Annotated in this window: 53 protein-coding genes (2 of these 53 running past the window's edge); 25 read left to right on the forward strand and 28 right to left on the reverse strand. The window is 66.9% G+C overall.

The features are described 5' to 3' along the window. From FGS76_RS00265 to FGS76_RS00320, 12 genes are all read right to left on the reverse strand, one after another. Positions 1-503 carry the start of an ABC transporter ATP-binding protein gene (locus tag FGS76_RS00265; RefSeq protein ID WP_138770744.1) on the reverse strand. 541 nt of this gene lie to the left of the window's left edge, so 503 of the gene's 1044 nt are visible here — the first part of the coding sequence; its start codon is at positions 501-503; its stop codon lies beyond the left edge, outside the window. Positions 504-513: 10 nt separating this feature from the next. Further along, a complete protein-coding gene (locus FGS76_RS00270) occupies positions 514-2121 on the reverse strand; it encodes an ABC transporter permease (RefSeq protein WP_138770630.1) in 1608 nt (535 codons plus the stop codon). An 11-nt stretch (positions 2122-2132) separates the two neighbouring features. Then, positions 2133-3155 (reverse strand): Fe(3+) ABC transporter substrate-binding protein, encoded by a 1023-nt coding sequence (locus FGS76_RS00275; protein WP_138770631.1) that lies wholly within the window; start codon positions 3153-3155, stop codon positions 2133-2135. A gap of 106 nt (positions 3156-3261) precedes the next feature. Then, on the reverse strand, positions 3262-4773 hold the full coding sequence (locus tag FGS76_RS00280; RefSeq protein WP_138770632.1) for a SpoVR family protein: 1512 nt from the start codon (positions 4771-4773) through the stop codon (positions 3262-3264). Continuing rightward, a complete protein-coding gene (locus FGS76_RS00285; protein ID WP_138770633.1) occupies positions 4770-6050 on the reverse strand; it encodes a YeaH/YhbH family protein in 1281 nt (426 codons plus the stop codon). Before FGS76_RS00285 ends, FGS76_RS00280 begins: the two co-directional genes overlap by 4 nt. Positions 6051-6222: 172 nt before the next feature. Continuing rightward, positions 6223-8145, reverse strand: coding sequence for a PrkA family serine protein kinase (locus FGS76_RS00290; protein WP_138770634.1), 1923 nt, complete (start codon positions 8143-8145; stop codon positions 6223-6225). A 397-nt stretch (positions 8146-8542) separates the two neighbouring features. Next, entirely contained in the window at positions 8543-9352 is an 810-nt protein-coding gene (locus FGS76_RS00295) for a symmetrical bis(5'-nucleosyl)-tetraphosphatase (protein ID WP_138770635.1), read from the reverse strand. A gap of 15 nt (positions 9353-9367) precedes the next feature. Further along, positions 9368-9757, reverse strand: a complete 390-nt coding sequence (apaG, locus tag FGS76_RS00300; RefSeq protein ID WP_138770636.1) for a Co2+/Mg2+ efflux protein ApaG — start codon at positions 9755-9757, stop codon at positions 9368-9370. Then, entirely contained in the window at positions 9754-10563 is an 810-nt protein-coding gene (rsmA, locus tag FGS76_RS00305; RefSeq protein ID WP_138770637.1) for a 16S rRNA (adenine(1518)-N(6)/adenine(1519)-N(6))-dimethyltransferase RsmA, read from the reverse strand. Before rsmA ends, apaG begins: the two co-directional genes overlap by 4 nt. After that, on the reverse strand, positions 10560-11552 hold the full coding sequence (gene pdxA / locus FGS76_RS00310) for a 4-hydroxythreonine-4-phosphate dehydrogenase PdxA (protein ID WP_138770638.1): 993 nt from the start codon (positions 11550-11552) through the stop codon (positions 10560-10562). The genes rsmA and pdxA overlap by 4 nt, the downstream gene beginning before the upstream one ends. Continuing rightward, the gene (locus FGS76_RS00315; RefSeq protein WP_138770639.1) at positions 11549-12853 is read right to left on the reverse strand and encodes a peptidylprolyl isomerase; all 1305 of its coding nucleotides are present in this window, start codon (positions 12851-12853) and stop codon (positions 11549-11551) included. Before FGS76_RS00315 ends, pdxA begins: the two co-directional genes overlap by 4 nt. After that, positions 12846-15116, reverse strand: a complete 2271-nt coding sequence (locus tag FGS76_RS00320) for an LPS-assembly protein LptD (RefSeq protein ID WP_138770640.1) — start codon at positions 15114-15116, stop codon at positions 12846-12848. The genes FGS76_RS00315 and FGS76_RS00320 overlap by 8 nt, the downstream gene beginning before the upstream one ends. 144 nt (positions 15117-15260) lie before the next feature. Between FGS76_RS00320 and FGS76_RS00325 the strand changes: the two genes are divergently transcribed. The 5 genes from FGS76_RS00325 (at position 15261) to FGS76_RS00345 (ending at position 19465) form a co-directional block, all read left to right on the forward strand. After that, positions 15261-16250 (forward strand): aminoglycoside phosphotransferase family protein, encoded by a 990-nt coding sequence (locus FGS76_RS00325; RefSeq protein WP_138770641.1) that lies wholly within the window; start codon positions 15261-15263, stop codon positions 16248-16250. Between the two features lie 17 nt (positions 16251-16267). Then, positions 16268-16933, forward strand: a complete 666-nt coding sequence (gene murU / locus FGS76_RS00330) for an N-acetylmuramate alpha-1-phosphate uridylyltransferase MurU (RefSeq protein ID WP_138770745.1) — start codon at positions 16268-16270, stop codon at positions 16931-16933. 21 nt (positions 16934-16954) lie between these two features. After that, a complete protein-coding gene (gene rpe / locus FGS76_RS00335) occupies positions 16955-17623 on the forward strand; it encodes a ribulose-phosphate 3-epimerase (RefSeq protein WP_138770642.1) in 669 nt (222 codons plus the stop codon). 83 nt (positions 17624-17706) lie between these two features. Next, entirely contained in the window at positions 17707-18297 is a 591-nt protein-coding gene (locus tag FGS76_RS00340; protein WP_240692329.1) for an NlpC/P60 family protein, read from the forward strand. 55 nt (positions 18298-18352) lie between these two features. Further along, positions 18353-19465, forward strand: coding sequence for an NADH:flavin oxidoreductase (locus FGS76_RS00345; RefSeq protein ID WP_138770643.1), 1113 nt, complete (start codon positions 18353-18355; stop codon positions 19463-19465). An 82-nt stretch (positions 19466-19547) separates the two neighbouring features. On the opposite strand, the gene FGS76_RS00350 is transcribed toward FGS76_RS00345, so the two are convergent. From FGS76_RS00350 to uraH, 15 genes are all read right to left on the reverse strand, one after another. After that, a complete protein-coding gene (locus tag FGS76_RS00350; RefSeq protein ID WP_138770644.1) occupies positions 19548-20246 on the reverse strand; it encodes a type 1 glutamine amidotransferase in 699 nt (232 codons plus the stop codon). A 23-nt stretch (positions 20247-20269) separates the two neighbouring features. Beyond that, a complete protein-coding gene (locus FGS76_RS00355; RefSeq protein ID WP_170214367.1) occupies positions 20270-21346 on the reverse strand; it encodes an META domain-containing protein in 1077 nt (358 codons plus the stop codon). 61 nt (positions 21347-21407) lie between these two features. Further along, complete coding sequence (gene mtgA, locus FGS76_RS00360) at positions 21408-22079, reverse strand: monofunctional biosynthetic peptidoglycan transglycosylase (protein ID WP_138770646.1); 672 nt, start codon at positions 22077-22079, stop codon at positions 21408-21410. Between the two features lie 58 nt (positions 22080-22137). Next, positions 22138-23829: a SulP family inorganic anion transporter gene (locus FGS76_RS00365; RefSeq protein WP_138770647.1), complete on the reverse strand. Its 1692-nt coding sequence runs from the start codon at positions 23827-23829 to the stop codon at positions 22138-22140. A 171-nt stretch (positions 23830-24000) separates the two neighbouring features. After that, positions 24001-24498, reverse strand: a complete 498-nt coding sequence (locus tag FGS76_RS00370; RefSeq protein ID WP_138770648.1) for a nucleoside deaminase — start codon at positions 24496-24498, stop codon at positions 24001-24003. Position 24499: 1 nt separating this feature from the next. Continuing rightward, positions 24500-25333, reverse strand: a complete 834-nt coding sequence (locus FGS76_RS00375) for an ABC transporter permease (protein ID WP_138770649.1) — start codon at positions 25331-25333, stop codon at positions 24500-24502. Beyond that, complete coding sequence (locus tag FGS76_RS00380) at positions 25278-26081, reverse strand: ABC transporter ATP-binding protein (protein WP_138770650.1); 804 nt, start codon at positions 26079-26081, stop codon at positions 25278-25280. The genes FGS76_RS00375 and FGS76_RS00380 overlap by 56 nt, the downstream gene beginning before the upstream one ends. A 4-nt stretch (positions 26082-26085) precedes the next feature. Beyond that, positions 26086-27078: an ABC transporter substrate-binding protein gene (locus FGS76_RS00385; protein WP_138770651.1), complete on the reverse strand. Its 993-nt coding sequence runs from the start codon at positions 27076-27078 to the stop codon at positions 26086-26088. 82 nt (positions 27079-27160) lie between these two features. Beyond that, a complete protein-coding gene (locus FGS76_RS00390) occupies positions 27161-27931 on the reverse strand; it encodes an alpha/beta fold hydrolase (RefSeq protein ID WP_205717133.1) in 771 nt (256 codons plus the stop codon). Next, a complete protein-coding gene (locus FGS76_RS00395) occupies positions 27918-28904 on the reverse strand; it encodes an isopenicillin N synthase family dioxygenase (protein WP_138770652.1) in 987 nt (328 codons plus the stop codon). The genes FGS76_RS00390 and FGS76_RS00395 overlap by 14 nt, the downstream gene beginning before the upstream one ends. Positions 28905-29036: 132 nt before the next feature. Then, the gene (locus FGS76_RS00400; protein ID WP_138770653.1) at positions 29037-29984 is read right to left on the reverse strand and encodes a LysR family transcriptional regulator; all 948 of its coding nucleotides are present in this window, start codon (positions 29982-29984) and stop codon (positions 29037-29039) included. A gap of 1 nt (position 29985) precedes the next feature. Continuing rightward, positions 29986-31350 carry an 8-oxoguanine deaminase gene (locus tag FGS76_RS00405; protein WP_138770654.1) on the reverse strand — a complete coding sequence of 455 codons (1365 nt, stop codon included), beginning with the start codon at positions 31348-31350 and terminating at the stop codon, positions 29986-29988. Between the two features lie 81 nt (positions 31351-31431). After that, positions 31432-32169: a GntR family transcriptional regulator gene (locus FGS76_RS00410; protein ID WP_138770655.1), complete on the reverse strand. Its 738-nt coding sequence runs from the start codon at positions 32167-32169 to the stop codon at positions 31432-31434. A 75-nt stretch (positions 32170-32244) separates the two neighbouring features. After that, positions 32245-33438, reverse strand: coding sequence for a urate hydroxylase PuuD (locus FGS76_RS00415; protein WP_138770656.1), 1194 nt, complete (start codon positions 33436-33438; stop codon positions 32245-32247). Further along, positions 33438-33794, reverse strand: coding sequence for a hydroxyisourate hydrolase (gene uraH, locus FGS76_RS00420; protein ID WP_138770657.1), 357 nt, complete (start codon positions 33792-33794; stop codon positions 33438-33440). Before uraH ends, FGS76_RS00415 begins: the two co-directional genes overlap by 1 nt. 108 nt (positions 33795-33902) lie before the next feature. On the opposite strand from uraH, the gene puuE reads away from it, so the two are divergent. Both puuE and uraD read left to right on the forward strand, forming a co-directional pair. Then, positions 33903-34820: an allantoinase PuuE gene (gene puuE, locus FGS76_RS00425; protein ID WP_138770658.1), complete on the forward strand. Its 918-nt coding sequence runs from the start codon at positions 33903-33905 to the stop codon at positions 34818-34820. Next, positions 34813-35346, forward strand: coding sequence for a 2-oxo-4-hydroxy-4-carboxy-5-ureidoimidazoline decarboxylase (uraD, locus tag FGS76_RS00430; RefSeq protein WP_138770659.1), 534 nt, complete (start codon positions 34813-34815; stop codon positions 35344-35346). Before puuE ends, uraD begins: the two co-directional genes overlap by 8 nt. On the opposite strand, the gene FGS76_RS00435 is transcribed toward uraD, so the two are convergent. Then, the gene (locus tag FGS76_RS00435) at positions 35343-36611 is read right to left on the reverse strand and encodes an amidohydrolase family protein (RefSeq protein ID WP_138770660.1); all 1269 of its coding nucleotides are present in this window, start codon (positions 36609-36611) and stop codon (positions 35343-35345) included. The two genes, uraD and FGS76_RS00435, sit on opposite strands and share 4 nt — an antisense overlap. Before the next feature lie 244 nt (positions 36612-36855). Here FGS76_RS00435 and wrbA point away from each other — a divergent pair, with 244 nt between their 5' ends. From wrbA to FGS76_RS00525, 18 genes are all read left to right on the forward strand, one after another. Beyond that, a complete protein-coding gene (gene wrbA / locus FGS76_RS00440; RefSeq protein ID WP_138770661.1) occupies positions 36856-37512 on the forward strand; it encodes an NAD(P)H:quinone oxidoreductase in 657 nt (218 codons plus the stop codon). A gap of 1523 nt (positions 37513-39035) precedes the next feature. Next, on the forward strand, positions 39036-40034 hold the full coding sequence (locus FGS76_RS00445) for an ABC transporter substrate-binding protein (protein WP_138770662.1): 999 nt from the start codon (positions 39036-39038) through the stop codon (positions 40032-40034). Positions 40035-40246: 212 nt separating this feature from the next. After that, positions 40247-41263, forward strand: a complete 1017-nt coding sequence (locus FGS76_RS00450; RefSeq protein ID WP_138770663.1) for an ABC transporter substrate-binding protein — start codon at positions 40247-40249, stop codon at positions 41261-41263. Continuing rightward, the gene (locus FGS76_RS00455) at positions 41260-42195 is read left to right on the forward strand and encodes an isopenicillin N synthase family dioxygenase (RefSeq protein ID WP_138770664.1); all 936 of its coding nucleotides are present in this window, start codon (positions 41260-41262) and stop codon (positions 42193-42195) included. The genes FGS76_RS00450 and FGS76_RS00455 overlap by 4 nt, the downstream gene beginning before the upstream one ends. 131 nt (positions 42196-42326) lie before the next feature. Beyond that, the gene (locus tag FGS76_RS00460; protein WP_138770665.1) at positions 42327-43376 is read left to right on the forward strand and encodes an aromatic ring-hydroxylating dioxygenase subunit alpha; all 1050 of its coding nucleotides are present in this window, start codon (positions 42327-42329) and stop codon (positions 43374-43376) included. Beyond that, positions 43373-44734 carry an amidohydrolase family protein gene (locus FGS76_RS00465; protein WP_138770666.1) on the forward strand — a complete coding sequence of 454 codons (1362 nt, stop codon included), beginning with the start codon at positions 43373-43375 and terminating at the stop codon, positions 44732-44734. The genes FGS76_RS00460 and FGS76_RS00465 overlap by 4 nt, the downstream gene beginning before the upstream one ends. Positions 44735-44766: 32 nt before the next feature. Then, entirely contained in the window at positions 44767-45750 is a 984-nt protein-coding gene (locus FGS76_RS00470) for an isopenicillin N synthase family dioxygenase (RefSeq protein ID WP_138770667.1), read from the forward strand. After that, positions 45750-46970, forward strand: coding sequence for an MFS transporter (locus FGS76_RS00475; protein ID WP_138770668.1), 1221 nt, complete (start codon positions 45750-45752; stop codon positions 46968-46970). The genes FGS76_RS00470 and FGS76_RS00475 overlap by 1 nt, the downstream gene beginning before the upstream one ends. Beyond that, a complete protein-coding gene (locus tag FGS76_RS00480; RefSeq protein WP_138770669.1) occupies positions 46967-47950 on the forward strand; it encodes an aromatic ring-hydroxylating oxygenase subunit alpha in 984 nt (327 codons plus the stop codon). Before FGS76_RS00475 ends, FGS76_RS00480 begins: the two co-directional genes overlap by 4 nt. A gap of 683 nt (positions 47951-48633) precedes the next feature. Further along, a complete protein-coding gene (locus tag FGS76_RS00485; RefSeq protein WP_138770670.1) occupies positions 48634-49716 on the forward strand; it encodes a porin in 1083 nt (360 codons plus the stop codon). A gap of 83 nt (positions 49717-49799) precedes the next feature. Further along, positions 49800-50597 (forward strand): cysteine hydrolase family protein, encoded by a 798-nt coding sequence (locus FGS76_RS00490; protein ID WP_138770671.1) that lies wholly within the window; start codon positions 49800-49802, stop codon positions 50595-50597. Further along, positions 50597-51022: a cupin domain-containing protein gene (locus FGS76_RS00495; protein ID WP_138770672.1), complete on the forward strand. Its 426-nt coding sequence runs from the start codon at positions 50597-50599 to the stop codon at positions 51020-51022. The genes FGS76_RS00490 and FGS76_RS00495 overlap by 1 nt, the downstream gene beginning before the upstream one ends. Further along, positions 51019-52662 carry a CocE/NonD family hydrolase gene (locus FGS76_RS00500; protein WP_205717134.1) on the forward strand — a complete coding sequence of 548 codons (1644 nt, stop codon included), beginning with the start codon at positions 51019-51021 and terminating at the stop codon, positions 52660-52662. The genes FGS76_RS00495 and FGS76_RS00500 overlap by 4 nt, the downstream gene beginning before the upstream one ends. Then, positions 52659-53534, forward strand: a complete 876-nt coding sequence (locus FGS76_RS00505; protein ID WP_240692331.1) for an ABC transporter ATP-binding protein — start codon at positions 52659-52661, stop codon at positions 53532-53534. Before FGS76_RS00500 ends, FGS76_RS00505 begins: the two co-directional genes overlap by 4 nt. Further along, positions 53531-54334: an ABC transporter permease gene (locus tag FGS76_RS00510; RefSeq protein WP_138770673.1), complete on the forward strand. Its 804-nt coding sequence runs from the start codon at positions 53531-53533 to the stop codon at positions 54332-54334. The genes FGS76_RS00505 and FGS76_RS00510 overlap by 4 nt, the downstream gene beginning before the upstream one ends. A gap of 27 nt (positions 54335-54361) precedes the next feature. Further along, positions 54362-55714 (forward strand): FAD-binding oxidoreductase, encoded by a 1353-nt coding sequence (locus FGS76_RS00515; protein ID WP_138770674.1) that lies wholly within the window; start codon positions 54362-54364, stop codon positions 55712-55714. Then, positions 55711-56517 (forward strand): creatininase family protein, encoded by an 807-nt coding sequence (locus FGS76_RS00520; RefSeq protein ID WP_138770675.1) that lies wholly within the window; start codon positions 55711-55713, stop codon positions 56515-56517. Before FGS76_RS00515 ends, FGS76_RS00520 begins: the two co-directional genes overlap by 4 nt. A gap of 22 nt (positions 56518-56539) precedes the next feature. Beyond that, positions 56540-56739: the 5' portion of an ABC transporter substrate-binding protein gene (locus tag FGS76_RS00525; protein ID WP_138770676.1), read on the forward strand. 787 nt of this gene lie beyond the right edge of the window; 200 of the gene's 987 nt are visible here — the first part of the coding sequence; its start codon is at positions 56540-56542; the stop codon falls past the right edge of the window.

The raw sequence follows: 56739 nt of genomic DNA on the forward strand, positions 1-56739 counted from the left end.
AGTTCCGCGTCCAGGGCCGAGAAGGGTTCATCCAGCAGCAGCAGGCGCGGCTTGGGCGCCAGGGCCCGGGCCAGGGCCACGCGCTGCTGCTGGCCGCCGGACAGTTGATGGGGGTAGCGGTCGCCCAGGCCGGGCAGGCCCACCAGCGCCAGCAGCTCCGCCACCCGGGCGCGGCGTGCCGCCGGCGGTTGGTGGTTGAGGCCAAAGGCGATGTTGTCGGTGACGTTGAGGTGCGGAAACAGGGCGATGTCCTGGAACACCATGCCCACCCGCCGCTGCTCCGCCGGCATCTGCTGATGCGCATCGGCCACGGTTTCGTCGCCGAGCATCACCCGGCCGGAGGCCGGCGCCAGGAAGCCGGCGATCAGTCGCAGCAGGGAGGTCTTGCCGCAGCCCGACGGCCCGATCAGGCAGCCGATGCGGCCCTGGTCCAGGGTCAGGCTGACCCGGTCCAGCACCGGCTGGTGGTCGAAGCGCAGGGAAAGACGGTCCAGAGTCAGCATAGCCAAGCGATCATCCCGACGGGGCGTGGGGTACGCGCATGGAACGGGTCAGCAGCACCACCGGCGCCACCCCGGCCAGCAGAATGGCCAGCGCCGGCAGGGCGGCGTCCGCCAGTTGCTCGTCGGAGGCCAGTTCGAAGGCGCGCACCGCCAGCGTATTGGTGTTGAAGGGTCGGAGTACCAGCGCCGCCGGGAGTTCCTTGAGGGTATCCACGAACACCAGCAAGGCGCTGGTGGCCAGCGGCACCCGCAGCAGTGGCAGATGCACCCGGCGCAGCAGCGCGGCGGGGCGGGCGCCCAGGGAGCGGGCGGCGCTGTCCAGGTTCGGCGACAGGTTCTGCAAGCCGGCGTCCAGGCCCTGCACCGGGATGGTCAGAAAGCGCACCGTGCAGGCGAAGATCACCGCGAACAGGGTGCCGGAAAACAGCAGCCCCGGGGTCGGCAGCCCCAGGGCGGCCAGTCCGTCGTTAAGGCCCCGGTCCACGGTGGCCAGCACCATCACCACACCCACCGCCAACACCGTGCCCGGCACCGCGTAGCCGAACCCGGCCAGCCTGGCGGCGGCCCGCCGGGGGCGGTCGGCGCGCAGCCGCCGGGCCCAGATCAGCAGCAGCCCGAGGGTGGTGGCGGCGATCGCCGTGGCGCCGGCAATCAGCAGGCTGGTGCCGAGCAGCGCCAGGAAATCCGGGGCCAGCAGGTCGCGCCAGCGGGGCAGGCTCCAGAGCAGCAGTTGCAGCATCGGCAGTATGAATCCCAGCAGGATGGGCAGCCACAGCAGGGCGGCCAGCAGGCTGCCCGGGCCGCGGGCCAGGGTGCGGGGCGGCGCCGGCTCGCCGTTGCCGGCGATGCGCCGCTGCTGGCGGGCGTGCCGCTCCAGCCACAGCAGCACCACCATGGCCAGCAGCAGCACCCCGGCCAGCTGCGCCGCCGCCAGCCGGTCGCCGAGGCCGAACCAGGTGCGGTAGATGCCGGTGCTCAGGGTGGGCACGCCGAAATAGGCCACGGTGCCGTAGTCCGCCAGGGTTTCCATCAGCACCAGGGCCAGGCCGGCGACGATGGCCGGCCGCGCCAGGGGCAGGGCGACCCGGAAGAAGCGCCGCCAGGGGCCGGCGCCCAGGGTGCGCGCCACTTCCTGGGCCAGCGCCGCCTGGCCGATAAAGGCGGCCCGCGCCATCAGGTACACATAGGGGTAGAGCACCAGGGTGAACATGGCCACCGCCCCGGCGGGGCCGCGAATGTCCGGCAGCGGCACCGACAGGGCCTGTTGCAGGGCGCCTTCGCTGGCCAGCAGGCCGGTCCAGGTGTAGGCGATCAGATAGGCCGGGCAGGCCAGGGGCAGCAGCAGCGCCCACTCCAGCAGGCGGTGGCCGGGAAAGCGCAGCCGCGCCATCGCCCAGGCCGACCCCACGCCGATCACCAGGGTGCCCAGGCCGGTGCCCAGGGCCAGCAGCAGCGACATCCAGACATAGCCGGGCAGCACCGTGGCGCGCAGGTGCGGCCAGTTGGGCGACGGGCCGGCCAGCCAGCTGCCGGCCACCACCAGCACCGGCGCGGCCAGCACCAGCGCCAGGGCCAGCAGCAGCCAGGAGCGCCCGCCGGCGCCCGCGCGGGCGAGCAAGCGTCGGCGTCCTATTTCCAGCCTGCCTGATCCATCACCTTGACGGCGTCGGCGTTCAACTCACCGAGCTTCACCAGGGGCAGGTCGTCCTGCTTGAAGTCGCCCCAGCTTTGCAGCAGCTCGCTGGTGGCCACGCCCGGGCGCACCGGGTATTCGTGGTTGGTTTCCGCATACCAGCGCTGGGACTCGTCGCTGACCAGGAATTCCAGCAGCTTTTGCGCGTTGTCGGGGTTGGGGGCGTTGGCGGTGATGCCGGCGCCGGAGATGTTGATGTGGATGCCACGGCCGTCCTGGTTGGGCCAGAACACCCGCACCCGGTGGGCGATGTCCCGGGTTTCCGCGTCCTGGTCGGCCTGCATCATGCCCAGGTAGTAGGTGTTGACCACCGCCAGGTCGCAGTCGCCGGCGGCCACCGCCTTGATCTGGTCGCGGTCGCCGCCCACCGGGTCCCGGGCCATATTGGCCACCAGGCCCTCGGCCCATTGGCGGGTGGCCGGTTCGCCGTCGTGGGCGATCAGGCTGGCCACCAGGGATTGGTTGTAGATGTTGTCCGAGGAGCGGATGCAGATGCGCCCGGCCCATTGCGGGTCGGCCAGGGCTTCATAGGTGGACAGGTTGGCCGGGTCCACCCGATCCGGGGCATAGACGATCACCCGGCCGCGCACGGACAGGCCGAACCAGCGGCCTTCCGGCTCACGCAGGGCCGACGGCACCTGGCGGTCCAGTTCATCGCTGCTGGTCGTGGCCAGCAGCCCCTCCTGCTGGGCCCGGTACAGGCGCCCGGCGTCCACCGTGATCAGCAGGTCCGCGGGGCTGTGTTCGCCCTCCGCCTTCAGGCGTTCCACCAGGGCATCGGCGCTGCCGGTGATCAGGTTGACGGTGATGCCGGTCTGTTCGGAAAACCGGTCCAGAAGCGGTTTGATCAGCGCTTCCTTGCGGGCGGAGTAGACGTTCACTTCGTCGGTTTGGGTGCCGCAACCGGTGGTGATCAGGGTGGCGGTGAGCAGGGCAACGAGCAGGCCAAGGCGGCGCATGGGAAAAGGCTCCAGGCAGAAAAACACGCGCCGGATACAATCATTAATGAGAATATTTATCAATCAAGGCACCGGACGTATTTGTCCGGTGCCGGGGCGCCGCCGGTCAGCCGCCGGGCATGGACAGCCGCTCCACCACGGTGCCGTTGTCGATGCTCTCCAGGTGCACATCAAAGCCCCACAGGCGGTGCAGGTGGCGCAGTACCTCGCGGCCGCTGTCCGGGTCCAGGGGGCGATGGTGCTGGCGGATGTGTTGCAGGGTCAGGGAGCGGTCGCCGCGCACGTCCGCGTGGTAGACCTGGATATTGGGCTCCTGGATGCTCAGGTTGTACTGCTCGGAGAGCCGGTTGCGGATCAGCTGGTAGCCGCGCTCGTCATGGATGGCGTCGATCTCTATGTAGTCCCGTTCGGCGTCGTCGAACAGGCTGAACAGTTTGAACTCCCGAATCAGCCGGGGTGACAGGAACTGCTGGATAAAGCTCTCGTCCTTGAAGCTTTCCATGGCGAACTTGAGGGTTTTCAGCCAGTCGCTGCCGGCGATGTCCGGAAACCAGTGCCGGTCTTCCTCGGTGGGGTGCTCGCAGATACGCCGGATGTCGGTGAACATGGCGAACCCCAGCGCATAGGGGTTGATGCCGGAGTAGTACCTGGCATCGAACGGCGGTTGATAGACCACCTGGCTGTGGTTCTGCAGAAACTCCAGCATGAAGCCGTCGCCGACCTGGCCGCTGTCGTACAGGTCGTGGAGCAGGGTGTAGTGCCAGAAGGTGGCCCAGCCCTCGTTCATCACCTTGGTCTGGCGTTGCGGGTAGAAGTACTGGGCCATCTTGCGCACGATGCGCAGGATTTCCCGCTGCCAGGGTTCCAGTAGCGGCGCGTTCTTCTCCAGGAAATAGAGCAGGTTTTCCTGGGGCTCCGCCGGAAAACGGGAATTGGGCTCCCGGCGTTGCATCGCCGGCTGCAGTTCCGGAAAGGTCTTCCACAGCTCCGAGACCTGGCGCTGCAGAATCTCCTCGCGCTCCCGCTGGCGCTGCCGTTCCCGCTGGGCGGAAATCGGCGTGGGCCTTTTGTAGCGATCCACGCCGTAGTTCATCAGTGCGTGGCAGGAATCCAGGGTCTCCTCCACGGCGGCGACCCCATGGCGCTGCTCGCACTCGGCGATGTAATGGCGGGCGAACACCAGGTAGTCGATGATCGCCGAGGCATCGGTCCAGGTCTTGAACAGGTAGTTGCCCTTGAAGAAGGAGTTATGGCCGTAGCTGGCGTGGGCGATCACCAGCGCCTGCATGGTGATGGTGTTTTCCTCCATCAGGTAGGCGATGCAGGGGTTGGAGTTGATCACGATCTCGTAGGCGAGACCCATCTGGCCGCGCCGGTAGCGGCCTTCCACCTCCACGAACTGCTTGCCGAACGACCAGTGGTGGTAGCCCACCGGCATGCCCACGGAGGAATAGGCGTCCATCATCTGTTCCGAGGAGATCACCTCGATCTGGTTGGGATAGGTGTCCAGGCCGTACTTGCCGTGGGCCAGTTCGGCGATGGCCTGGTCGTAGCGGGCCAGGGTTTCGAAGTCCCAGTCCGAGCCGGTGGACAACAGCTTGCTTTCGGTCACCGTCATGCCGCCTCCATCCTTTTCTTGAACAGGCGCCGGAACACCGGGTAGATGTCGCCGGGATCATCCAGCTGGGCCATGGCGAAGCTGTCGCCGTGCCGGTCCTGGATCTGCTGGTACTGCTCCCAGAGCGCCTGGTGGCTGCGCGGCATTACCTCCACATAGGAGAAATGCTGCAGGCGTGGCAACAGCTCCTTTTCCAGCAGCTGGGCGCAGGACGGGGAGTCATCGTTCCAGTTGTCACCGTCGGAGGCCTGGGCCGCGTAGAGGTTCCATTCGTCCACCGGGTAGCGCTGCTTGATGATGTCCAGGGTCAGCTTAAGCGCGCTGGAAACGATGGTGCCGCCGGTTTCCCGGGAGTAGAAGAACTCCTCCTCGGTCACTTCCTTGGCACTGGTGTGGTGGCGGATAAACACCACCTCGGTGTGCTCGTAGTTCCGTTGCAGAAACAGGTAGAGCAGCAGAAAGAAGCGCTTGGCCAGGTCCTTCATGTCCTGATTCATGGAGCCGGACACATCCATGATGCAGAACATCACCGCCCGGCTCACCGGCGTGGGCACCTTGACGTGGTGGTTGTAGCGCAGGTCCACCTCGTCCAGAAACGGAATGCGTTCCAGCCGCCGCCGCAGCCGGGCGATCTGTTCCTCCAGTTCCGCCAGCCGCTGGTGGCGCTCCGGCGACTGGTCCTGATTCAGCAGTTCGTCCCGTTCCGCCTGGAGCGTGCGCAGCCGTTTGCGGCTGGCCGCCGACAGCGCCCGGCGGCGCATGGACGCCTGGCGCATGGAACGCACGATATTGATCTTGGCGGGCAGGCCATGGCTGACGATGCCGCCATGGCGGCGCTGAAAGCTGCGGGTGCCCTGCAGGTGGCGTTTCACCAGATTGGGCAGGGCCAGGTCCTCGAACAGAAAGTTGAGGAATTCGCGCTGATCGATTTCGAAGGCGAACTCGTCCTCGCCTTCGCCGGAGTCGCCGGCCTGCTGGCCGCCGGCACCGCCCTGGCCACCGGCCGGCTTCTTGATGCGGTCGCCCTGCTGGAATTCCTTGTTGCCCGGATGCACCACATTGCGCCGCCCGCCACCGCCGTGATGGAAACTGGGTTCGGACATGTCCTTGCGCGGAATGGAAATGCGCTCGCCCTGTTCCATATCGGTGATCGAGCGCCGGCCCACGGCGTCGTTCACCGCTTCGCGGATATGCCGGCGATAGCGCTCCAGAAACCGCTGCCGGTTCACCGTGCTCTTGTGCTTGCCGTTAAGACGCCGGTCGATGATGTAGCTCATGGGCTTCCTCCGGAAGCAGTTGCAAGTTGAAAGTTTCAAGTTGCAACGCGCTATAGGTTTGTCAGCGGCTTTTCCGCGCGGGCCGCGAATCCGGGTTGTGCGCGGGCACGGCCGTTAAGATCCCCGGCACCCGCCCTCGTTGTAACTTGTAACTTGTCCCTTTCAACTGAATCTATTGGGCCTTGCGTACGCGCAGGTACCATTCGGAAAGCAGGCGAACCTGTTTCTCCGTGTAGCCCCGGTCCATCATCCGCTTGACGAAGTTGTCGTGCTTGCGGCGGTCGTCGTCGCTGCCTTTCGGGTTGAAGGAAATCACTGGCAGCAGGTCCTCGGTGTTGGAGAACATTTTCTTCTCGATCACGTCGCGCAGCTTCTGATAGCTCATCCAGCTGGGGTTGCGGCCGGCGTTGTTGGCGCGGGCGCGCAGCACGAAGTTGACCACCTCGTTGCGGAAGTCCTTGGGATTGGAAATGCCCGCCGGCTTCTCGATTTTCTCCAGCTCCTCGTTGAGGGCCTGGCGGTCAAAGATCTCGCCGGTGTCCGGGTCCCGGAATTCCTGATCCTGAATCCAGAAATCCGCGTACATCACGTAGCGGTCGAAGATGTTCTGGCCGTATTCGGAGTAGGACTCCAGATAGGCGGTCTGGATCTCCTTGCCGATGAACTCCACATAGTGGGGAACCAGATATTCCTTGATAAAGCGGCGGTACTGGTCCTGGCGTTCCTGGGCATATTGCTCCTGCTCGATGCGCTGTTCGAGCACGTGCATCAGGTGCACCGGGTTGGCGGCCACCTCGGTGTGGTCGAAGTTGAACACCTTGGAAAGAATCTTGAAGGCGAAGCGGGTGGAGAGCCCGTCCATGCCTTCGTCCACCCCGGCCATGTCCCGGTATTCCTGGATCGACTTGGCGCGCGGGTCGATGTCCTTCAGGTTCTCGCCGTCGTAGATGCGCATCTTCGAGTAGATGCTGGAGTTTTCCGGCTCCTTGAGCCGGGTCAGCACCGAGAACTGGGCCAGCATGCGCAGGGTGTCCGGCGCGCAATGGGCGTTACGCAGGCTGGAGTTGCGCAGCAGCTTGTCGTAGATCTGCTGTTCCTCGGTGACACGCAGGCAATAGGGCACCTTGACGATATAGACCCGGTCGATAAAGGCTTCGTTGTTCTTGTTGTTTCTGAAGGTTTGCCACTCCGCTTCGTTGGAGTGCGCCAGTACGATGCCGTCGAAGGGAATCGCGCCCATGTGCTCGGTGCCGTTGTAGTTGCCCTCCTGGGTCGCAGTGAGCAACGGGTGCAGCACCTTGATCGGCGCCTTGAACATTTCCACGAATTCCAGTAGCCCCTGGTTGGCCCGGCACAGGCCACCGGAGAAGGCGTAGGCGTCCGGGTCTTCCTGGGCGAAGTCCTCCAGTTTGCGGATGTCCACCTTGCCCACCAGGGAGGAAATATCCTGGTTGTTCTCGTCGCCGGGCTCGGTCTTGGCCACCGCCACCTGGTCGAGAATCGAGGGGTAGCGTTTAACCACGCGGAACTGACCGAGATCGCCGCCGAATTCCTTGAGCCGTTTCACTGCCCAGGGCGACATGATGGTGTTCACGTAGCGGCGGGGAATGCCGTATTCCTCTTCCAGGATCGGGCCGTCTTCTTCCGGATCAAAAAGACCCAGCGGCGATTCATTCACCGGCGAGTCCTTGATCGCGTAGAAAGGAATTTTCTGCATCAGTGCTTTCAGTTTTTCCGCCAGCGACGATTTACCGCCGCCCACCGGGCCCAGCAGGTAGAGAATCTGTTTGCGTTCTTCCAGCCCCTGGGCGGCGTGGCGGTAGTAGCTGACGATGTTCTCGATCACATCCTCCAGCCCGTAGAACTCGCTGAATGCCGGATACCGCCGAATCATCTTGTTGGAGAAAATCCGCGACAGGCGCGGGTCCTTGGCGGTATCCACCAGCTCCGGTTCACCGATCGCCATCAGCATGCGCTCGGCGGCCGAGGCGTATACACCGGGGTCGGTCTTGCACAGGGCGAGGTAATCCTCCAGGGACATTTCATCTTCCTGGGCGGCATCGAACCGGGCCTGATAGTGGCGGAGAATACTCATGCCTTACTCCCTCCTGACGATGGGGAATCGGTGGAATCAAACGGATGCCATGCCAGTTCCGTTCCAACTTTACGGCGGGTGTCGAGAAAAAACGGGACGGCGGAAAGAATTAAAGCGGGGCCCCACCACCGGGCGGTGGCCATTAACAGGGCGATCAGAGTCCGCGCATAATTCATCGGATGCTCCCGGCAGCCGTCCGCGGACGGCGGCGTGGTGACGGGGTCGAGCAATGCGGGTGGATTCAAAACCCGAGACTGTTTTGAATCACTCTGGTTCTAGCATGGCGCTAAAACGAAGGCCAAGTCAAAAGCAAAAAAAGAACGGAGGCGTGAAGAAAAAGTGTGTGGGGATAGGATCGGATAAGCGGTGCGAAACGGCGGCCGAACGACCGCCGCGATCAGCAATCGCAGCGGAAGCGGGCGTCGTCGTCCAGGCGCAGGGCGGTCAGGCAGCCGCCCCAGACGCAGCCGGTGTCCAGGGCCTCCACGCCGGCCACGCCGCTGCGGCCCTCGAGCGCCGCCCAGTGGCCGAACAGCACGCGGCAGCCGGTGTCCAGGCGGTCCGGGTGTTCGAACCAGGGCACGAAACCGGCCGGGGGCTGGTCGGCCTCGCCCTTGGTGGTCAGATCCAGGTCGCCCTGGCGGTCGACGAAGCGCATGCGCGTGAAATAATTAGTGATCACCCGCCAGCGGGTGGGGCCGGTCAGGTCGTCGCGCCAGCCCGCCGGATCGTTGCCGTACATCTGACTGAAAAAAATGTCGGCGCTTTGCGGATCGGCCAGTACCCCGGCGATTTCGGCGGCCCGTTGACGGGCCTGCTCCAGGGTCCATAGCGGCGGCAGGCCGGCGTGGGCCATCACCGCGTCGAATTCAGGTACTTCCACCAGCAGGGGCTGGCCGCGCAGCCAGCCAAGCAGGGTGTCCCGGTCCGCGGCGTCCAGGATCGGCGCCAGGGTGTCCTTGCTTTTCGGCCGGGCATGGCCATGGGCCAACGCCAGCAAATGCAGATCGTGATTGCCCAGCACCACCCGCACGTTGTCGCGCAGTTCATACACCCGGCGCAGGGTGCCCAGGGAGTCCGGGCCCCGGTTCACCAGGTCGCCGGCCAGCAGCAGCTGGTCCCGGTCCGGGTTGAAGCCGATGGTGTCGAGCAGTGCCTCGAAGGGGCTCAGGCAACCCTGCAGGTCGCCGATGGCGAAGGTACTCATGGCGGCTCCCGTCGCTCAGTGCAGGGCCCGGGGCACCGCCAGGGTGAAGGCGGGGACCTCGGCGTCGAAGCAGGTGCCGTCCTCGGCCAGCATCTGGTAGCTGCCGTGCATGGTGCCCACCTCGGTCTCCAGCACCGCGCCGCTGGAGTACTGGTAGAACTGGCCGGGCGCGATGCTGGGCTGCTCGCCCACCACGCCCTCGCCGTGCACTTCCCTGGTGCGCTCCTCGCCGTCGGTGATCACCCAGTGGCGGGTCAGCAGCCGGGCGGTTTGCTGGCCCCGGTTGTGCATGGTGATGTGGTAGGCGAACACCCAGCGCTGGTTGTCCGCGTCGCTCTGGTCGGGCAGGTATTCCACTTGTACGGACACCTGAATCCGATGGCGGTTATCTTGCGCGGCCGTCATGGGCGGGCTCCTTTTGATTCCGGTACGTTGCCGGCGGCGCTGGCATTGGCCAGGGCCACGTAATCGGCCACCGTCAGGTGGTCCGGGCGCAGGCCCGCATCGATGCCGGTGGTGGCGAACACGCTTACATCGATCAGGCTTTTCAGGCTGTTGCGGATCGCCTTGCGGCGCTGACTGAACGCCTGAGCCACCAGCCGCGCCAGCCAGGCCGGGTCGTCGGCGGGCCAGGGCGGGGCGCGGTAGGGTGTCAGGCGTACCACCGCGGAGTCCACCTTCGGCGGTGGCCGGAAGGCCCCCGGTGGCACGAAGAACAGGTAATCCGCCTGGCAATGATACTGCACCATCACCGAAAGACGCCCGTAATCCTTGCCGCCGGGGGCGGCGGTGAGCCGGTCCACCACTTCCTTTTGCAGCATGAAGGTCATGTCGGCGATGGCGCCGGCCTGGTCCAGCAGATGGAAAATCAGCGGCGTGGAGATGTTGTAGGGCAGGTTGCCCACCACCCGCAGCGGGCGGCCGTCGGCCAGGGCGGCGAAGTCGAAGCGCAGGGCGTCGCTTTCGTGGATGGTGATCCGTTCCGGGGCGATGCGCTCGTGCAGCAGGGCAATCAGGTCCCGGTCCAGTTCCACCACCTGCAGATGGTCCACCTCGTCCAGCAGCGGGTAGGTGAGGGCGCCCTGGCCGGGGCCGATTTCCACCAGGGACTGGCCGTCGGCGGGGGCCACGCTGCGCACCAGCCGCTCGATGATGGCCGGGTCATGCAGAAAGTGCTGACCGAAGCGTTTGCGGGCGCGATGGGTACTCATGAAACGGACTCCGACGGGGCGGCCCGGCGCGCCAGTTGCGCCGCCAGGCGGGTGGCGGCCAGCAGGCTGCCGGCCCGGGCGCGGCCGGTGCCGGCCAGATCGAAGGCGGTGCCATGGTCCACCGAAGTGCGGATGAACGGCAGGCCCAGGGTCAGGTTCACCGCTTCGCCGAAGCCGGCGTATTTGAGCACCGGCAGGCCCTGGTCGTGGTACATGGCGAGCACCGCGTCGTGCTGCTCCAGCAGGGCCGGCTGGAAGGCGGTGTCCGCCGGCACCGGGCCGGTCAAGTCGAAGCCTTGGCCGCGCAGGCGCTCCAGGGTGGGGATGATGATGTCCAGCTCCTCGCGGCCCAGGTGGCCGCCCTCACCGGCGTGGGGGTTGAGCCCCAGCACCAGGATGCGTGGCCGTGGCAGGGCGAATTTGCCGCGCAGGTCGTCGCGCAGAATGGTCAGCACCCGGGTCAGGCCGGCCTCGGTGATCGCCGCCGGTACCTTGGCCAGGGGCAGGTGGGTGGTGGCCAGGGCGACGCGCAGGTCACCGGCGGCCAGCATCATCACCACCCGGTCCACGCCGGCCCGCTCGGCCAGAAATTCGGTGTGTCCGGTGAAGGCCGGGTCGGCGCCGTCACAGATCACGTTCTTGGCCACCGGGGCGGTGACCATGGCGGAGAAGGTGCCGTCCAGGCAGCCGTCGGCGGCCAGCCTGAGCATGGCCAGGGTGCCGGCGCCGGTGGCCGGGTCCGGCCGGCCGGCTTGCACCCGGGCACCGGCCGGGCAGTGCCAGAGAGCGGCGCCGTCGCCAAGGGGATGCTCCGGGGACCAGTCCGGCAGGTCCACGGCGAGGCCCAGGGCGCCGGCCCGGGCGCTGAGCACGTCCCGGTCGCCGAGGATCACCAGCGGCGCCGGCAGGGGGCCGGCGGCCAGACTCAGGGCCAGGTCCGGGCCGATGCCCGCCGGGTCGCCGCTGGTCAGGGCCAGGGGGCGGATCATGATTCCGGGTTCAGGCGGATGTCCACATAGGCCTCCGCGCGCTGCTCCTGCAGCCAGGTTTGCAGCTCTTCGTCGAAGCGCCGTTTCTGCAGCGCCTGGCGGGCCTGCAGATCCCGGTAGCGGTCGCTCATGTCGGTCTCGCGGATGTCTTCCACCTGCAGGAAGTGCCAGCCGAACTGGGTCTGGAAGGTGGGCGACAGCTGCCCCTTGGGGGTTTCCTGCATCATCTGCTCGAACTCCGGCACCATTTCACCCGGTGCCACCCAGCCCAGCTCGCCGCCCTGGCGGGCGCTGCCCGGGTCGTCCGAGTCGCGCTCGGCGGCCTCGGCGAAGGTCAGGGCGCCGGAGGCCACCTGGGCGCGCAGCCGGTCGATTTCCTGGCGGGCCTGGGCCTCGGTGGTCAGGGTGTCCGGGCGCACCAGCACATGGCGCACCTTGTACTGGGTGACCAGGCGCTCACCGGCGCCGCCCCGGCGGTCGATCATCTTGAGAATATGGAAGCCGGCGCCGGAGCGCAGCGGCTCACTGATATCGCCTTTTTGCATGTCGATGGCGGCGTCGGCGAACAGGCTCGGCCATTGGGCCGCCTCGCGCCAGCCCAGGTCGCCGCCTTCCAGGGCTTCCGGGCCGTCGGATTCGGCCACCGCGGTTTCCGCGAAGTCGGCGCCGCCGCGCAGGCGGCGCACCAGGTCGTCGGCCTTCTGCTTGGCCGCGCGCACCTGGTCCGGGCTGGCGCCGCCGGGCACCTTGACCAGGATATGGCCCAGGTGGAAGTCGGCCTGGAACATGCGCTTGCCGGTTTCCGATTGCAGGAAACGCTCCACTTCCCGGTCGGTGACGCGGATCCGCGATGCCACGCTGCGCTGCTGAAGCCGGGAGATCACCATTTCGTTGCGAATCTGTTCGCGGAACTGGGGCCAGTCGTAGCCTTCACCGCGCAGCCGCTCGGAGAACTGCTGCAGGGACATGTTGTTCTGGCGGGCGATGCCTTCCAGGGCCTGGTTGAGCGTGGCGTCGTCCACGCGGATGCCGGCGCGCTCGGCCATTTGCAGCTGCACCCGCTCCAGGATCATGCGGTCAAGCACCTGCTCGCGCATCACCTCTTGCGGCGGCAACGGGCGGTTGTCGGCGCGGAACTGGGCGGCGATGTCGTTGACCCGCGCGTTCAGTTCGCTGTCCATGATCACGCCGTCGTTGACCACCGCCACGATGCGGTCCAGCGGTTGCATCTGTGCCTGGGCCGCCTGGGTTACCTGGGTCATCAACAGCGCGCCCAGCAACCAAGCTCCGATCCTACTCATACTCACTCCTGTATCCGGGAATACTGCGTTCCAGCAGGCTGTCCACGCGCCCGCCGAACCCGCCGAGCCCGGTCATTTGAATCTGCATTAATACCGTGGAGTCGCCTTCCAGGGTGCCGTTGCCGTCGTCGTCGACCAGCTCCCGCTGGCTGACCAGCCGGATCTTCCAACAGCAGTTACGCCATTCGGCGCCCGCCAGGGTCTCCAGGGTGCGCTGATTTTCCAGGTCGTACAGCCACCGGCCAATCAGGCGCCAGTTGCGGTGGATCGGCCAGATCGCGGCGACCTCCGATTGCTGAATGTCCTGTTCCGCCAGGTCATGGAAGCCCAGGTTGAGTACCCGGCGCTCCCGGTCGGTGTAGCCCAGCCGCAGGGAAGAGCGCTGGCGCTGGTTGGCGTGGGTATCCCACTGGCCTTCGGAATAGAGGTACCAATCGTGCCCAAAGTTCCAGCGCGCGTCGGCGACCATGGGGGTCTGGTCGGCATCGTCGGGCTGCTGGCCGCGCAATTGCACCTTGCGTTCGCCGGTGTAATAGCCCTGGCCGACCCGCAGGCGCACCTGTTCGCGGCCATCGTCGTTGCGCAGGAAGCGGCTGGTCACGCCCACCGACATCTTTTCCTCGTCGCCGATGCGATCGTAGCCGATGAAGCGATTTTCCCGGAACAGGGTGTTATAGGAAAAGGTCAGTTCGCCAGCGTCGAAGTTGGGCAGGTCGTCCTGATACTGGTAGGCCACCTTGTTGATGAACACCCGCGGTTCCAGCGTCTGGGTGTAGCCCCGGCCGAACAGGCTGGTGTCGCGCTGCAGGAACAGCCCGGAATCCAGGCTGGCGCCCCAGGTGGTCAGGGTCGGGTCGGTGCTCTCGTCGGCGCCGTCCAGCTGATAGCGGGTGTGGTAGACCCGGGCCCGGGGCTCCAGGTAGCCCCAGGGTTGCTTGAGCCGCACCGTCAGCCCCGGAGCCAGGTGCACCCGGGCGCCGGTGGGGTTGCTGCTGGTGTCGTTGTCGGCGCGGTCAAAGGCGGTCACGTCGCTGAGCCACAGGCCGTGCAGGGGACCGTACAGCTTGGGGTCGCCGGACAGCTGCAGCTGCGGCAGACGCCGATAGGGTTCCAGGTTGTCCGGCAGGGTCGGGTCGATGGTCTGCCAGGACTGGATACGCGCCAAGGCCTGCCAGCGGCGGCCGAAATAGCGGGCCTCGCCGAGCCGCGGCAGGTGAGTCTGGGAGCTGACCTCCAGGCCGGTGTCCAGGTCCTTGAAGTAGAAGTCGTCGGACACGTAATTGACGTCGGCGGTGAGCTGCCAGCGGTGCACCGAGCCGTTGTGCCGCCAGGACGCCACTTCCCGGTTCTGGTTGTCGAACTGGCGGTCGCTGAACAGCACGCCATAGCTGACCTGACCCAGGCCCAGGCGGTTCAGGTAGCGGAATTCGGTTTCCAGCCCGCTGCCCCGGCCATCGATATAACGGGGCGCCACGGTGGCGTCCATCTGCGGGTGCAGGTTGATATAGATGGGCTGGGTCACGTCCAGGCCGCCGTTGTCGCTGGTGGCGATGGTGGGGAACAGCAGCCCGCTTTTGCGGCGGTCGTCGATCGGGAAGGTGATCCACGGCAGCCACAGCACCGGCATGCCCTTGACCCGCAGGGTCACGTCGCGGGCCTCGCCCCAGCCCTGGCTGCGGTCCAGGCGGATCTGCCGGCCGTTCAGCTGCCAGCCGTTGGAGCCCGGCGCGCAGGTGGTGTAGCTGCCCTGCTCGATGGTGACGAAATTGTCGACCACGTCGATGTAGTCGGCGGTGCCCCGGGCGCCGGGGCCGAACAGGGAATAGCGCACCTGATCCAGGCTCACCTCGCGGCGGTCGGTCTGGCCGCTCATGCCGTCGGCGAGGAAGGTGAACTGGTCAGTCTCCAGGCGCAGGCCGTTGTTCACCTGGAACTTGCCGCTGGACTGGTCGAGCAGGGCGGACTGGGTGGTGAGCCGGCGGCCCGGTTCCTCGATCAGCACGTCGCCGCCCATTTCAATCAGACCGTCGCGGGTCAGACTGGTGCGGTCGGCGGTGATCACCGTGTCGCTGCGTTCGGCGGGCACGCCCACCCGGGGGTTGTAATAGATGCCGCTGCACCACACCGGAATCGGCCGTTGCAGCACCAGGGGCATGGCGTCCATGGACTCCCGGTCGACCCAGTTAAGGTCGTCATCGGCGCCGGCGAAGCCGGCCAGGATCAGTGCCAGGCCGGGTAAAAACGATGGTTTGGGCAGTGGCATCGGCTGCTCGGAACAGGTAAAAAGGCCGTTTCGGAATCCCCGACCGCGTCCTTGATGACGCGTACCCTGCCGGTGGGGCCGGCGTTGTCGTGGCGGTACGGAGTTTCAGTCGAATCGCGGCAGTGTAATGGATTGAAGGTGGCAATGCAGCCTGAGAACGGTAATCAGGATCACCGGCGCGCGGCGCTGGATCAATGGGTGGGCGCCTGGCTGGGTGCTCCGGTGGCCGGCGAGCCGGCCTCGGCGGACGCCAGCTTTCGTCGCTATTTCCGGTACCGGCACGGCGGGCGCACCCTGGTGGCCATGGACGCGCCGCCGCCGCAGGAGGACTGCCGGCCCTTTATCGACGTGGCCGGCCGGCTCGCCCGCGCCGGTGTGAACGTGCCCGAGGTGCTGCACCAGGACCTGGAGCGGGGCTTTCTGCTGCTCACCGACATGGGCACCGAAACCTGGCTCACGGCGCTGGACGACGGCAACGCGGACGCCTGGTTCGGCGCCGCCCTGGACGCCCTGATCGCCCAGCAGTGCCACGCCGACAGCAGCGGGCTGCCGGTGTACGACCGGGCCCTGCTGCGCCGTGAGCTGGGGCTGTTCAGCGAATGGTACCTGGAGCGCCATCGTGGTCTGGCCCTGGAACAGGCCGACACGGCGCGCCTGGAGGCGCTGTTCGACACCCTGATCGAGTCCGCCCTGGCCCAGCCCCGGGTGTTCGTGCACCGGGACTTCATGCCCCGCAACCTGATGGTCAGCGACCCCAATCCCGGGGTGATCGATTTCCAGGACGCGGTGGGTGGCCCGCTCAGCTACGACCCGATCTGCCTGTTCAAGGACGCCTTCCTGAGCTGGCCGGAGGACCGGGTGCTGGTCTGGCTGCGCCTTTACCATGAGCGGGCCGGCGCCGCCGGCCTGCCGGTGCCGGCGGCCTTTGACGACTGGCTGCGCTGGTGTGACCTGATGGGCGCCCAGCGCCACCTGAAGGTGATCGGCATCTTCGCCCGCATCCGCCACCGGGACGGCAAGCCCAAATACCTGGAGGACGCGCCGCGCTTCTTCGCCTATCTGCGCACCGTTATCACCCGGCGCCCGGAACTGGCCGACCTGGGCCGGCTGCTGGACCAGTGGGGCTGCCCGTGAGCGGCGACCCCACCGCCATGATCCTGGCCGCCGGCTATGGCAAACGGATGCGGCCGCTCACCGACACCACCCCCAAGCCGTTGCTGGAAGCCGGCGGCAAGCCGTTGATCCAGTATCACATCGAGGCCCTGCGCGACGCCGGGGTGGGGCAGATCGTGATCAATACCGGCTGGCTGGGCGAGCAACTGCCGGCGCGGTTCGGCGACGGCGACGCTCTGGGCGTGCGCCTGCACTGGTCCCATGAAGGCACGCCTCTGGAAACCGCCGGCGGCATTCGCCGGGCCCTGCCGCTGCTGGGCGAGGCGCCCTTTATCCTGGTCAATGGGGATATCTGGAGCGACTTCGATTTCCACCGTCTCGGCGCCCTGGACGGGGACGACCTGGCCCATCTGGTGCTGGTGGACAACCCGGCCCACCATCCGCACGGGGATTTCCATTTAACAGCCGGGGGCCGGGTGAGTGATAATGCCGCCCCCCGACTCACCTATCCCGGCATCGCGCGGCTGCATCCGGCGCTGTTTCGAGATCTGGACGACGGCGAACGGCCGCTGGCGCCGCTGTTGCGCGCGGCCATGGCCGCCGGCCGGGTCTCCGGCCAGTACCATGGCGGGCACTGGTGGGACATCGGCACGCCCGAGCGCCTGACCGAGCTGGATCGTTTTCTGGCCGGCCGCCGCCGCTGAGCCACGCACCGAGGACATTTCATGGCCAAGCAAACCCCCTGGATCGCCCCTTCCATTCTCGCCGCCGATTTCGCGCGGCTGGGCGAGGAGTGCGAGGCGGTGCTTGCCGCCGGCGCCGACGTGATCCATTTCGACGTGATGGACAACCATTACGTGCCCAACCTGACCATCGGCCCGATGGTGTGCAAGGCCCTGCGCCAGCACGGCATCACCGCGCCCATCGACGTGCATCTGATGGTCAGCCCGGTGGACGACCTGATCGGCATGTTCGCCGACGCCGGTGCCTCCATGATCACCTTTCACCCGGAAGCCTCCCGGCACGTGGACCGTTCCCTGCAACTGATCCGCGACGCCGGCTGCCAGGCCGGCCTGGTGCTCAACCCGGCCACCGGCCCGGAGTGCCTGGAGTACGTCATGGACAAGCTGGACATGATCCTGCTGATGAGCGTGAACCCGGGCTTCGGCGGCCAGAAGTTCATCCCCGGCACCCTGCAAAAGATCGAGCGGGTGCGCCGGCTGATCGACGACAGCGGCCGTGATATCCGCCTGGAAGTGGACGGCGGTGTGTCCGAGAACAATATCGGAGAAGTGGCCGCCGCCGGCGCCGATACCTTCGTGGCCGGCTCCGCCATCTTCGGCAAGGACGATTACCGGGCGGTGATCGAGGCGATGCGCGCGCGGCTGGTCTGACCCCGACCCGCCGGGGGCTGGTGGGCGGCCGCGTCACGGCGGTATAGTCGGTGAAATTCTATTCCGGAAACCAGGGAGACGCCGTGTCCGGTGTGTCGTATCCCCGCTCCTGGCGAGCCATTCTGATGGTGTTGGTGCTGGCGGCCCTGCTGGGCGGCTGCGCCACCCGTTCCATGGACCACGGGCCCCGGGTGGAAGAACGCGGCGCCGGTGGCGAGCCGCCCCCGCTGCTGCGCGACGATGTGCCCGCCGGCGACGCCTCGCCGGTGCTGCCGTTGCTGCGCGCCCAGGCGGAGCAGTGGCGCGGCGTGCCCTACCGGCTGGGCGGCAACGACCGCCGGGGCGTGGACTGTTCCGCCTTCGTGCAAATCACCTTCCAGTCACAGCTGGGCGTCAACGTGCCTCGCACCACCGATGAACTGGCCCGCGAGGGGCAGCGGGTGGGCCGGGATGAGCTGCAAGCCGGCGACCTGGTGTTCTTCAAGACCGGCTTCCGGCAGCGCCATGTGGGCATCTACATGGGCGGTGACCGCTTCCTGCACGCCTCCACCAGCCGGGGCGTGATGACCTCTTCCCTGAACAACGTCTATTGGCGGCGCCATTACTGGAAGGCGCGCCGCCTGGATCTGGACGAGCTCCCTACGGCGGTGTCGCTTTCGGACGAATCACGGTAGATTACGTCACTGTTTTTTTTCAGTCATCACCGTTTGATTGACCGGGAGAGTACCCATGAGCGCTGATCTCGCGCCCCTGTTTCGTCCTTTTGAATGCAAGTCCCTGAAGCTGCGCAACCGCGTGGCCATGGCCCCCATGACCCGCAGCTTCTCGCCCGGCCAGGTGCCCGGCGAGAACGTGGCCGGCTATTATCGCCGCCGCGCGGAAGGCCAGGTGGGGCTGCTGATCACCGAGGGCACCACCGTCAACCATCCCGGCGCGCCCGGCCATGACGCGGTGCCCGCCTTCCACGGCGAGGCCGCCCTGGCCGGCTGGAAGCGCGTGGTGGAAGCGGTGCACGGCGCCGGCGGCGCCATCATTCCGCAGCTCTGGCACGTGGGCAGCACCCGCCGGCCCGGCGTCGGCGCCGACAAGGACGCCCCCGCCTATTCGCCCTCCGGCCTGTTCAAGACCGGCAAGCCCAACGGCAAGGCCATGGACCAGCAGGACATCGACGACGTGATCCGGGCCTTCGCCGACGGCGCCCGGGACGCCAAGGCGCTGGGCTTCGACGGGGTGGAGCTCCACGGCGCCCACGGTTACCTGCTGGACCAGTTCTTCTGGGAAGGCACCAACCAGCGGGACGACCAGTACGGCGGCTCCCTGGAAAAGCGCGCCCGGTTCGGCGTGGAAGTGGTGCGCGCGGTGCGTGAGGCGGTGGGCGAGGACTTCGCCATCGTGCTGCGCTACTCGCAGTGGAAACAGCAGGATTACGAAGCGCGTCTGGCGCACACCCCGGAGGAGCTGGAGCGTTTTCTGGCGCTGTTCGTGGACGCCGGCGTGGACATCTTCCATGCCTCCACCCGTCGCTTCTGGGTACCGGAATTCGAGGGCTCGGATCTGAATCTGGCGGGCTGGACCAAAAAGCTCACCGGCAAACCGGCCATTTCCGTGGGCAGCGTGGGCCTGGATGACGACTTTATCGGCGCCAATAACCAGGGCATCGGCGGCACCGCCAATCCGAAAGGCATCGAGGAACTGGTGAAGCGCATGGCGGCGGACGAGTTCGACCTGATCGCGGTGGGCCGGGCCCTGCTGCAGGACCCGAACTGGCTGGTGAAAATGCGGGAAGGCCAGACCGACGAAATCGAACCCTTCACCAAGGCGGCGCTGGGCTCCCTGAGCTAGCGCCGTTGCGCGGTCGAACGAGCGCCCCCACGGCCTGAGCCAGCAGCGCTCGTTCGACCGCGATCAATACCGGGCCAGCCCCCTAGGCAACCGACAGAAACGCATCCAACAGCCGGTTCAAGCGCCGGCGGGCGTCGTCGAACAGGGGCAGGTGCGCCAGCATTTCCTCTTCACTTTGCACCCAGGGGCCGCCATCGCGCAGTTCGTCCGCGCATTCGTGGCACAGGGCGCGCACATGGCCCGGCGCCAGCTCCAGATGGAATTGCAGGGCCAGCACCCGGTCGCCATAGCGGAACGCCTGGTTCTCGCAGCCCCAGCTGCGCGCCAGATGCACGGCGCCGTCCGGAATCGAGAAGGTGTCACCGTGCCAGTGCAGCACCGGCGCGCCGTCGTTGAACACCGCGCCGATCGGGTCGGCGCGGCCGGCGTCGGTGCTTTGCACCGGGAACCAGCCGATTTCCCGTTGCGGGTTGCGGGTCACCGGCGCGCCCAGCACCCGGGCGATGATCTGGGCGCCCAGGCACACCCCCAGCACCTTGCGCTGCTGGTCCAGGCAGGCGGCGATCAGCCGTTTCTCATCGGCCAGCCAGGGGAACCGTTGTTCATCGTCGGCGCCCATGGGGCCGCCCATCACGATCAGGGCGTCGAACTGGTCCGGGGCGGGCAACGGGTCGCCGTGGTACAGCCGCGAGCCGCTGACGGTATGGCCCTGGCGTTCCAGCCAGCCGGCAATGGTGCCCAGCTTCTCGAACGGCACATGGGACAGATAGTGGACGCGCATCGGGGGTCAGTTCCTCCCTTCGCCTAATACAGGTATTCCGCTCGCAGCACCGCCAGCAAGGTGCCCTCGCCGTCATAGAGATTGAGGCGCTGGCCTTCCACCTGGAAGCTTGCCACGCGGCTCAGCACCGCCATGAAGTCGTCGGCCACGTTGTCGCCGGTGCAGGCCATTTCCGTGCTGGCCAGGTTCTCAAGAGTAAGCCGCCGGTCCTCGCTTTGATAGCGTCCGCTCAGGCTGTTGCAGCCGGTGTTGCCCTTCACTTCGCCCTGCTGGGCATGGAACACCAGATGGGCCTGGCGGTTCTGGCCCTGCGGCGCCGGCACCGCCCGGCCTTCCACCTGGAGCAGCTTCCAATAGGTGTTGGCCAGGTCGGCGTTGGCGCTGGCCGAACTCAGCGGCAGGGTCACCGGCTCCTGGTCGCCGTCCAGCACGCGCAGCGGCGCCGGCATGGCGAACAGGGTGGCGCCGTCGGCCAGCACCCGGGCGTCCAGGCCGTAGCGGCGGTCGGCGGCCACCCGGGTCTGGTCGAAATAGAGCCGGAACGGCTGGGCCAGATCACCCTCCAGGGCCAGCCGGGTGAGCCGCTGGGTGAGCGGCGCGCCGTCGCCGCCGGACAGGTCGCGCAGGGTCAGCACCAGCACGCCGCTTTCCGGAATGGCCGCGTCCTCCGGCAGGGTGATGCGCCCCTCCACGGTGCCGATATTGGTGGCGTCGCGGCGGTAGTCGCCGGCGAACGGCGAGTCCCCTTCCAGGGTCAGTGACGGGTTGTCCAGGGTGGCGGTCAGGGTCTGGTCGACGATCAGGCCGCCGTTATCCAGGTAGTGCAGCGCCAGGTCGCCCTGGTCGGTTTTTTCCCAGCGCAGGCCACGGCGCGGGCCGCCATTGACCAGATACAGCTGGCCGTCGTCTTCCAGTACCAGGGCGTTCAGGTCGCTGTCGCCGGTCGGCCGCCAGATGCCCGCCAGACCGTCACGGACCTGGGCGGCCGGGGTTTCGGCGGGCAGCTCGGCGGATTCCCCGGGGCCGGCGGCCGGCGGTGCCGGGTCATCGCAGGCGGCGAGCAGAAAGACAAAAGGAACGAGCAACCAGAACGGTCTCATACAGCGGGTCTCCAGAATTCCATAGGGCCACGGAACACAGAGTCCCGCCGGCCCGACAAGTTCAAGGCGAGGGGATACGCACCAGCGGCAGCTGCTCCTGAATCCAGAGCGTGCGTTGCTGCACATAGTCGGTGGTGCCGCGCACATCGTAGTAGCTGGGCCGGGGCAGCAGCACCGCCATCTGCGCGGCCTGGGCCGGCGATAGCTGGTCGGCGTCAACGCCGAAGTAGTGGCGGGCGGCGGCCTGGGCGCCGAACACCCGGTTGCCCCATTGGGCGGTGTTCAGATACAGCTCCAGGATGCGCTGCTTGGACAGGGACAGCTCCAGCATCACCGCGATCAGCGCTTCCTGAATCTTGCGGGTATAGGTTTTTTCCGAACTCAGGAACAGGTTCTTGGCCAGTTGCTGGGTGATGGTGGAACCGCCGGCCACCGGGCGGCCGGCTTCCTCGTTGCGCGCCATGGCATGGCGGATGCCGCGCCAATCGAAGCCGGAGTGCTCCACGAAACGGGCGTCCTCGGAGATCAGCACCGCGCGCTTCAGATCGTCGGCGATCAGATCGTAGTCGCGCCACTGATAGCTCACCTGGCCATGGGCGCGGGCACGCTCCATGAAGGCGGTGTCCTTCGGGTTCTGGCCGCGCAACTGCAGCACCAGCCCCAGGTACCAGAGCTGGGAGGCCAGGGCGGCGATCACCAGCAGACCCAGGACGGAAAGGAAAAAACGCTTCATTGGCCGGATCGTATCCTGCTTCTCGGAGTCCCGATTCTCTCCAAAACCGGCGGCCTTGTCAGGTGGCCGTGTGTATCGGTTTGCCCAGAGCTTCGATGGCGTCACGGTTGTTGACGAACAAATTGGCCTCGCCGAACCGTTCCAGCAGTCCGGTGTGGGCCATCACGTCGCGCACCTGTTTCTTGACGCCGGAGAACGCCAGCCGCACGCCCCGCCCATGCAGGTCGATTTGCAACCGTTCCAGGGTGTCGGCGCCGGTGGCGTCCATGGCGTTCATGGCCGAGGCGCAGATCAGCACCACCCGCAGGTCCGGCTCGTCGCGCAGGCGTTCGCGGATAAAGCGGTCCAGCAGCGGCGCGGTGAGATAGGTAAGCGAGGCGTCCAGCCGCAGCGCCAGCACCCCCGGGGCGATTGGCGGCAGGTCGTGCAGGCGCCGGTCGCGCAGGGTGCCGGCGGCGTGCACCCCCAGTTCGATCAGGCGCGGGTGGGCGCGCCGGTACAGGAAGAACAGCATCGCCAGCACGAAGCCGGTGAACACGCCCCAATGCAGATAGGGCACCGACACCAGGGTCACCACGAAGGTGGCGATGCCGACCACGCCGTCGTCCACCGAGGCCCGCCACAGCCGCACGAAGGCGGAAGGGGTGATCAGGTTGAACACCGGCACCATGATGATGGCGGCCAGAATGGCGCGGGGCAGGTGCTGCAGGTAGCCGGTCAGGAACAGCAGACACAGCAGGGTGCACAGGGCGGCGAACAGCGCCGACCAGCCGCTGGTGGCGCCCACGTAGCGGTTCAGGGCGGTGCGCGAGAACGAGCCGCTCACCGGGAAGGCGCCGCTCAGGCCGCTGGCCAGCTTGGCCAGGCCCTGGCCCACCAGTTCCTGGTTCTGATCCCACAGGCGGCCGTCCGGGGAAGGCAGGGAACGGGCGCTGGACATGGCCTCGGTAAAGCTGATCAGGGCGATGATCAGCGCCGCCGGCAGCAGCGCCCGGTGTTGTTCCAGGCTCAGGGCATCCGGCCAATGCAGCAGCGGCAGCCCGGCGGGGACCTGGCCGGCCACGGCGCCACCCAGGCTGGCGTAGCCCAGCGAGGCGCTGACCGCGATGCCCAGCACGCACACCACCAGCACCCCGGGCAGGCGCGGCCAGCGCCGCCGTTGCAGAAACAGCAGCAGCATGGCGCCGGGGCCGAACGCCAGGGTCCACAGCCAGGTGATGTCCGGTGCGCTCAGATGGTGCTTCAGCGAATCCAGCGCGGCGCCGGCGCCGCCGCCGTCCAGGCCCAGCAGTGCCGGCACCTGGGACACCAGGATGATCAGCGCCGCCGCATTGAGAAAGCCGGTGATCACCGCGTTGGAGACGAAGTTGGCGATCACTCCCAGCCGCAGGGCGCCGAGCAGGAACTGAATCAGGCCGGCGTAGATCGCCAACCAGATCGCCAGGGTCACCCATTCGCCGCTTTCCGGCGTGGCCATGGGGCTCAGAGCGGCGAAGGTGAGCAGGCTGGTCAGCGCCACCGGCCCCACCGCCAGCAGCGGTGACGAGCCCCACAGAATCCCCACCACGCTGGGCAGCAGGGCGGCATACAGCCCGGTCACCGGCGGCATGCCGGCCAGGGTGGCGTAGGCCAGCGCCTGGGGAATCAGTACCAGCCCCACGGTAACGCCGGCGAACAGGTCCTGGCGCAGGGCGCGGCGGGTGGGACGGGGCCAGCTCAGGAACGGCAGCAGGCGCGTCCAGAGGGTCATCGGCTACTCCGGCGGATCAACCACGAAGCGTCCTTTTTCAGCGCAAGGATTTTCCAGCGGAAAGGAAAGGACGCGAGAAGGGTAAAGAAAGTGGTTATATGTTAATGCCAAAGCGTTATCGTCGCCAGGGGCGGGACGGGCCCCGTCCCGGCCGGTCGGACCCGAATGCCCCTAGGCGTTGGCCCAGAAGCGCTGGTGCAGCGCCGCCGCCTGGTCCTCCAGCAGCGGGCCGATCACCTCCACCGGCCGCTGGCCGGCCTCGAACACCCGCCGGCAGGGCAGGTCCAGGGTGGGGTTTTCCGGATGGTCGCCGGTGAGCGCCTTGAGGCGTTTCTCGGACAGACCATAGACCACCCGGCCGACGCCGGCCCAGTAGGCGGCCCCGGCGCACATGGCGCAGGGCTCCGCCGAGCTGTACAGGGTGCAGCCGGCGAGAAACTCCGGCGACCAGGTGGTGCCGGCGCGGGTCATCAGCACCCGTTCGGCGTGGCCGGTCATGTCGTGGTCGGGCAGAAAGGCGTTTTTCTGTTCCATCAGCACCTCGCCGTCCGGGCCGGCCAGCAGGGCGCCGAACGGGTGGCCGCCGTCCTCCATGGCCTGGCTGGCGATGCGGAAGGTCAGCTGCAGATAGTGTTCATGGTCCAGCGGGCCGGGTGCGCTCGCGGGCATATTATTTCTCCGTTTTGGGCAGGCTCCAGGGGAACACCAGCCGTTGCGTCAGTGACACCAGTTGAAACAGGGCCAGGCTCAGGCTGACCAGCACCACCAGGGCGGCGAACGCCTGGGGCACCTTGAAGAAGGAGGTGGAAAAGGCGATGAAGAAACCCAGGCCGTTTTCCGCCGCCACGAATTCCGCCACCACCGCGCCGATGATCGCCAGCGTCACCGAGATCCGCAGTGCCGAGAAAATATAGGGCACCGCGAACGGCAGCTGGATGTCGCGCACCGCGCGCAGGCGGCTGGCGCCCAGCGAGCGGGACAGCTCCAGCATCGCCGGCGGCGTCGCCTGCAGGCCAGTGACGGTGGACACCACGATGGGGAAGAAGGTGATCAGAAAGGTGATCACCACCCGGGGCGCGTCGCCGGCGCCCAGCACCACCACGATGATCGGCGCCACCGCCACGATGGGGGTGGACTGGATGATCACCAGTTGCGGATACAGGGTGCGCGACAACAGCCGGCTGTTGGCCAGGGCCACCGCCAGGGGAATGCCGATCAGTACCGCCAGGGCATAGCCCTGCAGGCTCACCCGCAGGGTGGCCCAGGTGTGAGTGAGCCAGCTGTCCAGCGGCACCTGTACCGCGCTGAGGGCGATGGCGCTGGGGGTGGGCAGCAAATAGGAAGGCACCGCCAGCAGCCGGCAGGCCAGTTCCCAGATCAGCAGCAGTGCCAGGGCGGCCAGCAGCGGCGCGCCCCGGTCCAGGGCGCCGTACAACCGCCGGTGCCGTTCAGGCCAGGGCGCCGGGGCGGAAGACCTGGGCGCGGATGTGGTTGGCGATGTCATGGAAGCGGGGCTCCGACAGGGTTTGCATCGACCGGGGCCGGGCCAGGCCCACGTCGATGATTTCGCGCACCCGGCCGGGGCGTGCGGACATGACCAGAATACGGTCCGCCAGCAGCAGCGCTTCGGGAATCGAGTGGGTGATGAACAGTACCGTCTTGGGGCGTTCGGTCCAGATGCGCAGCAGTTCGAAACTCATCTCGTCCCGGGTCAGGGCGTCCAGGGCCGAGAACGGCTCGTCCATCAGCAGAATGTCCGGGTCGTGCAGCAGCGCCCGGGCGATGCCCACCCGCTGCTGCATGCCGCCGGACAGTTCGTCCGGGCGTTTGTGGGCGAAGTCGCCCAGGCCGACCATTTCCAGCAGTTGGTCCGCGCGTTCCTTCTCGGCGGCGGTCACCCGTCCGTGTTTGTGCTTCATGGGAAAGGTGATGTTGTCGCGGACCTTGAGCCAGGGCAGCAGGGTGGGCTGCTGGAACACGATGCCCACTTCCTCCCGGGGCCCGGTCACCGGCAGGCCGTAGATTTCCGCCTGGCCGTCGGTGGGCCGGACCAGCCCGGCGATGATCCGCAGCAGGGTGGACTTGCCGCAGCCGGACGGGCCGATCACCGCCACGAACTCGTGGCGGCGAAGGGTGAAGCTCACGTCTTCCAGGGCGGTGACGCGGCTGCCGTCGGAGGAGGTGAACACCTGGCCGACCCGGTCGAAGCGGATCGCCGGGCGTTCGCCGCCGGGCTCCATGCGGGTGGTCATCGGTTCACTCCGGCAGGAAGTCGCGGGTGACCACGTCTTCCGGGTCCAGGGCGTCCTCCGGCAGGTCCTGGGCCTTGGCCACCCAGGTCCAGGTTTCCTTGAGCAGGGCCGGCTCGAAGGCTCCCAGGCCGTCCTTGTCGGCGATCTCGGTGTCGATCAGGCCGGCGGACACTTCGAACTCCTCGGCGGCGATGTCCGCGTCGATGTCCGGCACCATCGCCTTGAGGGCGGCGCCGGCCCGGGCCGGGTCTTCGATGGCCATTTGCAGGGCCTGTTTGTAGACCGCCAGGAACTTCTTCACCAGCGCCGGGTTGTCCTTGATCAGGCGGTCGGAGGCGAAGATCGACAGGCCGTAGCCGTTGAAGCCGTACTCGGACCAGGGCAGCACCTTGACCTTCTTGCCGGCCTCCGAGGCCAGGGCTTCAAAGGCGGGCAGCTTGGTGATCCAGTTGATGGTGCCGTCCACCCGGCCGGTGGCGAACATGGGGCCCATGGCGCCCGGGTCCACCTTCAGCACCTTGACCGCGTCCGGGGCCATGCCATTGGCTTCCAGCACCAGCGGCCAGGTCACGTTGGAGGCCGAGAAGGTGGCGGTGGCCAGGGTCTTGCCGGTCAGGTCCTTGAGGTTCTCGATGCCGGAGCCTTCGGCCACGAACACCGCGTCCGGCTGTTTGGTGTAGATCGACATCACCGCCGTTACCGGAACCCGTGCGCCGGCCTTGGCCTGCATCAGCGCGGACAGGCCGCCGGAGCCCATGTCGCCGGCGCCGGTACCGAGCTTGGAGACCACGTCGCTGGAGCCCCGGCCGGTCATGATTTCCACTTCGATGCCGGCGTCTTCGAACAGACCTTCCTGCACGCCCAGATAGATCACCGCTTTGTCGCCGGCGGGCAGCCAGTCGTTGAGCCAGCGGATTTTTTCGGCGGCCTGGGCACCGGCCGCCAGCGCGCTTACCCCCAAGGCAAACAGAATGGATCGCAGGGCACGAACCTTCATGGCGTCACTCCTCGATAGTGATGTTGTTCAGAAATCGTGGGCTGAATCTGTATACGGAAATGTATGCAATGGCCGTGCCCGTTCAGGCGGAGGCCGGTTCCCGGAAGAAAGCGCCCAGCAGCTCCGCCAGCGCCGCCGGTGCCGACACCTGGGGCGCGTGGCCGGTATCCAGCGACACCACCCGGGCACCGGGCACCAGCGCCTGCATGCGGCGCTGGGCGGCGGGCACCACCGAGCGGTCGCGCAGGGCCTCCACGTACAGGCGCGGCACCCGGCCGAACCGTTCGGCGCTCCATACCGGCACCGCCGCGCGGGCCTTCTCCGGCTGCGGGGTAAGCCGCGCGGCGGCCCGCCGTGCCCGTGGCTCGGGCAGGTCCTGGAAGAAGATGCGCCGGGCCGCTTCCGGCGGCACCCGGCTGGCGCTGCCCGCCGGGTTCCAGAGCAGGTGCGGCACGATGCCGGCGGCGGACGGTTCGTCCGCCTTGACGGCGGCGGTGAGCTCCGCGAAGCCGACCCCGGAGGGCAGCATCATGCCGGCCACGAAGGCCACCCCGGCGATGCGCTCCGGCACCCGCTCCGCCACCCGGGTGGCGGTGACGCCGCCGCCGGAGTGGGCCACCAGGCCCACCGGGCCGGGCAGGGTGTGGAGCAGCGCCAGCACCGTCTGCTCGTAATCCTCCAGGCCCGCGTCCAGGTCGCCGTGGGGGCCGTGGCCGTTGCCCGGCAACTCCACCGGGTGGGGGCGGAAGCCGGCCTGGCGCAGCGGCGCCAGCAGGTCGTCCCAGACCCAGGCGCCGGCCCAGGCACCGTGGATCAGAATCAGGTCGCGGATGGCTTGCTCAGGCGGGTGCATAGGTGCGCCGGTACATTTCCATGATGTGTTGTTCCACCGTCACCGGCGGGTACTTGGGTTGCTCGCCGTCGGCCAGGCAGCCGGGCAGGCAGCGCACTTCGTGGTCCGGGTTGCCGGAGTAGAAGAACGGGATCGAGTAGCGTTCCTTGCCGGAAATGTTCACCACCCGGTGCAGGGTCGAGCGGTACCGGTCGTTGGTCCAGCGGGCGATCATGTCGCCCAGGTTGACCACGTAGGCGCCGGGCACCGGGTCGGCGTGCATCCAGGCGCCACGGGCCTGGTTCCACACCTGCAGCCCGGGATTCTCGTCCTGCAGCAACAGGGTGATGCCGCCGAAATCGGTATGCGCGCCGCAGCCCTTTTCATTGGGCGCCGGGTTGGCGGGCTGGGGCGGGTAGTGCAGCAGCCGCACGATGGCCTGGGGCTGCTGGCAGAAGTCGTCGAAGTAGTGTTCGTCCAGTTCCAGCGACAGCGCCAGGCCGGCCATGATCAACTGGCTGAGCGCGGTCATCTCGCGGTAGTAGGCTTCGATGGCCGGGCGGAAATCTTCCACGCCGTCGGGCCACTGGTTGGGGCCATGGTTAAACTTGCCGGCTTTCACCTTGGGGTCGTCCGGGCCCCGTTCCTCGCCCACGTAGTAGCTTTCCTTGAGGTCCGGCGGAGCGCCGGTTTCCAGGGTCTGACCGCGCAGCGGCTCATAGCCCCGGTTGGCCGGCGACAGCGCCATGTCCACGCGCTTCTTCTGTTCCTGGGGTTGGTGAAAGAAGCGCTGGGCGGCGTCGAACACCCGTGCCTGCAGGGCCGGGTCCACGCCATGATTGCGAATATAGAAAAAACCCTTGTCGGTGCAGGCGGCGCGCAGCGCCAGGCCCACCGCCCGGCGTTCCTCCGGGTCCGGGGAGCGCAGGCCGGATACGTCGATAATGGGCAGGGCACCCTGGGAAACTCGCATCGCTTCGAAATTGGCGTTCATGGTGATTTGCCCTCCGGGCAAGGCTGGCGGTGGTTGATCCGGAGTTCAGTGTGCGCCGCGCCCGCTGTGCGCCAAAGCATCGAATATCGACCACGGTGATGCCGAATCGGCATCGGCATCTGGCCGCTTGAGTCAGGTAGGAGTGGGCAGCAGGGCGGCCTCGGCGACCTCGCGGCGGGCCATTTCGTCGCCCAGCAGGCGGGCGAAGGCGTCCACCGCCACCGGCAGGGCACGGCCGGCGCGGGTATAGATACCCAGGTCGCTGTACACCGGGCCGGCATCGTTGAGCGGCAGGTGCACCAGGCTGGCCTGGTCCAGATCCGCCTCCAGGCCGATGCGGGTCTGGAAGGCGATGCCGATGCCACGGCGGGCCAGCTCCTTGCTCAGTTCCACCGAGCCGGAGCGCACCACGCCCCGGTTTTCGGCGCCGGCCCGGTCCATGGCCGGGCGCATCAGGTGGTGCACGGAAAGGTCCTGCTTGGCCAGCACCAGGGGGTAGGCCATGCAGGTGGCGAGGCTGACTTCGGCGCGCCGGGCCAGGGGATGGTCCGGTGCCACCACGGCGCCGAGCCGGAAGCGCGCCAGGTAGAGCTGGCGCAGCTCGGCGGTGCGCGGCAGAGCGAAGGCCAGGCCGAGGTCGGCGGCGCCGCTGGTGACCGTCTCCGGAATCGCCTGGGAGCCCAGGGTGGCGATGCCGATGGTGATGTTGGGGTAATCCTGGCGCAGGCGGCCGATCACCGTGGGCAGCAGATCGGAGGTGACGCCCTCCACGGTGGCCACTTCCACGTGGCCGGTGCGCAGGCCCTTGAGGGCGTCCAGCTCGGAGCGGGCGCGCTCCGCGTCCTGCAGCACCACGATGGCGTGGCGGGCGAACACCTCTCCGGCGGCGGTGAGCTTGAGGCCGCCGGGCAGGCGCTCGAACAGGGGCACGCCGATTTCGTCCTCCAGCTTGAGGATCTGCCGGTTCACCGCCGACGACGCCACGTGCAGGCGGCGCGCCGCCTCCCGGATCGAGCCGGCGCGCCGCACCGCGTCGAAGTACAACACCGCCGGCGAATGAACGCGCAGCCGGGTGGCCATGTCAGCCGCCGACCAGTTGTCGGGCCAGGCGGTTGTGCTGTTCCACCAGCGTGGGCAGCTCGATGGGGGTGAGCCGGCCCTGGTCCACCACGGTGCGGCCATTGATGATGCTGTAGGCGACCCGGCGCGGCGCCGAGAACAGCAACGAGGCGAGCGGGTCGATCTGGCCGCCGGCGTAGGCGATATCGCTCAGGTCAAAGGCGATCAGGTCGGCGCAGTAGCCCGGCGCCAGCCGGCCGATATTGTCGTCGCGGCCGAGCACCCGGGCGCCGCCCCGGGTGGCCAGCCACAGGGCTTCCCGGGCGCTCATGGCGGTGGGGTCCTGGTGGCGTACCCGTGCCACCAGCATCGCCTGGCGAGCCTCGCCGAGCAGGTCGTTGCCGTCGTTGGAGGCGGTGCCGTCCACGCCCAGGCCCACCTTGACGTCGTGGTCGAGCATCTTGCGGATCGGCGCGATGCCCGAGGCCAGGCGCATGTTGGAGCAGGGGCAGTGGGCCACGCCGGTGCCGGTGCGGCCGAACAGCTTGATGCCGTGGTCGTCCAGGTGCACGCAGTGGGCGTGCCAGACGTCCTCGCCGACCCAGCCGGTTTCCTCGGCGAACTGGGCCGGGGTCATGCCGTAGCGTTCCTGGCTGAACGCCAGGTCCTTGTTGTTCTCGGCGGTGTGGGTGTGCATCAGCACGCCCAGATCCCGGGCCAGCACGGCGCTCTGGCGCATCAGATCCGGGCTTACCGTGAATGGCGAGGACGGCCCCAGGGCAACGCGGATCATGGCGTCGTCGGCGCGGTCGTGGTGGGCTTCCACCACGCGCTGCATTTCCTTGAGCACCGCGTCCTCGTCCTGCTCCACCACGTGATCCGGCGGCAGGCCGCCCTGGCTCTGGCCCAGGGTGATGGCGCCGCGCACGCCGTGGTAGCGCATGCCCAGCCGGTGGGCCGCTTCCAGGTTGTCTTCCAGGCGTGAGCCGTTGACGTAGAAATAGGCGTGGTCCGCCGCCGTGGTGCAGCCGGACAGCATCAATTCCGCCATGGAGGTCTGGGCGGACACCGTCATCATCTCCGGGGTGATGTTGCCCCACACCGGGAACAGGGCGCTGAGCCAGTCGAACAGCTCCGCGTTCTGGGCCGCCGGCAGGGCCCGGGTCAGCGACTGGAACATGTGATGGTGGGTGTTCACCAACCCGGGCATCAGCACATGGCCGCTCAGGTCGATGACCTGGTCGGCGTCAGCGGGCAGCTCGGCGGTGGGGCCCACGGCGGTGATGCGGTTGTCGGTGATCAGCACGGCGCCGTCGGCGATCTCGCGCTGTTCATCGTCCATGGTGGCCACCACGGTGGCGTTCTTCAGCAGCAGGGTACGGGGCATGCGGCGGCTCTCCTCTTGGATTTTGTATACAGTCGGCGGTATGCGGTGCATCCAAGCAGGAGCCGTGCCGGAATCCGCCCTTCAGGCTTCCGGGCGCAGAATGCGCGCCAGGTCGATGGCCGGGTCCGCTTCGTTCAGGTCGAGCAATTCCTCCAGGGCGCACAGATGGCGGTGGGCCAGGGCCGCCGCCTGATCCCCCTTGCCCTGGGAGATCAGCTCCGCCAGCCGGGCATGGTCGTCGCCCAGGAAGCAGGCGCTCATGCCCGGTGATTTGTACAGGGCGATGACGATGGAGGTGCGCAGCACCAGCTCCCGCATCATTTGCCCGAGCACCTGATTGGGGCAGTGCCGGGCCAGAAAACGGTGCACTTCCATGGAGCAGTGCACCCGGTCCTGGTCGCGGCCGCTCTGGTGGGCGCTCTTTTCTTCCTTCACCAGCCGCTTGAGTTCCTGCAGGCGGGTCTTGTTCAGGGTGCCGGCGGTGAGCCGCATCACCTCGCCCTCCACCAGCCGGCGGGCGGCGAAGATCTGGCGGGTTTCGTCCACGCCGGGACGCGCCACCATGGCCATCTGGTTGGGGCGCTGTTCGATAACGTGGTCCGAGGCCAGCCGTGTCAGTGCCTTGCGGATGATGGACCGGCTTACTCCGAACAGCTCGCTGAGCGCCACTTCCGGTAACCGCGAGCCCGGCGGCAGCCGTTGCGTCAGCACCGCCTCGTAGATCGCCTCATAGATGCTCTGGTCGCTGGCCTTGCGGTGGCTGTCCGGCGCGAGGGCCCGGGCGGCGTTGGTGTTGCCGGAATCGGAGTCCGTTGCCATAGATTCAATCTCCCTGGTCGAGCCCGAAATGTATACACCGTATGGCGACGGGGCAACCGACACCGCCGCCGGGGCTCAGGGCCGGTCGGCGGGCTGGTTCAGCCAGCGTTCCAGCAGGGCGCGCTCGTCGTCGGTCATGCCGGTCAGGTTGCCCGGCGGCATGATGTGGGTGCGCACCGCCACCTGGCCGATCTGGTCCCGGTGCTGGCGGACCGCCGCCTCGCTGTCCAGGAGGATGCCCTTGGGCGGCGCGGTGAAGCCGGCGAAGGACGGGGTGGCGGCGTGGCAGGCGGCGCAGCGCTGGCCGACCACGGCGGTGACCGCTTCCATGGGCACCGGCGGCGTGTCGGCGGTGTTGTCGCGCTGTTTGGGCCAGGGTGCGGTGGCCAGGATGATCGCCACCAGACCGGCCAGGCCCAGGGCCAGCAGTCCCCAGTGCCGGCCCGGCAGATGGCGGCGGTTGAAGTAGTGGCGGATCACGATGCCGGCCAGGGCCAGGGCGGTGAGAATCAGCCAGTTCCAGCCGCTGCCGTAGGTGCTCGGGAAGTGGTTGCTGATCATGATGAACAGCACCGGCAGGGTCAGGTAGTTGTTGTGCCGGGAGCGCAGCGCGCCGGCCCGGCCTCTGGCACCGTCCGGTTCGCGGCCGGCTTTCATGGCTTCCACCATGGCGCGCTGGCCGGGAATGATCACGAAGAACACATTGGCCACCATGCAGGTGCCGATGGCCGCGCCCACGTGGATATAGGCACCACGGCCGCTGAACAGCTGGCTCAGCCCCCAGGCCAGCAGCACCAGCAGGCCGAACAGCACCGCCGCCAGCGCCACCGGCCGGCGCCCCAGGGGCGAACGGCACAGGCCGTCGTAGACCAGCCAGCTCAGCGCCAGGGTGGCCAGGCCGATCAGGCTGGCGGTGAGCGGCGATAGGTCCGCCACCGACGGGTCGATCAGGTTGGTGCGCGCGTTCAGGTAATAGACCACCGCCAGCAAAAGAATGCCGCTGATCCAGGTGTAGTAGGCCTCCCACTTGAACCAGTGCAGCCGTTCCGGCAGCCGCGCCGGCGCCACCTGGAATTTCCGCAGGTGGTAGAAGCCACCGCCGTGGATCGCCCACAGGGTGCCCTCCACGCCGTCCGGCTTGTCGCCGTCCCGTTCCAGGTGGTTTTCCAGCCAGTTGAAGTAGAAGGAGGCGCCGATCCAGGCGATGCCCACGGTGATGTGCAGCCAGCGAATCAGCAGATTCGCCCATTCATACAGATGCGCTTCCATCAGCTTCCCCGGTAGGTGCTGTAGCCGTAGGGGGAGAGCAGCAGCGGCACATGGTAGTGGCGGTCCGCGTCGGCGACGCCGAAACGCACCACCACTTCGTCCAGGAAGGCCGGCTCCGGCAGGGTGATGCCCTGGCGGCGGAAGTGCTCGCCGGCCTCGAACACCAGTTGATAGCGGCCCGGGCGCAGGGCCTCGCCCTCCAGCAGCGGCGCCGGGCTGCGGCCGTCGGCATCAGTATTGCATTGGCAAATCAGTGCCGGCGATTCGCCGTCATTCAGCCGCCACAGCTGCAGCGCAAGACCGGCGGCGGGCTGGCCCGAGGCGGTGTCGAGAACATGCGTGGTAAGACGTCCCATTGGCCTTTCCTCGAATTTTGTATATTTCGATGTCGACAATAAAATCACATAAATGTATACATGTGCAATGCAGGCTCACCGATTACCCAGTAGCAAGGAGACAACGCCATGGCCGTGGAGCAACCCGGTAAGGACTATCCCCGGGATTTGATCGGCTACGGGCCGAACCCGCCGGACCCGCGGTGGCCCGGCGGCGCCCGGCTGGCGGTGCAGTTCGTGCTCAACTACGAAGAGGGCGGCGAGAACTGCGTGCTGCATGGCGATGCCGCGTCGGAGTCGTTTCTGTCGGAGATGGTGGGCACGGACGCGCGGCCCGGCGTGCGTCATATGAGCATGGAGTCGCTTTATGAATACGGCAGCCGCGCCGGCGTCTGGCGGTTGTTGCGGTTGTTTCGGCGTTATCGCCTGCCGCTGACCATTTTCGCCGTGGGCATGGCCGCCGAGCGCCACCCGGAGGTGATCCGCGCCATGGTCGGTGAGGGCCATGAAATCTGCAGCCACGGCTATCGCTGGATCGACTATCAGTACGTGCCGGAGGCAGTGGAGGCGGAGCATATTGGCCGGGCCGTGGAGGCCCTGACCCGGGCCGCCGGCACCGCGCCGCTGGGCTGGTACACCGGTCGCACCAGCCCCAACACCCGGCGGCTGGTGGTGGAGCACGGCGGCTTTCTCTACGACGCGGACGATTACAACGACGACCTGCCGTTCTGGACCCCGGTGGGGGAGCAGCGTCATCTGGTGGTGCCCTACACGCTGGACGCCAACGATATGCGCTTCTCATCGCCGGCCGGCTTCAACCATGGTGAACAGTTCTTCCGCTACCTGCGTGACAGCTTTGATTATCTCTACCAGGAAGGCGCCGAGACGCCGCGTATGATGTCCGTGGGGCTGCACTGCCGGTTGGCCGGGCGCCCGGGCCGCGCCGCCGCCCTGGAAAAATTCCTCAAGCATGTGCGCGCCCACCAGGATGTCTGGGTGACGCGCCGCATCGACATCGCGCGCCACTGGATGGAGCACCATGGCTGATACCCGGTTATTGTCGCCGCGCCCCAGCACCCTGGACGAAGACGCCTTCGTGGCCTGCTATGGCGACGTTTATGAACACTCCCCCTGGATTGCCCGGCAGACCCACCGCCAGGGGTTGGGCGAGGAGGACGACAGGCCGGCGGCCCTGGCGGCGCGGCTGGCGGCGGTGTTCGATGCCGCCGACGAGGAAGCGCAATTGAAAGTGCTGCGCGCGCACCCGGACCTGGCCGGCAAGCTGGCGGTGGGCGAGGCGCTCACCGCCGACTCCAGCGCCGAACAGGCCGGCGCCGGTCTGGATCAGTGCACGCCGGAGGAGTTCGAGCGCTTCCAGGCCCTCAATGAGAAATACAAGGCGCGCTTCCGGTTCCCGTTCATTCTGGCGGTGCGCGGCCTGCATCGCCGCGACATCCTGGCGGCCTTCGAGGCGCGGGTGAGCAACGATCCGGAAACGGAACGGGCCACGGCGGTGGCCCAGGTCAATCGCATCGCCGCCCTGCGACTGGCGGCCCGTGTCGGGGTGAATTAGCCCAGCGGCGGCCAGTCGTCGCCGTCTTCTTCCTGCCCCAGGTCCACCGGGCTGCCGCCGATCCAGGTGCGCAGCGGCCGCTCTTCCAGGTCGCGGGCCTCCCCGGCCAGCAATGACTCAAACCAGTGATCGGGTCCGCCCCGGCGGTCCGGCAGCGGCAGCTCCACGAAGTCCGCCCGTTTGCCCGGCGCGAAACTGCCCGCCCGGTCGTCGCGGCCCAGGCATTCGGCGCCGGCCAGGGTGGCGTGGTAGAGCGCTTCGCGGGCGTTGACGTCGACACCGGCGTCGCGGTGCTGGGCAAGAAATCGCTGCATCACATGCAACATGCTGTGGCTGGGGCCGGCACCCACGTCCGAGGCCAGCGCATAGCGGATGCCGTGCCGGCGCACCGCCTGCAGATCCATGCGGCCGCTGTCCAGCGCCTCATTGCTGGACGGGCAATGGGCGATCCAGGCGCCGCGCCGGGCCAGGGTCTCATGCTCCCGGGGGCTGAGATGAATGCAGTGGCCGAGCACCGAGCGCGGCCCGAGCAGGCCGGCCCGGTCGTACACGTCGGTGTAGTCCTGGGCTTCCGGAAACGCTTCGCGGATCTCGCGTACCTCGTTCAGCGATTCCGACAGGTGGGTCTGGATCAGGGCGTTCTCCCGGCGCGCCAGGTCGCCCAGCTCGCGCATCAGTTCGGCGCTGCAATTGAGGGCGAAGCGCGGCGTCACCGCGTAGTGCTCGTGGCCCAGTTTTTTGAGCAGGGGCGCCACCTGGTCGGCGTTGTCCGGGCTGGCCCGGCACAGTGGTTCCGGCGCCGCCTTTTCCATGATCGAGTTGCCGAGCACCCAGTCGCCGATGGCTTCACTGGCGGCGATCTCCAGGGCCCGCACATGGGGGCTGGAGTAGGCCATGCCCAGGGTGGTGCCGGCGCGGGTGGTGTCGTGGAAGAAGGTCTGGGCGTGGCGGCGGGCGAACAGTTCGTTGTCGAACTCTATTTCCTCCGGCCAGATATGGTTGCGCAGCCATTCCATCAGGTCGCTCTGGAAGCGGCCGCGCACATGGTGCTGCACCCAGTGGATGTGCACGTCGACGAAGCCCGGCACCAGCAGACTGTCCAGTTCCAGCATCGCCGAGACTTTCTGCTGGCGAAATTCGCTCATGGGGCCCATGCACAGGATGCGGCCTTCGTGCACCAGCAGGCCGCCGTCACGGTAAAACACCCAATGGTCGGCGCCCACCGGGTTAAGCAGGCTGGCTCGGATCAGCAGGGGCTCGCCCATGTCGACCTCTTCGCGGGGAATGTATACACCTTTTTAGTCTGTCTCCCGTCGGCGGGCAAGTCCCGGTTGCGGCGGGCCGCTGTGGTGCGAAACCGCGCTTCAATGCGCCTTGGCGGTGCGCCCGCCGTTGGCGTGGCAATGGTGGGCGGGGCGGCGGTTGTCGGCCCGGAAGCGTGGCATGGGGCTTGCCTGTATACAGGTTCAGGCTCCAGTTCGGGGCATCGCTGAATGACAGGAGAACCTCATGTCCGAACCGAAACGTGTTTGTGTGATTTGTGATTCCCGCTATGGCACCACTTTGGAGCTGGCCCGCGCGGTGGTTCGCGGCGCCGAGGAGGAGGGGGCGGAGGTGCGTTTGTGCCGGGTGGACATCGAGGAGCCGGAGTACAGCGTCGATCCGGAGCGGGCGGATTTTCAGGCTACTTTGGCGGAGTACCGGGCGTTGCCTCGGGCCAGGGAGGCGGATATGGAGTGGGCGGGGGGGATCGTTTGGGGTTCGCCCACCCGTTATGGGTTGATGAGTACGCCGTTGCGGGCGTTCATGGATGAGGTGGCGCCGTTGTGGCGGCGGGGGGCGTTGATCGGGAAGGTGGGGGCGGCGTTTACGTCCACCGGGGGGATGCATTCGGGGCATGAGATTTGTTTGCTCAATCTTTTGATGCCGTTTTTGCAGCATGGGATGGTGGTGGTGGGGGTGCCGCATAGTGTTCCGGAGTTGGTGCATACGGTTAAGGGTGGGTCGCCGTATGGGGCGTCGGCGGTGACGGGTTTTGATGGGACTCGGGGGGTGGATGATAACGAGCGGGCGATTGCTCGGGCGTTGGGGGCTCGGGTGGCGCGGTTGACGGGGCAGGTTGTGCCGGAGCCAGCGTCCGTGGAGTTGGCGGCCTATGGGGAGTGAGGTGGTGCTCTCCATCCGGTCTCGCGGCTCCGTGGGCACCCCAACGCGCGGTGGCCGTTTTTTGTAGGAGCGGCTTCAGCCGCGATAAGCCCTTCTGGTGCGAGAGCGTTGGTTGCCCGCGCATTGGTTCTCCATCCCGGCCGCCCCGAGACCAGCACCACCCTCCCCGGACACGCCGTGAATACATCCCTGTAGGCTCGCGTTGGCCATCCCTGGCCAACGACGGTCCGGGGAGGGCGGCACCGGCCTCGCGGCTCCGTGGGCACCCCGACGCGCGGGGGAGGTTTTTTGTAGGAGCGGCTTCAGCCGCGATAAGCGCTTCTGATACGAGAGCGTTGGTCGTCCGCGCATTGGTTCTCCATCCAGGCCGCCGCGAGACCAGCACCACCCTCCCCGGACACGCCGTGAATACGTCCCTGTAGGCTCGCGTTGGCCATCCATGGCCAACGACGGCCCGGGGAGGGTGGCACCGGCCTCGCGGCTCCGCGCCTACCCCAACGCGAGGTGCCCGGTTTTGTAGGAGCGGCTTCAGCCGCGATAAGCGTTTCTGGTGCGATTGCGCTTGGCCGGCCCGCGCGTTTGATCCTCCATCCAGACCGCCACGAGACCGGCACCACCCTCCTCGGACACGCCGTGAATACATCCCTGTAGGCTCGCGTTGGCCATCCCTGGCCAACGACGGTCCGGGGAGGGCGGCCCCGGCCTCGCGGCTCCGCGCGTACCCCAACGCGAGGTGGCCGGTTTTTGTAGGAGCGGCTTCAGCCGCGATAAGCCCTTCTGATACGAGGGCGTTGGTTGCCCGCGCATTGGTTCTCCATCCAGGCCGCCACGAGACCAGCACCGCCCTCCCCGGACACGCCGTGAATACGTCCCTGTAGGCTCGCGTTGGCCATCCCTGGCCAACGACGGTCCGGGAAGGGCGGTACCGGCCTCGCGGCTCCGTGGGCACCCCGGCGCGCGGGGGAGGTTTTTTGTAGGAGCGGCTTCAGCCGCGATAAGCGCTTCTGATACGAGAGCGTTGGTCGTCCGCGCATTGGTTCTCCATCCAGGCCGCCACGAGACCGGCACCGCCCTCCCCGGACACGCCGTGAATACGTCCCTGTAGGCTCGCGTTGGCCATCCCTGGCCAACGACGGTCCGGGGAGGGCGGCCCCGGCCTCGCGGCTCCGCGCGTACCCCAACGCGAGGTGGCCGGTTTTGTAGGAGCGGCTTCAGCCGCGATAAGCGCTTCTGATACGAGGGCGTTGGTTGCCCGCGCATTGGTTCTCCATCCAGGCCGCCGCGAGGCCGCCACCGCCCTTCCCGGACACGCCGTGAACCCTTCCCTGGGGGCTCGCGTTGGCCATCCCTGGCCAACGACGGTCCGGGAAGGGCGCCACCCTCGTCGTGGCTTCTGGGGTGGTTGCACTGTTTTGGGGATGAGGTGGTGTCGGTGGGTGGGCACGAAGGTTGCTTGTATACGAAAGGAGAGTACCTAGCGAACGCAAGCAATCTGATGGCAAGCAATTTGATGGAGAGCACCGATGCGCGTGATATCGAAGAGTGGTTTTTCCCGGCGCCTGGGGGCGGCGGTTCTGGCGGTTGTGGGTTTGGCCGGGAGTGGGGGCGCTTGGGCGCTGGATAAGGTGACGTTGGGGACCAGTTGGTATGCCCAGGCGGAGCATGGTGGGTTTTATCAGGCTCAGGCCACCGGGATTTATGAGAAGCATGGGTTGGATGTGACGATCAAGATGGGCGGGCCGCAGGTGAATGGTCTGCAGTTGCTGTTGGCGGGTCAGTACGATTTCACCATGGGTTATCCGTTGCGGAACATCAATGCGGTGGGTGAGGGGTTGCCGGTGGTGAGTGTGGCGGCGTCTTTTCAGAAGGATCCGCAGGGTTTGATCGCCCATCCGCAGGTGAAGGATCTGCAGTCGGTGGGGGATCGCACGGTGCTGATTTCCACGTCGGCCCGTTCTACTTATTGGCCGTGGTTGCAGGCGGAGTATGGGTTCAAGGACAGCCAGGCGAAGCCGTATACGTTCAGTCTGGGGCCGTTCCTGGCGGATAAGGAGCTGGTGCAGCAGGCCTATGTGAGTTCCGAGCCGTTCGCCGCCGAGAAGGGTGGTGTGAAGCCGAATTTCTTCCTGTTCGCGGATTACGGTTACCCGCCCTATGGGGCGACGCTGGAGACCCGCCGGGCGTTGGTGGAGGAGAAGCCGGAGATGGTGCGTCGATTCGTGCAGGCGACCATGGAGGGTTGGAAGAGCTATCTGGAAGATCCGGCGCCGGGGAATGCGTTGATCCAGAAGGACAATCCGGAGATGACCGATGAGCAGCTGGCCTATGGTCTGGCCAAGCTCAAGGAGTACGGGATCATCGCCGGCGGTGATGCCGCTGAGAAGGGTCTGGGTTATATGAGCGATGCCCGTTGGGAGAAGACCTTCGATTTCATGGTGAAGGCCGGTCTGGTGTCCGACGACGTGGACTATAAAGAGGCCTATACCCTGGAATTCCTGCCCGAGGAGCCGGTGCTGCCGTGACCCCAGGGGGCTTTGTGCACGGGATGTTGTGCACAAAGACGGTTCCGGCGCGCCACCTCGGTGCGTCGGTAACCCCGGCGGGGCCGGGGCGAAACCGGCCAGGCCGCATGCCGCAAGGTTTTCGGCGGTTTTGCAAAGCTGGCACAGCCCTTGCCTCGTTTTTCCCATCTGAGTCTGGATACCAAACTGTATACACTTGTGCGGAGCGAACCATGACAAAGGCAGGGGAACAGCGGTTTAAGAAGGTGTGGACGGGGGTTCGTCGGGGGCTGGCCGGGTTGGCCCTGGGGGCTGGCTTGTGGTCGGCGGCGGGCGCCGCGGAGCCGGAGAAGGTGGTGTTCGGCACCAACTGGTTCGCCCAGGCGGAGCATGGCGGTTTCTATCAGGCCAAGGCCACCGGCATCTATGAGAAGTATGGCCTGGACGTGTCCATCGAGATGGGCGGGCCGCAGGTCAACAACGTGCAGTTGCTGCTGGCCGGCAAGCAGAACATCACCATGGGCTACCCGATCCGCAACATTAAGTCCCTGGTGCAGGACCTGCCGGTGGTGACCATCGCCGCACCGTTCCAGAGCGATCCCCAGGCGCTGCTGGCGCATCCGCAGGTGAAATCCCTGGAAGAGATCAAGGGCAAGCCGGTGTATGTGTTCTCCGGCGCCAAGCAGACCTTCTGGCCGTGGCTGGAAGCCAATTACGGCTTCACCGACGACATGATCCGGCCCTACACCTTCAGTGTGCAGCCGTTCCTGGCCGACAAGTCCGTGGTGCAGCAGGGCTATGTGACTTCCGAGCCCTTCGCCATGGAGAAGGGCGGCGTGACGCCGTCGATTTTCCTGTTCGCGGAATACGGTTACCCCCCCTATGCGCAGACCCTGGAAACCACCCGCAAGTGGGTGAAGGAAAAACCGGAGGTGTTGCGTAAGTTCGTTCAGGCGTCCATGGAAGGCTGGAAGAGCTACTTTGAAAATCCGGCGCCGGGCAATGCCCTGATCAAGAAAGACAACCCGGAGATGACCGACGAGCAGATCGCGTTCGGCATCGAGAAAATGAAGGAATACGGTCTGGTCGCCGGCGGCGATGCCAAGACCAAAGGCCTCGGCGTGATGACCGATGCGCGTTGGAAGGCCACCTTCGACTTCATGGCCCAGGCGGGCATGGTGCCCAAGGACCTGGACTACAAGAAAGCCTACACCTTGGAATTCCTGCCCGAGGAGCCGGTACTGCCATGAGTGCCAGCCAGGTTCCGGTGATTGATTTCGCGCCCTTCGTGAATGGCGAGGGGCGTCAGCGGGAGGCGGTGGTCGAGGCCATCGACCGCGCCGCCCGGGAGGTGGGCTTTATGTGCCTGGTGGGTCACGGCCTGCCGGAGCCGCAGTTGCAGGCGCTGTTTCGCGCGCAGCGGGATTTTTTCGCGCTGCCGGAAGCGGTCAAGGCGGAGGCCGCCTTCGCCTACCAAGACACCGATGCCAACACCGGCTATGTGGCGGTGGGCAAGGAGCGGCTGGATGTGAAACGGGCGCCGGATTTGAAGGAAAGTTTTCAGATTCGGGAGCCCGGCCGCTACGGCCAGGTGAACCGTTGGCCGTCCGGCCAGGACGGATTCCGGGCCACGGCGGAGGATTTTTTCGCGGCGGTCTCGGACCTGTCCATGAAAGTGCTGGAGGCGTTCGAGCTGGGGCTGGGCACCGAGCCCGGTTACTTCCGGGAGCGCCACCGCACCCACAGCCAGATTCTGCGGCTGCTGCATTACCCGCCGTTGCCGCCGGAGTTTCAGGCGCAACGCGGCCAGGCCCGGGCCGGCGGCCACACCGACTACGGCAGCGTGACGCTGCTGTTCCAGGACGATGTCGGCGGTCTGGAAGTGCGTGACGCCGACGGTAAGTGGGTGCCGGTGGACCCGGTGCCCGGCGGGGTGGTGATCAACACCGGCGACATCATGGCCCGCTGGACCAACGATGTGTACCGCTCGACCTTGCACCGGGTGCGCCTGCCCGAGCACGCCGGCGGCCGCGCCCGCTATTCAGTGGCGTTTTTCAACGATCCGGACAACGACGCGGAGATCCGTGTGCTGGAGCAGTGTGTCAGCGACGACAACGCCTGTCGCTACCCGCCGATCCTCACCGGCGACTATCTGGTGAACCGGCGCGCCGCGTCCTATTGATTTCCGGCGCGGGTCCGAATGGCGGAGGCCCGCGCCCTGTTCAACCTTCCGCCAGCAAGAGAGGAAAAGCCGGCCTTAAAGAGCGCGAACAGGCTCTCGGCGGGGGCTGCCTCGTCCATAGGAGATGAGCCATGCTAGTAACCCAACAACCCGTCCTGCGCCGCTTTTGGTACCCCGTGATTCCCATGGCGCGACTGAACGACGGCCCGAAACCCTTCCGTTTGCTCAATCAGGATCTGGTGCTGTGGCTGGACAGCCAGGGCAAGCCCCAGGTGGCCGAGGACCGCTGTGCCCACCGCAGCGCCAAGCTGTCCCTGGGCTGGGTGGACGGCGACAACATCGTCTGCCCGTACCACGGCTGGAATTACGACGGCACCGGTGCCTGCAAGAAAATACCGCAAACCCCGGATCGTCCCGCCAGCCGCGTCAAGGTGCCGGCGTTCCACGCCGATGAGCGCTACGGTTATGTGTGGGTGTGCCTGGGCGACCCGGTCACCGGTATTCCCGAAATGCCGGAAGCCAAGGAGCCGGGCTACCGCATGTTCCATCAGTTCCATGAGGTGTGGCGCACCGCCGGCCTGCGGCTGATGGAGAACTCCTTCGACAACGCCCATTTCAGCTTCGTGCACCGGGAGAGCTTCGGCCAGTACGACAAGCCGATTCCCGCCGACCTGAACATCGAGGAGGGCGAATACGGTTTCCGCTTTGAAACCAAGGCCCCGGTGAACAATCCGGAATCCCAGAAAAAACTGCTGAAGATGGACAGCGACACCACCGTGCGCCACATGACCAGCAACTGGTACATGCCGTTCGGCCGCCGCCTCAACATCAGCTACCCCAATGGCCTGGTGCATTCCATCGTCACCTACGCCACCCCCATCGACGACGAGCATTCGATGATCTGCCAGTGGGCGTTCCGCAGCGATAGCGAAGAAGACGCCCCGGAAGCGGAAATCATCGCCTTCGATCGCCAGGTCACCGAGGAGGACAAGCGGGTTCTGGAAAGCACCGATTACGACGTGCCCCTGGACACCGCCAGCGGTGAAGAGAAGCACATGCCGTCGGACCAGCCCGGCATGGTGATGCGCAAGATGATGAAGGCGCTGCTGGAACGCTTCGGTGAGAGCGAGGCACGCAGCGACCACGCGCGCATTCCGGTGAAACAGGAGAAGGCCTCGTGAGCGACCTGCTGATCCAGGGCGCGGACGCGGTGATGACCGGCGCGGCGGGCGATGCCGCCCGCGCCGGCGCCGTGGACATCCGTGTCCGTGACGGCGTGATCAAGGAAATGGCCGCCGGGTTGACCCCGGTGGCCGGCGAGGAGGTGCTGGATGCCCGCGGCTGCGTGGTCTATCCGGGCTGGGTGAATACCCACCACCATCTGTTCCAGAGCGTGCTCAAGGCGGTGCCGGAAGGCATCAACGAGCCGCTGTTCGGCTGGCTGGGCGCGGTGCCCTATCCGCGCCTCACCCGCATCCGCGACCGCCACCTGGAGGTGGCGGCGGAAGTGGGGCTGGCGGAACTGCTGCTGTCCGGCACCAGCACCTGCGCCGATCACCATTACATCTATTACGGCGGCCTCGACAGCGAAATGGGCGACGTGCTGTTCGAGGTGGCGGAGCGGCTTGGCATGCGCTTTACCCTTTGCCGGGGCGGCGCCACCGAACAGGGCCGCCATCCGGGTTATCCCAATGACCTGAAGTCGGAAACCCTGGACGCCTACGTGGCCGATGTGGAGCGCCTGGCCGCCCGTTACCACCAGAGCGGCCCGCGTGCCATGCGCCAGGTGGTGATGGCGCCCACCACGCCCACCTTCTCGGTGGACCCGGCGACCCTGCGCGAGCTGGCCCGGGCCGGTCGCGCCCAGGGGCTGCGTCTGCACAGCCATTTGTCGGAGACCTTCAACTACGTGGAGTACTGCCGCGACGTGCACAACATGACGCCGGTGGAATTCTGCGGCGAGAACGAATGGTTGGGCGACGACGTCTGGTTCGCGCACATGGTGCACGTGGCCGACTCCGAACTGCCGATCCTGGCGGAAACCGGCACCGGCATCGCCCATTGTCCGCAAAGCAATTGCCGGCTGGGCAGCGGCATTGCCCGGGTGCCGGAAATGGCCGCCCGGGGCATTCCCATTTCCCTGGCGGTGGATGGCGCCGCCTCCAACGAGGCCGCCGACATGATCCAGGAGGCCCACACCACCTGGATGATCCACCGTGCCCTGGGGGGCGCCGACGCGGTCACCGTGGAAGACGTGATCCACTGGGGCACCTCCGGTGGCGCCCGCATTCTCGGCCTGGACCAGGTCGGCGAACTGGCCCCGGGGCGGGCCGCCGATCTGGCGGTCTACGATCTCAACCAGCCGCGCTATTTCGGCATGCACGACCCGGCTATCGCGCCGGTGGCCGGTGGTGGCAGCGCCACGGTGCGCCATCTGCTGGTGGATGGCCAGGCGCGGGTGCGCGATGGCGCCATCCCGGGTCTGGACCTGGCCGACCTGCGTGCCCGCGCCGCCGAGGTGGTGGCGGAACTTCATTGAAGGACGGGGCCAGCGCCCCGGGGGAATACCCGATGGAAACATTTCAACAATCCAAGGCGCGGCTCACCGACGCCGGTGCCATTCCGGTGATTGACTTCGGACCTTTTCTGCACGGCGATGCGGCGGACCGCAAGGCGGTGGCCCGCGCCATGCGCCAGGCCAGCGCCGACTGGGGTTTTTTCTACCTTTCCAGCCACGGCGTGCCGGCGTCGTTGCTGGACCGTTCCTTCCAGACTTCCGAACGGTTCTTCGCCCGTCCCTACGAAGAGAAAATGGGCGTGGCCTGGCAAAACGCCAGCAGCAACCGGGGCTATGTGGCGGTGCGCCGGGAGCGGCTTGATGCCAGCAAACCCGGCGACCTGAAAGAAGCTTTCAACGCCGGGCCGGAACCCGGGGCGCTCAGCGAGGCGGAACGGCCCTACCGGGAAAATCGCTGGCCGGACCAGCCGGCGGATTTCCGCGCCACCGTGATGGCATTGATGGACGGCTGCGTGGCCGCGTCCAACCGGGTGCTGGAAGCCTTCGCGCTGGCCCTGGATCTGCCCGACGGTTTCTTCGTCGATGCCCATGACCAACTGCACCACACCCTGCGCCTGCTGCACTACCCGCCGCTGCCCCGGGACTACACCCCCCAGGCCGGCGAAAAGCGGGCCGGCGCGCACACCGATTACGGCAGCATCACGCTGCTGTTCCAGCATGGCGTGGCCGGGCTGGAAGTGCGCACCCGCGACGGTGAGTGGATCACCGCGCCGCCGATTCCCGGCACCGTGGTGGTCAACACCGGTGACCTGATGCAGCGCTGGACCAACGACGTGTTCTGCTCCACGCCGCACCGGGTGTCGCCGTTCGTCAGCGGCGATTCGCCGGGCCGTTATTCCATTGCTTTCTTTTGTCATCCGAACCCGGACGCGGAGATCCGCTGCATCGAAAGTTGCGCGGACGAAAACAACCCGCCGCGCTATCCGTCGATCCTGGCCGGTGAGCATCTGATGGCCAAACTGAACGCGACCTACTGATGGCCGCCAGTGACCTGTCGGCGGCGCCGGCGGTGGAGGTGGCGGCGCCACCGCCGGTGACCGTGGGGTTGGGCTGGATCGCGGTGATGATCGCCCTGGCCGGCCTCAACCTGCGGCCGCTGCTCACTTCCTTGGGGGTGAGTCTGGAAGCGGTGCGCATGGACCTGGGGCTGAGCAGCACCGCCGCCGGCCTGCTCGCCGCCGTGCCCACTTTCTGCATGGGCGCGGTGGCGTTGGTGGGCGGCTGGTTGATCGGCCGCCTTGGCAGCGGCCAGGGGCTGCGCGTGGCCTTGCTGCTGGTGGCGGCGGGCTGCCTGGGCCGCTGGGTGGGTTTCAGCCCCACGGTAATGTTCGCCGCCACCCTGGTGGGCGGGCTCGGCATCGCCTGCGGTCAGGTGCTGATCCCGGTGGTGATCAAACAGTATTTCCCGGCCCGGGCGGCCTTGATGATGGGCCTGTTCACCACCGCCATGAACCTGGGCGCGGCCTTGGGCGCCGCCGCCACGCCGGCGCTGATGGACGCCGCCGGCGGCCACTGGCAGCTGGCCCTGGGCATCTGGGCGTTGCCGGCGCTGGTGGCGGCGCTGCTGTGGCCGGTGAACCTGGCGCGGCCCCGGGGCGACAACGCCCGGGCTTTGCCCTGGGCGGATGCCCGCGCCTGGCGCATGGCGCTGTTTCTGGGCACCGGCTCGATTGCCTATATGTCGTTGCTGGCCTGGCTGGTGCCGTTCTATGTGGCCCAGGGCCACAGCCAGGCCCAGGGCGCGGCGCTGCTTACCGTATTCACTGGCGCGCAAATCGCCGCCGCTTTGCTGGTACCGCCGCTGGCCGGCGTCTGGCGGGACCGCCGCCCGGCCATGGCGATCTGCCTGCTGCTGTTGATGGTGGGCATCGCCGGGCTGTGGTGGGCGCCGGCCTCCGGCGGCGTGCCCTGGGCGGTGATCGCGGGCATCGGCCTGGGCGGTTCCTTTCCGCTGGCGCTGACCCTGCCGCTGGATTACGCCGCCACGCCCACCGAGGCCGGCCGTCTGTCGGCGCTGGTGCAGGGCCTGGCCATGCTGATGGGCGCGCTGGGGCCGCTGCTGTTCGGTGCCTTGCGCGACGGCTTCGGGTTTGCCGCGGCCATGCTGTTTCTGTTGTCGGCGGTGGGGGTGTCGTTCCTGCTGGGACTGACCTTCCGGCCGCCACCGCTTCACCCCGCCGAGGAGGACTCTCCATGAACGTCATGGACCATCCCGTGTTTCGCCGCTTCTGGTATCCGGTGATGCCGCTTGATCTGTTGCGCGAAGGCCCGCGCGGTTTCGTGCTGCTGGGCCAGCCGCTGGTGCTGTTTATCGATGACCAGGGCGTGCCGGCGGCGCTGGAGGATCGCTGCTGCCATCGCACCGCGCAGCTGTCCCTGGGCGAGGTGTGCCAGGGGCGGGTGGCCTGTCCGTATCACGGCTGGCAGTACGACCGCAGCGGCCAGTGCGTGCATGTGCCGCAGATGCCGGACCGCGACCCGGGGCCCAAGCGGCGGGTGCGCGCTTTCCATTGTGACGTCCGTTATGGCTATGCCTGGGTGGCGTTGGAAGACCCGATCTTCGAGATTCCCGCCATTCCGGAGGCCGCCGAGCCGGACTTCGAGCTGATCCAGGAATTCTACGAAGAATGGAAGGTGGCCGGGCTGCGGGTGATGGAGAACGAACTGGACATGGCCCACCCCAGCTATGTGCACCTGGGCACCTTCGGCAGCCCGGAGCATCTGGTGGCCAAGGACGCGGAAATCCGCGAGTTCGACGGCGGCTTCCATTACACCGGCCGGCTCGGCGTGACCCAGGCCCACCACGCCCAGCAGGACGGTAACGAGCGTTTTCTGGATTGCTCCTGGTTCGCGCCCTTCGTGTGCCGGCTGCGTATCGACTATGCGGACGGTGGGCCCGCCCATGTGATCGTCAACTGCCAGGTGCCCATCGACCACGGACGCTCCCAGGTGGTGCAGTTCTGTCTGCAGCAGGACCATGGTGAGGGCTTCGACCGGGAGGCGCTGTTGGCCTTCGATCGCAAGGTCACCCTGGAGGACAAGCGGGTGCTGGAAAGCACCGACCCGGATATGCCCCTGGACCCCCGTGGCGAGAAGCACATGGAATCGGATAAGCCGGGCCTGGTGATCCGCCGCATGATGGATCGGTTGATCGCCGACCACGAAGGGGTGGCCTGAGTCCTGCTCCACCCCGAGACGCTTCCCGGCCGGCGAATGGCACCCGTAGGAGCGACTTCAGTCGCGATCACCGACTCGCTTTCCATCGTCATCGCGACTGAAGTCGCTCCTACCCGTGGACTAAGGGTCAACCTCCTGGCTGCTTTGTATACAAAAAACCGCCATCGCGCTTGAATTTTCACCGTCTTCATTCCTGTTCGCCGGGTTGGACGGGGCCTTACGGCCCCGTGCTTCCCGGCTTTTTTTATTTTCGCCGTTGTATTTTTCTCGCGCCTCCTTAGGGCGGGATTTCCTGAATCGCCCCAAAAAAGAGCAGTAGGGGCCTCTAAGGGGGGCTCCTTGCCCTGGTTTTTACGCCTTCTTCACCCACTGGCCGCGCCTTTTCGTGCGTGTCCGCGCGACTGGCACGCATCTTGAAAGTCACTCAGTACCGTGTATGCAAGGCTGGCATTTGCCGGCTCGGTGCACAGGACTGCGGGTGTGGCGTTGCCTGATCGCCACTTCCGGGAGCCGCCGTCGCGGGATGTGTCGGCGTCGCATTTTAAGAGGGTTTCGTGACCGCTCGGGAGGACGGCGCGAATCCGGGGGACACCGGCTGTACCGGTGGCACGAGCACAGGAACGGCGGACGCGATAAAGCGCGTCGCCGACCGACTGCTCCCCACTTTTCAGAGAGGAAAACCTGTGAAACTGAACAGAAAGGTTGCGAAGACTTTGGGGGCCGCCACGCTGTTGGGCGCGAGCGGTATGGCCAGTGCGGACGTCAATGTGGACTTCTACGGTCTGTTCGACGTGTTCGCCGGCAGCCGGGAAACGCCCGGTGCCGCCGACGATTCCAAGGTACTGGACGCCGGTGGTATGACCACGTCCTTCGTGGGTTTCAGCGCCACCGCCGATATCAACGAAAGCACCAGCGCCTTCGTCAAGGCGGAAATGTTCCTGCGCCCGGACACCGGTGACGACGGTCGCTACAACGGTGACGAGTTCTTCGCCCGTGCCGCCCAGGTGGGTTTCAAGGGTGATCTGGGCCAGATCGCTTTCGGCCGGGTTGGCGCGCCCATGTTCCTGCCGGTGATTTTCTCCAACCCGTTCGGTGGTTCCTTCGTGTTCTCGCCGGCGATCCTGCACTCCTACCAGGGCGGCAACTACGGCGCCACCGTGGGTGACTCCGGCTGGAGCAACGGCATCTCCTACGTGTCGCCGAAGATGGGCGGCCTGACCGCCAACCTGGTGTACGCGTTCGGTGAAGAGTCCGGCGAGGATTCCGAAAACAAATTCGGCGGTAACCTGGTGTACCGCGCCGGCGGTCTGATGCTGACCGCGGCGGCCCATACCGTGAAGCAGGGCGCGCTCAACAGCGGCGACAGCCCGGGCTTCGGTGAGCGCGGTGGTCTGGCGGCCATCGGCGGCGGCGTGTTCTCCGTCACCGACCAGGACGCTTACCTGGTGGGCGCCAGCTACGACTTCACAGTGGTCAAGGTGTACGGCATGTACCACAGCCTGGATACCGACACCACCACCGGTGACGTGGACGTGGACACCTACCAGGGTGGCGTCAGCGTGCCCGCCGGCCCGGGCTCCGTGCTGGCCTCCTACGCCAAGTCCGAGTTCGACGGCGAAGTCGACGCCGAGCGCAAGACCTGGACCGTGGGCTACGACTGGGTGATCAACGACCAGCTCGACATCTACGCCAACTACATGCACGACGACATCGATACCCTCGGTGACGGCGACAGCTACGGCGTGGGCACCCGCTTGAAGTTCTGATCGACCGACCGGCCCCGGCGGCGGCGCCCCTCTGCGTCGCCGCCCGGTGGCCGCCCTGATTCCGGAAGAGGCCGAGCCGAACCATGACGGACCGTTTCTCCGACCCCGATTCCGCCCTGCATTCGCTGGGCACCCGCCCCGGCAGCCAGTGGGGCGTCAATGGCGAACTCGCCGATCTCAGCCGTCCGGCGCCCGCGCCCCGGCTGGTGACCCTGTCGGCGCAGCCGAAAACGTTACGCCTGGATCTCAATCGTCTGGCGGTGATCGTGGTGGATATGCAGAACGACTTCTGCACCCCCGGTGGCTGGCTGGACCATATCGGCGTGGACACCACGCCGGCGCGACGCCCGGTGGCGCCGCTGCAAACACTGTTGCCCGCGCTGCGCGCCGCCGCCGTGCCGGTGGTGTGGGTGAACTGGGGCAACCGCAAGGATTTGATGAACATCTCGCCGGCCCTGCGCCATGTCTACAACGGCAGCGGCCAGGACGTGGGCCTGGGCGACCCGGTGCCCGCCTCCGGCGCGCCGGTGCTGGAGAAGGACAGCTGGGGCGCCGCCATCGTCGACGAGCTGACCGTGGCCGACGGCGATGTGCGCGTGGACAAGTTCCGCATGAGCGGCTTCTGGGACACGCCCCTGGATTCCATCCTTCGCAATCTCGGTGTCAGCACCTGCCTGTTCGCCGGCGTCAACGCCGACCAGTGCGTGCTGCACACCCTGGCGGACGCCAACTTCCTCGGCTACGACACAGTGCTGCTGGAAGACTGCACCGCCACCACTTCCCCGGCGTTCTGCTGGGACGCCACGCTCTACAACGCGCGGCAGATCTTCGGGTTTACCGCCTGTTCCCCGGATCTGATCTCCGCCATGGAGGCTCTTTGATGTTGCCGTTCTTTAAACGTCCCGACCAGTTCGAGGCCTTCCGCATCAAGGCGGGGGAAAGCAACCGCCTGGTGGTGATGTTCGATTCCATCAAGGAAAAACTGGATTTCATCGCCTGCGTGGAAATTTTCGACGAGGGCGGCCTGACGCCACCCAACACCCACAAGGCCGCCGACGAATTGTTCTTCGTGCTGGAAGGCGAGGGCCGCGCCCGCTGTGACGACAACTGGGTGGAGCTGCGCAAGGGCGACGCCATGGTGGTGCCCGCCGGCGCCGAGCACGTGGTGGAAAACACCGGCCCGGGCCGCCTCTACACCCTGACCGTGATGGTGCCCGACGAGCACTTCGCCGAACTGATCCGCAACGGCGTACCCGACCAGCTGGATCAGGAAGACCTGCGGGTATTGCAGGGAGTAGGGGCATGACGTCACGGGTCCCGATGCCGGAAACGGTTTCCATGCACACCCGCGACGGGGTGCGGCTGGACGCCGATCTCTATGTGCCGGAGGGCGAGGGCCCGTTCCCGGCCCTGCTGATGCGTCAGCCCTACGGCCGCCGCATCGCTTCCACGGTGACCTACGCCCACCCCTCCTGGTACGCCGAACAGGGCTACCTGGTGGTGATTCAGGATGTGCGCGGGCGGGGCACCTCCGAGGGAAGCTTCGAACCCTTTATCAACGAACAGCAGGACGGCGAGGACACCCTGACCTGGCTGGCGGACCTGCCGCTGTGCAACGGCCGCATCGGCATGTACGGCTTTTCCTATCAGGGCGTCACCCAGCTGTTCGCCGCCGCCAGCGGCCACCCGGCGCTGCAAGCCATCGCGCCGGCCATGACCGGGTTCCGCCTGGAGCGGGACTGGGCCTACGAGGGCGGCGCCTTCCGCCTGCAGAACAGCCTGTCCTGGGCGGCGCAGCTGGGCGCCGAAAGCGACCGCCGCGACGGCAACCATGACCGCTTCGCGCAACGCTACCGGCTGGGCCACGGGCCCGGCGCCGATGAACTGATCGACCCGGCGTCGCCGGCGGTCCGTGAGCGTCTGGAGGGCACCTTCTACGGCGACTGGTTGGATCAGCCCCTGGACAGCGACTACTGGCGGCAACATTCGGTGGCCGGTTGTCTGCCGGTGGTGGACCTGCCGGCGCTGCACGTGGGCGGCTGGTTCGACAGCTTTCTCACCGGCACCCTGGCCACCTTCGATTACCTGCGCGCCGGCGCCGGCCATCAGCGGCTGGTGATCGGCCCCTGGACCCATCTGCCCTGGACTCCGGCGGTGGGCCAGGCATGGCTGGGCGAGGCCGCCCAGTCCCACATCGATGCCCTGCAACTGCGCTGGTTCGATCATTACCTCAAGGGCCAGGACACCGGCGTGGAAGACGACCCGCTGGTGGAGCTCTATGACCTGCGCGCCAACCGCTGGCGCGCCTACGCGGATTACCCGGCGGCTCCCGGCAGCCGGCTGTCGCTGGCCAGCGACGGCAGCGCCGGCTTCAACATCCAAGGCGGCCGTCTCGGCGCCGCCCCGGATGTCGAAGCCACCGTGGACACCCTGATCCACGACCCCTGGCGGCCGGTGCCGGCGGTGGGTGGCCACCTGGCGCCGTCCCCCGGCATGCATGATCGCACCGTGGTGGACGCGCGTCCGGACGTGCTCACCTACACCGGCGCGCCGCTGGCCGCCGATCATCAACTGGCCGGCCCGGTGCGGGTCACTCTGAACGCCGCTGCCGACGCGGACAGCTTCGATCTGTGCGCGGTGCTGTCGGTGGTGGACGCCGATGGCCGCGCCCGCAACCTCACCCAGGGCTATGCCCGCGCCCGGGGCAACGGTCCGGTGGCGGTGGATCTGCGCGGCACCTGCGCCTTGCTGCGTGCCGGCGAACGGCTGCGCCTGAGCGTCAGCGGCGCCTGCTATCCGGCCTACGCCCTTAACGACGGCAGCGGTCGCGCCCCCGGCGCGATCCGCGCCGGCGACCTTCGCATTATCACCCTCAGCGTGAACACCCAGGGGTCCTGGATTGAGCTGCCCGCTCAATCCCTGGCCGTAAAGGAGGAAAACTCGTGACACAGGTGAAAGCAATCCGCCCCGAAGTGGTCGCCGCCGGGCAGGACCCGGACACCACCGGCCCGTCGCCTGGCAACAGCCGCGCCGGCCGCCCCATCGTCGATGTACATGGCGTGGACAAGGTCTACAACAACGGCACCGTGGCCCTCAAGGACGTGGAACTGACCGTCAAGGAAGGGGAGTTCGTCAGCCTGCTAGGCCCCAGTGGCTGCGGCAAATCCACCCTGCTGCGGCTGATGGCCGGCCTCGGCGATGTCACCCGCGGTGAAGTGAAATGGTGGGAGCAGGGCTACGACGTGGTCGGCCAGAAAGGCCGCAAGCTGGCCTTCGTGTTCCAGAACGCCACCCTGATGCCCTGGGCACGGGTGCGCAAGAACGTGCGCCTGCCCCTGGACCTGAACAAGGAAAAGGGCCCGGAAACCGAACAGCGCATCGACCAGGCCTTGGAGATGGTGGGCCTGAACAAGTTCGGCGATGCCTACCCCCGGGAGCTGTCCGGCGGTATGCAGATGCGCGTGTCCATTGCCCGGGCCATGGTCACCGAACCCAACCTGCTGTTGATGGACGAGCCGTTCGGCGCCCTCGACGAAATGACCCGCAACAAACTCAACGACGATCTGCTGCGGCTGTGGAAAGCCAACGGCTGGACCGTGGTGTTCGTGACCCACTCGGTGTACGAGGCGGTGTATCTGTCCAACCGGGTGGTGGTGATGGCGGCGCGGCCGGGCCGGGTGATCGAGGAGGTGCCCATCGAGGCGCCGTACCCGCGTGGCCAGGATTTCCGTGTGTCCACTGAGTTCGCCGGTTACTGCCGGCGTGTGTCCGAAGCGCTGGAAGTCGCCAGCCGCCAGGGTGAGGAGGCCAGCTCATGAAATCGCCGTTACTGGAAAATGAACGCTTCGTGCAGATTGCCGCGCCGGTGTTTGTCGGCGTGGTGTTCCTGTTGCTCTGGGAAGCGGTGGTGCGCGCCACCGACACGCCGGTGTACATCCTGCCCGGCCCGGTGGAAATCGGTAAGGCCTTCGTGGAGGACTGGGGCGTGCTGTTCCACAGTCTTCTGATGACGCTCAAGGTGACGTTGATGGCGTTCATCATCTCGGTGGTGCTGGGCACCGCCGCGTCGCTGCTGTTCGTGCAGAGCCGCTGGATTGAGGTGAGCCTGTTCCCCTACGCGGTATTGATGCAGGTGACGCCGATCGTGGCGATCGCGCCGCTGATCATTATCTGGGTGGACGACACCACCTGGGCGCTCACCGTGTGCGCGGTGATCATCGCCATCTTCCCGATTATTTCCAACACCACCCTGGGCCTGCGCAGCGTCGATCCGAACCTGCTCAGCATGTTCCGCATGTACCGCACCGGTCGGATGCAGCAACTGATCCGGCTGCGCATTCCCAGTGCCCTGCCGTATTTCTTCGGCGGCATGCGCATCAGCACCGGGCTGGCGCTGATCGGCGCGGTGGTGGCCGAGTTCGTGGCCGGCACCGGCGGCACCCAGGCGGGGCTGGCCTATCTGATTCTGCAATCCGGTTACAACCTGAATATTCCCCGCATGTTCGCGGCGCTGGGTCTGATCACCCTCACCGGGATCACCCTGTTCGCCATGATGGTTTGGCTTTCCGACCGGGTGCTGCGCAATTGGCACGAAAGCGCGCTCAAGGTCGAGCATTGAGTGGAGAGTAAAACAATGGAGAGCACGATGACCGACAACGACACCTTGCAACAGCTTTGCGCCGATCTGGACGGCCTGGAAATCAGCACCGAGGACCGTGCCCTGCAGCGTTACTCCAAGGACTTCGCCTGGTTCAGCCCGGTGCTGGTGGAGCAGCTGCGCGGCAAGCAGGCGGAGCTGGTGGTTAAGCCCTCCAGCGAGGAAGAAGTGAAGCGGGTGGCGGCGGCCTGCTCGAAACACGGTATCCCGCTCACCCTGCGCGGCAGCGGCACCGGCAACTACGGCCAGAGCACGCCCCTGCACGGCGGCGTGCTGATGGACATGAGCGGCCTCAACCAGATTCTCTGGATCAAGGACGGGGTGGCCCGGGTCCAGGCCGGCGCCCGCCTGGTGGACATCGACAAGGCCGCCCGCGAACAGGGCTGGGAACTGCGCCTGATGCCCTCCACCTACCGGCTGGCCACCGCCGGCGGCTTTTTCTGCGGCGGCTTCGGCGGCATCGGCTCGATCACCTACGGTTCCATCGGTGACCCGGGCAATGTGCTGGGCGTGCGCGCCCTGAGCATGGCGGAGGAGCCGAAGGCCGAGGAACTGCGCGGTGCCGAGGCCCGCGACCTGTACCACGCCTACGGCGTCAACGGCCTGATCACCGAGCTGGAGTTCGCCCTGGCCCCGGCCCTGGACTGGCAGGAAAATCTGCTCAGCTTTCCGGACTTCATGCAGGCGGTGAAATTCTGCCAGGCCCTGGGCAGCACCTGCGGCACCATGAAAAAACTGCTGACGCTGCTGGCGGACCCGCTGCCGCAAATGTGCGGCCTGGAAGAGCAAATCGCCCCCGGCCATACCGCGGTGGTGGCCATCGTCAACCGGCAGGGCATGGACGCGCTTCATGAACTGCGCGAGAAGTTCGGCGGCGAACTGGTGGAGGAGCAGTCCCACGCGGAAGTGTTCGGCACCACCAAGAGCATGATCGAGCACAGCTGGAACCACACCACCCTGCACATCTTCCGCAAGCACAAGGACATCACCTATCTGCAAAGCGGCTTCCGGCCCTGGGAGAACGTGGAGAAGGTGGAAGAGATGCACCGCCACTTCGGTGACGAGGTGATGCTGCATCTGGAATTCCTGCGTGCGGACGGCGCCGTCACTTGCAGCGGGCTGCAGGTGATCCGCTATTCCAACGAGGAGCGGCTCAACGAGATCATTCAGTTCCATCGGGACAACGGTGTCTTCGTCAGCAACCCGCACACCTACATTCTCGAAGACGGCGGCAAGCTCACCGTGGACCCGGGGCAACTGGCCATGAAACGCCGCCTGGACCCCCAGGGGCTGCTCAACCCCGGCAAGATGCGCACCTGGGACGAGGAGGCCGCGGCATGACCCAGCTCCACGGCGCGGTACCGCCTTCCCGCTTTCTGCCTTACTTCACCGCCCCGGCCATCGAGGCGCTGCCGGACAAGGAAAACACGGTGATCGTGCTGCCCATCGGCGCCATCGAGCAGCACGGCCCGCACTTGCCGGTGTGCACCGACACCGCCATCGCCACGGAACTCACCGGCCGCGCCCTGGCGGCCCTGCCCGCGTCGGTGCCGGCGTTCGCGCTGCCGCCGGTGTGGTGCGGCAAGTCCAATGAGCACATCAATTTTTCCGGCACCGTGATTCTCAAGGCGGAAACGCTGATGCGGATTCTCTGGGACATCGGCGAAAGCGTTTACCGCATGGGCTTTCGCAAGCTGGTGTTGCTCAACGGCCACGGCGGCCAGCCCCAGGTGGTGGAAATCATCGCCCGGGATCTGCGCGCCGAGTACCAGGACTTCTGCCTGTTCCCGGTGTTTTCCTGGGGCGTGCCCCACTGCGCCAGCGAATTTCTTTCCACCAAGGAACTGGAAGAAGGCATCCATGCCGGCCGCTCCGAGACCAGCCTGATGATGGCCCTGGCCGGAGATCATGTGCACCCGGACAAGGCGGTGGGCGAATACCCGCCGCCCCACCAGGGCCTGCTCACCCCGGAAGGCCGTTTCCGTTACGCCTGGCTGACCCATGACCTGAGCAAAAGCGGCGTGGTCGGCGACCCGGCGGGCTCCTGCCCGGAGGAAGGGCGCAAGATGCTCGATTCCCTGATCGAAGGCTGGGTACAAGCCTTCACCGAGATTCACCATTTCCGGATGCCCGGCAACCCCTGACCCTGCAATCGCGGAGGTAGCGATGAAACTCTGGACCCTGACGCGCGCGGCCCTGGCCGGCGCGCTGCTCGGTGGCGCCCTGTCGGCCCAGGCCGAAGCGCTGACGCCGGTGACGGTAAGCACCACCTGGTACGCCCAGGCGGAACACGGTGGGCTCTACGCCGCCAAGGCCATGGGTATTTATGAGCAACACGGCCTGGATGTGACCATCAAGATGGGCGG

Origin of the sequence: Alloalcanivorax gelatiniphagus (assembly GCF_005938655.1) — a bacterium.
In the GTDB taxonomy this organism is placed as follows: Bacteria; Pseudomonadota; Gammaproteobacteria; order Pseudomonadales; family Alcanivoracaceae; genus Alloalcanivorax; species Alloalcanivorax gelatiniphagus.

Coding starts and splice junctions, on each gene's coding strand:
- FGS76_RS00295 (WP_138770635.1), bottom strand. CDS start 9,352: ATGAGTACCTTCGCCATCGGCGACCTGCAGGGTTGCCTGAGCCCCTTC.
- FGS76_RS00385 (WP_138770651.1), bottom strand. CDS start 27,078: ATGAAGGTTCGTGCCCTGCGATCCATTCTGTTTGCCTTGGGGGTAAGC.
- uraH (WP_138770657.1), bottom strand. CDS start 33,794: ATGGGACGTCTTACCACGCATGTTCTCGACACCGCCTCGGGCCAGCCC.
- pdxA (WP_138770638.1), bottom strand. CDS start 11,552: ATGATCCGCCCCCTGGCCCTGACCAGCGGCGACCCGGCGGGCATCGGC.
- FGS76_RS00475 (WP_138770668.1), top strand. CDS start 45,750: ATGGCCGCCAGTGACCTGTCGGCGGCGCCGGCGGTGGAGGTGGCGGCG.
- FGS76_RS00450 (WP_138770663.1), top strand. CDS start 40,247: ATGACAAAGGCAGGGGAACAGCGGTTTAAGAAGGTGTGGACGGGGGTT.
- FGS76_RS00490 (WP_138770671.1), top strand. CDS start 49,800: ATGACGGACCGTTTCTCCGACCCCGATTCCGCCCTGCATTCGCTGGGC.
- FGS76_RS00435 (WP_138770660.1), bottom strand. CDS start 36,611: ATGGGCGAGCCCCTGCTGATCCGAGCCAGCCTGCTTAACCCGGTGGGC.
- FGS76_RS00445 (WP_138770662.1), top strand. CDS start 39,036: ATGCGCGTGATATCGAAGAGTGGTTTTTCCCGGCGCCTGGGGGCGGCG.
- FGS76_RS00455 (WP_138770664.1), top strand. CDS start 41,260: ATGAGTGCCAGCCAGGTTCCGGTGATTGATTTCGCGCCCTTCGTGAAT.
- FGS76_RS00345 (WP_138770643.1), top strand. CDS start 18,353: ATGAGCGCTGATCTCGCGCCCCTGTTTCGTCCTTTTGAATGCAAGTCC.
- FGS76_RS00290 (WP_138770634.1), bottom strand. CDS start 8,145: ATGAGTATTCTCCGCCACTATCAGGCCCGGTTCGATGCCGCCCAGGAA.
- FGS76_RS00355 (WP_170214367.1), bottom strand. CDS start 21,346: ATGAGACCGTTCTGGTTGCTCGTTCCTTTTGTCTTTCTGCTCGCCGCC.
- FGS76_RS00520 (WP_138770675.1), top strand. CDS start 55,711: ATGACCCAGCTCCACGGCGCGGTACCGCCTTCCCGCTTTCTGCCTTAC.
- FGS76_RS00320 (WP_138770640.1), bottom strand. CDS start 15,116: ATGCCACTGCCCAAACCATCGTTTTTACCCGGCCTGGCACTGATCCTG.
- FGS76_RS00365 (WP_138770647.1), bottom strand. CDS start 23,829: ATGACCCTCTGGACGCGCCTGCTGCCGTTCCTGAGCTGGCCCCGTCCC.
- FGS76_RS00370 (WP_138770648.1), bottom strand. CDS start 24,498: ATGCCCGCGAGCGCACCCGGCCCGCTGGACCATGAACACTATCTGCAG.
- wrbA (WP_138770661.1), top strand. CDS start 36,856: ATGTCCGAACCGAAACGTGTTTGTGTGATTTGTGATTCCCGCTATGGC.
- FGS76_RS00470 (WP_138770667.1), top strand. CDS start 44,767: ATGGAAACATTTCAACAATCCAAGGCGCGGCTCACCGACGCCGGTGCC.
- FGS76_RS00480 (WP_138770669.1), top strand. CDS start 46,967: ATGAACGTCATGGACCATCCCGTGTTTCGCCGCTTCTGGTATCCGGTG.
- FGS76_RS00510 (WP_138770673.1), top strand. CDS start 53,531: ATGAAATCGCCGTTACTGGAAAATGAACGCTTCGTGCAGATTGCCGCG.
- mtgA (WP_138770646.1), bottom strand. CDS start 22,079: ATGAAGCGTTTTTTCCTTTCCGTCCTGGGTCTGCTGGTGATCGCCGCC.
- FGS76_RS00500 (WP_205717134.1), top strand. CDS start 51,019: ATGACGTCACGGGTCCCGATGCCGGAAACGGTTTCCATGCACACCCGC.
- FGS76_RS00410 (WP_138770655.1), bottom strand. CDS start 32,169: ATGGCAACGGACTCCGATTCCGGCAACACCAACGCCGCCCGGGCCCTC.
- FGS76_RS00405 (WP_138770654.1), bottom strand. CDS start 31,350: ATGCCCCGTACCCTGCTGCTGAAGAACGCCACCGTGGTGGCCACCATG.
- apaG (WP_138770636.1), bottom strand. CDS start 9,757: ATGACGGCCGCGCAAGATAACCGCCATCGGATTCAGGTGTCCGTACAA.
- FGS76_RS00375 (WP_138770649.1), bottom strand. CDS start 25,333: ATGACATCGCCAACCACATCCGCGCCCAGGTCTTCCGCCCCGGCGCCC.
- FGS76_RS00325 (WP_138770641.1), top strand. CDS start 15,261: ATGCAGCCTGAGAACGGTAATCAGGATCACCGGCGCGCGGCGCTGGAT.
- FGS76_RS00395 (WP_138770652.1), bottom strand. CDS start 28,904: ATGAACGCCAATTTCGAAGCGATGCGAGTTTCCCAGGGTGCCCTGCCC.
- rpe (WP_138770642.1), top strand. CDS start 16,955: ATGGCCAAGCAAACCCCCTGGATCGCCCCTTCCATTCTCGCCGCCGAT.
- murU (WP_138770745.1), top strand. CDS start 16,268: ATGATCCTGGCCGCCGGCTATGGCAAACGGATGCGGCCGCTCACCGAC.
- FGS76_RS00415 (WP_138770656.1), bottom strand. CDS start 33,438: ATGGAAGCGCATCTGTATGAATGGGCGAATCTGCTGATTCGCTGGCTG.
- rsmA (WP_138770637.1), bottom strand. CDS start 10,563: ATGAGTACCCATCGCGCCCGCAAACGCTTCGGTCAGCACTTTCTGCAT.
- FGS76_RS00400 (WP_138770653.1), bottom strand. CDS start 29,984: ATGGCCACCCGGCTGCGCGTTCATTCGCCGGCGGTGTTGTACTTCGAC.
- FGS76_RS00380 (WP_138770650.1), bottom strand. CDS start 26,081: ATGACCACCCGCATGGAGCCCGGCGGCGAACGCCCGGCGATCCGCTTC.
- FGS76_RS00515 (WP_138770674.1), top strand. CDS start 54,362: ATGACCGACAACGACACCTTGCAACAGCTTTGCGCCGATCTGGACGGC.
- FGS76_RS00495 (WP_138770672.1), top strand. CDS start 50,597: ATGTTGCCGTTCTTTAAACGTCCCGACCAGTTCGAGGCCTTCCGCATC.
- FGS76_RS00275 (WP_138770631.1), bottom strand. CDS start 3,155: ATGCGCCGCCTTGGCCTGCTCGTTGCCCTGCTCACCGCCACCCTGATC.
- FGS76_RS00315 (WP_138770639.1), bottom strand. CDS start 12,853: ATGAGTAGGATCGGAGCTTGGTTGCTGGGCGCGCTGTTGATGACCCAG.
- FGS76_RS00460 (WP_138770665.1), top strand. CDS start 42,327: ATGCTAGTAACCCAACAACCCGTCCTGCGCCGCTTTTGGTACCCCGTG.
- uraD (WP_138770659.1), top strand. CDS start 34,813: ATGGCTGATACCCGGTTATTGTCGCCGCGCCCCAGCACCCTGGACGAA.
- FGS76_RS00390 (WP_205717133.1), bottom strand. CDS start 27,931: ATGCACCCGCCTGAGCAAGCCATCCGCGACCTGATTCTGATCCACGGT.
- FGS76_RS00285 (WP_138770633.1), bottom strand. CDS start 6,050: ATGAGCTACATCATCGACCGGCGTCTTAACGGCAAGCACAAGAGCACG.
- FGS76_RS00350 (WP_138770644.1), bottom strand. CDS start 20,246: ATGCGCGTCCACTATCTGTCCCATGTGCCGTTCGAGAAGCTGGGCACC.
- FGS76_RS00280 (WP_138770632.1), bottom strand. CDS start 4,773: ATGACGGTGACCGAAAGCAAGCTGTTGTCCACCGGCTCGGACTGGGAC.
- puuE (WP_138770658.1), top strand. CDS start 33,903: ATGGCCGTGGAGCAACCCGGTAAGGACTATCCCCGGGATTTGATCGGC.